This window comes from Bacillus sp. GMs2/2 (assembly GCF_050172095.1).
GTDB lineage: Bacteria > Bacillota > Bacilli > Bacillales > Bacillaceae_G > Bacillus_A > Bacillus_A cereus.
The window spans coordinates 1-40779 of record NZ_JBNLYE010000017.1 but is presented as its reverse complement, the minus strand read 5'-3'; the positions used below and the strand labels follow the sequence as shown (position 1 = coordinate 40779).

The following is a 40779-nucleotide window of genomic DNA, read 5'->3' as shown; positions in this document are numbered from 1 at the left end:
TAAAAGAGCTCAAGTATCAATAAATAAATTTATATGTATGCGATGATAAAGAAGAGTACATATTGAGGCAATTTCAGAGAGCTTGTGGTTGGTGTGAACAAGTAATTGTACAGTATGGAATGGGCTTTTGAGCACCAAACCGAACCGAAAGTAGTAGGCTTTGGCGTTATATCCTAACGTTATTATGGATTAGAGAGATTTCACAGTAGTGAAATAATTAGGGTGGTACCGCGGTCCATTCGTCCCTATAGTTTTTGGGATGAATGGGCTTTTTTGTTTGCCTTCTCTTCCCCCCATCACGCATTCAATTTTAGGAGGAATTACTTATGTCAGTTATCTTTTCTGGTATTCAGCCAAGTGGAACGATTACACTTGGAAACTATTTAGGCGCCATGAAGCAGTTTACAGAGCTTCAAAATGAACACGACTGTTATTTCTGTATTGTAAACCAACATGCGATTACAGTACCTCAAGATCCCGTCGGACTTCGTAAAAACATCCGCAGTCTTGCTGCACTTTATGTAGCATGCGGCATCGATCCTGAAAAAGCTACTTTATTTGTACAATCAGAAGTACCAGCACACGCTCAATTAGGATGGATCATGCAATCTGTTGCTTACGTTGGAGAATTAGAACGTATGACGCAATATAAAGATAAAGCTTCGGGTAGAGATTCAGTTCCAGCTGGATTACTTACGTATCCACCATTAATGGCTGCTGATATTTTACTTTACAACACTGAAATCGTACCAGTTGGTGATGACCAAAAGCAACATATGGAATTAACACGCGACCTAGCAGAGCGTTTCAACAAACGCTTCCGTGAAGTGTTCACAATTCCTGAAATTCGTATTCCAAAAGTAGGCGCTCGCGTTATGTCATTAACAGAACCTACGAAGAAAATGAGTAAATCTGATCCGAATCCAAAATCAATGATCAGTATGCTTGATGAACCAAAAACAATTGAAAAGAAAATTAAGAGTGCTGTTACTGACTCTGAAGGTATTGTGAAATTTGATAAAGAAAACAAACCTGGTATCTCTAACTTATTAACAATCTACTCTTCATTCTCTGGAAAAACAGTTGAAGAAATTGAAGCAATGTACGAAGGAAAAGGATACGGCGACTTCAAAGGCGACCTAGCGCAAGTAGTCGTAGAAGCAATTCGTCCAATCCAAGACAAATATAACGAACTAATCAACTCACCAGAACTAGACGAAATTCTAGACAAAGGTGCAGAAAAAGCAAACCGCGTTGCATTCAAACAACTACGCAAAGTAGAAAACGCAATGGGACTAAGCAGAAAACGTAGGTAACATATAAAGCGGAGGCGACTGCTTAGCCCTGACGGCTAAGGTTCTTTCCCACAGAAGGTGCTTTTTACCTTCTCGTGGGGAAGGTTCTTAGACGCGAAGGGCTAGGAGCCGGAGCTGGATTTCTACATAAAGCGGAAGCAGCTCGTTTAGAATGTGAGGGGGATGGAGCTCCTGACGTAGAGGCGCTTTTTGCCTCGCAGGAAGGCGCGAAGCCACCGAACATTCTTGCCGCTGGAGCTGGATTACTACAAAATTAAAAAACCGCCAATTGGCGGTTTTTTAATTTACCTTTTGCTCATTTTCCATTTCCCATAACTTTTCAAAAAATGGCTGTCCTTTTACGAGACGCTCGCATAATTGTTCGTGCTTATCAGACCAGCCAGCTTTCGCTTCATCATACAGCTTAGCCCAAATATCTTCAAATTCCATATGTTGAACCATTCCATATGCTGATGGATCCCACTCTGTGAACCAATAGCGAATTTCTGCTGTATTTTTCGTTGTATGTAATTGATCTAACGCCATAAATAATAATTGTTTTAGCTGTCTTTCTTTACGAGTCAAGCCATTCATAATGAAAGGCGATGGTGATAAAATGTGATGTTCTTTTTCTGTTTCTTCTACTTGGAACTCATACTTTTCTGCTTGTACGTTTTCTACCATCTCATATACCATCTGCTCTTGGCGTGGTATAAGTCTGCTTTTGCGAATTGGTACATTGTAGCCAATTGTGTCAATCGCAATAATTCCTTTTCCATCTGTAACAACAAAGCAATACTCTTGCTGCAAACGTTCATGATTTTTACGAATATAAGCCTTATGATGTACGTCTTCCAGCATTTTTTGCGGAAGCTCTAACAATTCGTTCTCGATGTAATGATATAATGTGGCATCTACTTTTAATAATGGCACTTGATCTAATAGCTCAATCGTATCATCTTTCCGCCATTCGTAAAAATGACAAACGTTATACCCATTTTCTTCACCTTCAAACCAATTTACCCATACATCATGTAGATATAACATTCACTACCCCTCACTTCACTACTGTTTGTACCAATCATTATGTTCATTTTTGCTTAACTTTATTCCACTTGAGGAAATATATTCTAATTATTATTTTTTCTTCTATTAATACTAAAAAAACAGGAAATAGAAATCCTGTTTTTTTATATATGAAATGTACTTGCTTTATTCAATATTTCTTTTGCATCTATAGATAATAAAGAAAGTGTATCTTCTCCTTCCAAAGTTACACAATCTTTGACAATATGAAATCCAAGCGCATAGCCAAGCATCTTCGGATAAGAGTGAAAGCCATTTAATAAGATGTCATGTTCCCTTGTTCCTCGTTTTATACTTATTCTTTCATGTACAATATTTTTCCAATAATAAATAGCCTCTTCCTTTGAAAGATACGCCGTCCACGGTGCATTGTTTTTTTCTGTATACCTTTCTGTTACTGCTTGTTCAGCTAGCCCTTCCATAATCATCGTATCAAGTAATGTATATTCTGTTTCTTTCGTCTCAATTTGATGTAACCTGCATATGTGATGATATTCATGCGCTAATAACACTTTTAATTCTTCTACCGAATTCCGTCCACATACGAATAAGAAAATAACATGACGCATAGATAATCCAGCCCTACCGTTATACTCTTCTTGTACAGTTCGATTATAGGAATCTGATAATAAAATAAAGACAGGGACATCTGGACCTTTTAACCAGTTTTTCAGCTTATCATACTCCAGGCTCAATTCTTTCCAAATTTCCTTTTCCTCTAATTCTTTAATTTCCTTTTCTCCGCGCATGATCGGGCGATACATCCCTTTTGAAATTAAAAAGCGATACAACCTTTCTTTTGGCAACGGAATATACTTCGTAAATTTCTCACAAAGTTTTTCTGGCCGCCCATAATATAAATGTAGCCATTCAGCTGTTTCAACAATCCCCATCTTTATCCCTCCTTTTTCTTATGTATATGCTACAGGAGAAAAAGGCGTAAAAATAAATAAGGAGTTTTTTCGCAATATATTGCGAAAAAACTCCTTATTTTATCTATTATTTATACGATTTAAATACTAATACTGCGTTATGACCACCGAATCCTAATGAATTACTTAACACCGCGTTTACTTCTTGGTGTCTCGCTTGATTCGGTACGTAATCTAAGTCACATTCTGGATCTGGTGTCTCATAGTTAATTGTTGGCGGAATTACTCCGTCTGTAATTGATTTAATAGAGAAAATCGCTTCAACAGCACCAGCTGCTCCTAATAAGTGACCTGTCATTGATTTCGTTGAGCTAATCGCTACTTTATACGCGTGCTCACCGAAAGTTTCTTTAATTGCCATCGTTTCATATTTTTCATTCGCATCCGTACTTGTACCATGCGCATTAATGTAATCAATATCTTCTGGCTGTAGGCCTGCATCAGCTAAAGCTTGACGCATTGCACGCACTCCGCCTTCACCACCAGGAGCAGGCATTGTAATATGGAATGCATCACCAGTTGCACCATAACCAGCAATTTCCGCGTAAATGTGAGCACCACGCGCTAATGCGTGCTCTAATTCTTCAAGAATTAGAATACCTGAGCCTTCACCCATTACAAAACCGCTACGATTTTTATCAAATGGACGGCAAGCCGTTGCTGGGTCTTCATTAAATGTTAATGCTTTCGCTGAGCTAAATCCTGCGAATGCCATACTTGTTAGCGGTGCTTCTGCTCCGCCTGTAATCATTGCATCAGCATCACCACGCTGAATTGCTTTAAATGCATCACCAATTGAGTTTGCACCAGATGCACAAGCCGTTACAGAACAAGTGTTAATTCCTTTTGCTCCTGTTGCGATTGATACTTGACCTGCTGCCATATCCGGAATCATCATTGGTACGAAGAATGGGCTCACGCGGCGTGGGCCTTTCTCAGTAAAAATCTTAAATTGTTCTTCGTATGTTTCCATACCGCCAATACCTGATCCAATCCATACACCAATTCGAGGTCCGTTTTCTTCTGTAATTTCAAGCTTTGCATCTGCAACTGCCATTTTCGCTGCTGCTACTGCATATTGTGTAAAGCGGTCCATACGGCGCGCTTCTTTTTTATCAATATATTTCTCGACTTCAAAGTCGTTAATTTCTGCTGCTACTTTTGCTGGAAATAGTTCCGGATCAATTCTTGTAAGTCGTCCGATTCCAGATACACCCTTTTTAATGTTTTCCCATGCTGTTTCAACATCTGTTCCGACCGGTGTAACAGCTCCTAGTCCTGTAATTACGACCCTCTTTTTTTCCATACAAAATACACTCCTTTTTTCTCTCAGTCCTTATTTACCCCAACGAAGAGCGACTGCTCCCCATGTTAATCCGCCACCAAAACCAACAAGTATAATTAAATCACCATCTTGAATACGTCCATTTTGCAATTCCTCTACCATTGCAATCGGAATTGAAGAAGCCGATGTATTACCAAACTTTTCAATTGTCATACTCATTTTTTCTTGTGGCAAATTTAATCTCTCTCTTGCAGATTCCATAATACGAATATTCGCTTGATGCGGTACTAAGAAATCCACATCCTCTTTTGTAAGACCAGCCTTATCCAGCACGCGAAGACAAGATTCACCAAGTTGACGAACGGCAAATTTAAAGACTTCTCTGCCATTCATCATAACATACTCGTCTTGATATAGATGCTTACCGCCGCTTCCGTCTGCTCCTAATTCGAAAGATAGAACGCCTCTTCCTTCTGAAACTGCTCCCATTACGATAGCACCGGCTCCGTCTCCAAATAATACCGCTGTATTTCGATCATTCCAGTCTACAATTTTAGATAGCTTATCACTACCAACTACTAATACGTTTTTATAAGTCCCCGTTTGAATAAATTGCTGCGCTGTAATCATTCCGTACATAAAACCAGCGCATGCTGCACCTACATCCATTGCAGCTGCATGTTTCGCTCCAATCGCTTCTTGAATGACACAAGCTACTGCTGGAAACGCACGATCTGGTGTTACTGTCGCCACTAAAATAAGATCGATATCTTCTCCGCTAACCCCTGCATCTTCAAGTGCTTTTTTTGCAGCCTCTACGGCCATATATGAAGTATCTATTGTATCATCGGCAATGCGTCTTTCTGCAATTCCCGTTCTCGTACGAATCCATTCATCGGATGTATCCATTATTTTTTCTAAATCGTGATTTGTGACTACTTTTTCTGGCACATATCTTCCGATCCCTAAAATGCCCACGTTCACATCGCAGCCCTCCGTTTTATATCAATTATTATGACTTGGTACTAATTTTAAAACATAAATGTATTTTTGTCTAGAATATATTTCGCATAAAACAGAAAGCTAACGCATTATCCACTTTATTTTTCATTAAAAGAAACAGAAACATACCTCTCAAATATAAAAAGACTCAAACCGCTTCTGTTCACGGTTCGAGCCTCTCTTCCATCTAAAAAGATGCTTTTTATTCTTTATCTGCTTTTCTTCTAAACTAGAGAGTTCTCCTCACTACCTTTCCTTTATCCTCTTCATATCTCCGTTTTTCCCCCAGGCGAGAATAAAAAAGGCCCTGACCGCTTCCATCCACGGTTCGGGCCTCTCTTCCATCTTAAAAAGATGCTTTTTATTCTTTATCTGCTTTCCTTCTAAACTAGAGAGTTCTCCTCACTACTTTTCCTTTATCCTCTTCATATCTCTGGTTTTCCCCCAGGCGAGAATAAAAAAGGCCCTGACCGCTTCTATCCACGGTTCGGGCCTCTCTTCCACCTTAAAAAGATGCTTTTTATTCTTTATCTGCTTTCCCGAGCTCATAAGCCTCGTTCATAACTTTCATTAACAACTCTAACACCGGCTGTGCCTTCTCCATATCAAGTGCAATTCCATTATCATCTAAAATTGCCTTTGCTTCCGGTAAATGCTTCATTGCGATTTGTAAAAACTGCATGCTTTTTTCGTTCATATTATACTCTTCCTCTCCATTAAAACTTTCACATACAATAGTGTAACACGCGTACTACCCTTCGTATAACTCTTTATATTTTTTCATGTGTGCCAGTTGCTTATTTAAACCGTATTCTAACGGAGTATTTCTTTTTATCGAAATTACTTCGATAGCCTCATCTCTTACTTCGCTATTATTTTTATTTACTTTATCATCCGCGCGTAAAAGATTCATACCTTTTTCCCATAATGACTGTTTACCACTAAGTAAATTGTATATACCAAGATGCGCCCCGTTCGTTCCATGTTCCCATAAGTATTCACATACATCTTCAACGTAAAGTAAATCATTCCCCTTTTCCTCAATCGTACAACGGCACTCTTTTTCAACTAATTCTGATAAAATAAGCTGATGAAACATCATAAAGGACGGTTGCCACGGTCCATATAATGTTGGAACTCGAAATACACTATATTGTAAATTCCCTTTTTTCAATCCTTCTTCTACTTTCAAAAATAGGCGCTTATTTTCGGATTCATCTGTACTTCCTACTTCAATAGAAGAAATTAAATTTAACTTCACTTTTTGTTCTTCACACATTCTTATAATTCGCTTTAAATATTGTAATATGACTCTTTCATTACGAAATCCACTTTGCTGATTTGGCTCATATAAGCAAAAGTAAACAGTATCGAATCTCTCTTCCTCAACCGATCTCCATCCATCTTCATCTCTTATCGAATAATACGTAAATAACGCATTTCGCCCAATTAATAATAACTTCTCTTCATTAATTTTGGTCATACTATCGAATTCATCAAAATCAAGACCATAGACTTCCACTTCTTCTGCAATCATTTTATTTACAAGGTGATAACCTACAAACGTAAGTGCACCTATTATCAGCACGCGTTCCATACCACCAACCCTTTCCCTCTGAAACAAATAGCTCCTCATTTATGTATATGGGAGCTTCATAATTCTTCTTCATATTTTTTAAAGAAATCGGTCGTTTGCCTAACCATTTTATATTTCACATCTTGCAGATGGAACAAGACAGAAGTATCACATTGATTTAGTTGCCTCATTTTCTCATATCTACGCAACTGCTGTTTTCTTCCTCTTTTTTCTTGTGTTGATACGAAAATTTTAACAGGTACACAAGATGGAAGAAGCGTAAATGATTTCTTATTTATTTTTAATTCTAATTCTTCTTCTTTGGCATCATACGCCAAACTTAATTCCTTCACCAGTCTCTTGTAAAAAAACTTATGCTCTTTCTCAAACTCCACATATTCTGGTAAATCTAAACACGGATTTAACATAATGACAGAGCGTATACACTCAGGATATTTGTTCATCATTTCAAGTGCTACAAGTGCTCCCATACCATCTGCCATAATGTGCATTTTCGCATTCAATGTCTCTTTTCTCAACACAACGTCATATAAACGTTTTGCTAGACGAACAGATTGGTCGTTTCCCCAATGTCTTCCGTATAAATTAGAAGAAAAGACAGTGTAGCCTTGCTCAATAAGGCCATGTAAAAAATAAGATCTACCCGCATGCTGTGTCCATAAACTTGTACCATTCTCAATAAAGTAGTTGTAATCACCAAGAAGCATTACAGAAAATCCATTTGGCTTCTCCGGTAAATAAATGACACATGGTTCTTTTTCTAAGTAAAAAAAACGTTCCGTAATACTCATTTTTCCCCCGCCTTATTTTCTAAACATATAAAACCACTCTTTTATAATGTATGAACGGAATGCAAATTTGCGTTGAAAAATCTACAAATATTTTTCTATATTCTTTTTTCAATTGTGTTACAATAAGGACAGATTGAACGAATAGAGGTGTAAAATATGCGTTTCATTTGGGCATTAATTTGGTCGTTCTTACTTGTACATATGATGAGCTATGTAATCGGCTCTATGACTGGCGGTACATACGACTTTAACCAAGCGTCTATTTTCTCAGTTGTTCTTGCTGTGTTAGTACTAGCAATTTCAGCTGCAATTCCAAACGAGCCAGTAGAACAACACTAAAAAAAGAGTCCGGATTTTATCCGAACTCTTTTTTATTTTTATTTCACATGAACGACTAATTCGTTATTTTCTACATCAACAACTACGTGACTATTGTCAGTAATTGTTCCTGCAATTAATTCTCGTGCTAATTTCGTTTCCACTTGACGCTGTACGTATCGTTTTAATGGACGAGCTCCGTACATTGGGTCGAAACCAGCTTCTACAACAAATTCTTTTGCTGCATCTGCTAATTCTACTGTAATGTGACGGTCAGCTAGACGACCTTGTAGTTCTTTTACAATTTTATCAACAATGCCTTTAATTTCATTCGTTGTAAGAGGTTTGAATAAAATAATTTCATCAACACGGTTTAAAAATTCAGGGCGGAAATGTCCTCTTAATTGCCCCATTACAAGGTCTCTTGATTCCTCTTTAATCGAACCATCTTCTTCTAATCCATCTAGTAAATGAGCAGATCCGATATTTGAAGTCATAATAATAACTGTATTTTTAAAATCCACTGTACGACCTTGCGAATCTGTAATGCGTCCATCATCTAACATTTGTAATAAAATGTTGAATACTTCTGGATGTGCTTTTTCAATTTCATCTAATAAAACAACGGAATATGGTTTACGTCTTACCGCTTCTGTTAATTGACCGCCTTCCTCATATCCTACATATCCAGGAGGTGCACCAATTAAGCGTGACACTGCGTGTTTCTCCATATACTCAGACATGTCAATGCGAATCATTTGCTCTTCACTATCAAATAAAGACTGGGCTAACGTTTTTGCAAGTTCTGTTTTACCAACACCTGTTGGTCCTAAGAAGATGAAAGAACCAATCGGGCGGTTCGGATCTTTAATACCAGCGCGAGCACGAAGAACTGCGTCTGACACTAGGCTTACTGCTTCCTCTTGTCCGATAACACGCTCTGATAAGATTTGCTCTAAGCGTAATAATTTCTCGCGTTCACCTTCCACGAGTTTCGCAACAGGAATACCAGTCCAGCGTGAAACAATATCTGCAATTTCTTCTTCACTTACTTCCTCACGTAATAAACGATTTTCTTGTTTATTATGCGCGCCCATTTCTTCCGCTTCTTTTAACTCTTTTTCAATTGCTGGAATTTTCCCGTGACGAAGTTCGGCTGCTTTATTTAAATCGTAATTGCCTTCTGCTTCTTCTAATTCACGACGCAGACGTTCTAAATGTTCACGTAAGTCACGAACTTTGTGAATGTCTTCTTTTTCTTTCTCCCACTTTGCTCTCATACCACTTGCAACTTCTTTTAAATCCGATAATTCATGTTGCAATGTTTTTAGACGTTCTTGGCTACCACGATCCGTTTCTTTTCCAAGAGCCGCTTCTTCAATTTCCAGCTGCATAATGCGGCGCGTTACTTCATCTAATTCTGTCGGCATAGAATCAATTTCTGTACGAATTGTTGCACATGCTTCGTCAACAAGGTCAATTGCTTTATCAGGTAAGAAGCGATCTGAAATATATCGATCTGATAAAACTGACGCTGCTACAATCGCACGGTCATGAATATTTACACCGTGATAAATTTCAAAGCGTTCTTTTAATCCACGTAAAATTGAGATTGTATCTTCAACAGTTGGTTCTTCTGCTAATACTTGTTGGAAACGTCTTTCTAGCGCTGGATCTTTCTCAATATATTTGCGATATTCATCGAGCGTCGTCGCCCCGATACAATGCAGTTCACCACGCGCAAGCATCGGTTTTAACATATTTCCTGCATCCATCGCACCTTCAGTTTTACCAGCTCCAACTATTGTATGAAGTTCATCAATGAATAATAAAATGCGGCCTTCACTCTTTTTAATTTCATTTAATACAGCTTGCAGACGCTCTTCGAACTCACCACGGAATTTCGCACCTGCTACGAGCGCACTCATATCTAACGCAAAAATCGTTCTATCTTTCAATCCTTCAGGTACATCTTTTTTCACAATACGCTGTGCTAGCCCTTCAACGATTGCTGTTTTACCAACACCTGGCTCCCCAATTAAAACAGGATTGTTTTTCGTTTTACGTGAAAGAATACGGATTACACGTCGTATTTCACTATCACGGCCGATTACAGGATCGATTTTCCCTGCTCTCACTTCCGCCACTAAATCACGGCCATATTTTTCTAACGCTTCATAAGTTGCTTCTGGATTTTGACTCGTCACTCTTTGATTCCCCCGAACTGTCATTAAAGACTGTAATAAGTTATCTTTCGTAATATGCAATCTTGTAAATAATTGATTTATATCGCCTTTTTCTTCAGAAAAAGCAAGCAACACATGTTCTACTGAAATGTAATCATCCTGCAGTTTTTCTGCTTCTTTCCCTGCTCTTACAAGCAGTTGTTGCAGAGCGCTCGTTACATACAATTTTCCAACTTCTGCACCGCTCCCCGTTACAGAAGGTTTCTTTTTAATTAAACTTTCAGCACCTTGCTTTAATGCTTCTATATCAACATTCATTTTTTGAAATATACGTACTGCTAATCCATCTTGCTCTTCTAATAATGCAAGTAATAGATGAACAGTATCCACCTCTTGGTGATGATGAGATACCGCTAAAGATTGGGCACTCATAATCGCCTCTTGTGTTTTTGTTGTCATTTGATTTAAGTCCATCTTTACAGCCCTCCAAAAGTTTGACTTTCTTTGACCTTTGATTTGATTATACGCCAACTGACTTTTTTATACAATAATTTTGCCTATGTATTTTCAAACTTATTATTTGAAAAAGAAAAAGAGAGCATTCATTATACTGCTAAAAAATACGGTAAATGAAATTACAATGTGTAACGACAAAAAAGCCGCAATAATGATTGCGGCTTCTGTTACGGTTTTCTTTTATATGTCCACTGGCGGTTATGATTCGTGTTATCCGGAAACTTTTCACCGGCAGTTAATTTCACCATTTGCGGATCTTTCACCATACTTCCCGTTTCACCAATTTCTACGTAAATGCCATCATTCGGCGCTTTTTGTCCAGAACGAAACCTGCGATTTTGTCCCATCTTCATTCTCCTTCCATGACGTCTTGCCTCATTAGTATATCCATTTTAAAAGAAAGCTTTTCTGTCATGTTTAGGAAACAGTACTACATCTCATTCTTGTACATATATATGAATGACACAAGCGTAAGCAGGGATTTCTTTCCTACTTGTAGAAAAAAAAAGAAACCAACCTACTCTAGGCTAGTTTCAAAGGAGAGTCAAACATATACGAGAAGATTACATGTTCATTATATGCCTCATCACACGAGCAATGTAACCCTTTTCACAATTTGTACATAATGAAAGAAACATTGTTTGAACTTTCTAAAAAGATGTTGACTTTTCTTAATTTCCAACGATAAATAGTAGACACCACAGCACTTTGAGACGTAAGATGGATATATAGTGAAATTTCCATCTATGGTGATTCCACCGAGTCTAACCTCTTATTTCTGCATATTAAAAACGGAAATACAGATAGATACAAAAAAATTATTATAAGAGGTGAAATTATGAACAAACAACATTTAATCGCATTAGACTTAGACGGCACTTTATTAACAGACAACAAAATAATTTCCACTCGAACGAAACATACAATTGCAAAAGCAAAGGAACAGGGACATATTGTTGTTATTTCAACAGGACGTCCATTCCGTGCTAGTTATGATTACTATAAAGAACTTGATCTTAACACACCTATCGTAAACTTTAACGGCGCTTACGTACATCATCCTCTTGATTCAAACTGGGGAACACATCACTCTCCTCTTGAGCTAGCAACAGCGCAAGAAATTGTCCGAGCTTGCTTTGATTTTGGCGTAAAAAATATATACGCGGAAGTAATGGACGATGTGTATGTTCGTGAAATTGATGAAGATAAAAAACATATTTTCGAATTCGGCTCTCCTAAGATTTTTACCGGAGACTTATTAAATATTTTAAACGATCATCCAACTTGCTTATTAATTGACGCACATGACGAGCATTCTACTGCAATTCGTCAACATTTAACGGATATGCATGCGGAAGTAATCGACCATAGAAAATGGGGCGCACCTTGGCCGATTATTGAAATTGTGAAAAGCGGATTAAATAAAGCAGTTGGATTACAAAAAATTTCTAGTCATTACAACATTCCACAAGAGCGAATTATCGCTTTCGGTGATGAAGATAATGATTTTGAAATGATTGAATTTGCTGGTCACGGCATCGCAATGGGAAATGCCATCCCTGAATTAAAATCACTCGCAAACCATACGACGTTAACGAACGAAGAAGATGGTATTGCTTTATATTTAGAAGAGGTTCTTGGGTTGTAATCTAAAAATTCCCTACTTATAGTTTCCTGCCAAATGTCCATACTATAAGTAGACGCATGAGACATTGCGTCGATTGTTTTCAGCTAAATAAAGGGGGTTTTTCGAATGGGTAAAAAGAACAAATCAAAACGTTTTATCCAACAAGGAGCCGATGCTGTTATGAAGCATGATGCAAGATTCCCGTACAGAGGTACATTAGCTGAGGCAGAAAAAGCAAGAAGTAACTCTTCTTTTGGAGGGGTTTAAATGGGGAACTTACTATTCCAACAAGCTAGAGATGCTGTTGAAAATGCCGTATCTTGTTCAAGCGGTACTGAGCAACAAGATCTCGTGTATAGAGCAAAAAATGCTTTGCAATCCGCTTACGCAAACTCTTCAACTGCTGAAAAAGTTCAGCTCCGTGAAATGCAAGAGCAATTGCAAAACATTACGAATTTACATTAAAAAAGAGGACCAACTTTGGTCCTCTTTAATCTTTCCGAAACAATCCGAACACCCCAACTGTTTGCAGTATATTTGTAAATGCACCTGGGTCCACTTGTCTAATAATCCTCTCTAATTCGTATAACTCGTAACGGGTAATAACCATCATTAACATTTCTTTATTTTCATTCGTATAAGCACCTGTTGCTGGTATCGTTGTAATCCCTCTTACTAATCGCGAGTGAATCGCCTTTCTTACGTCTGCCCCATTCTTCGTAACAATTAATGCTGTAATCTTTACATGACGAGTATGAATTGCATCAATAATTCTCGTTGATACATATAAAGTCACTAACGTATATAACGCTTTTTCCCATCCATATACATAGCCAGCAGCGATAATGATAATTGCATTAAAAAAGAAAAAGTATGTACCGACAGGCTTATCTTTTATTTTTGATAAAATCATGGCGATAATATCTAATCCACCTGTAGAAGCACCCCACTTTAAAGCAATCCCTACTCCAATCGCCGAAATAATCCCGCCAAAAATCGCATTTAATATGATATCATTCGAAACCGCTCTAACAGGGATGACTTCTAGAAATAAAGTCATAAATATAACACAAAGAAAACTGAAAAAGGTGAAGGCCTTTCCAACCTTTTTCCACGCTAAAATAACGACAGGAATATTAAATAAGCTAAACAATACTCCCGTAGATATGTGAATCGATAAAAAATCACCTAATATTTGTGATAATAATTGAGACAATCCAGCAAAGCCGCTCGCATACACTTTTGCTGGCGTTAAAAATAAATTCATCCCAATCGCGTTTAATAAACCTGCGATGATTACAACGATTAACTTCTTTATAAGTTCAGTATAATTCAACTTCAAATCCATTTCGAATCCACCTTTACCCTTCATAAATGCACCGCTATACATAGTCTTTACGAAAAAGGAAATGATAAACGTACAACGTTTAGAAATGGAGTTGATACATATGCCACATACGAGTGATAACGACAAAAAAGCACGCGATAATAACGCAAAACGCACACAAAAAAATGAGCAAGAGCAAAAAAATATTCAGCAAGGTAAACGTGCATACTCTAAAAAGACCGATCACCTTTGATTCCATCGTACATCAACAATTATGTTGATGTACTTTTTTACATTTTAAAGGAAAAAAACATTAAAAATTCACTTCATGTTCACTTCTATATTCTACAATAGCGATAACATATTCGGATGAGGTGTTGGCATGAGAGGGAAACATATTTTCATTATTACTGCACTAATAAGTATATTGATGCTATCTGCTTGCGAACAAAAAAACGGCTCAGCTACAGTCGCTACAGCAACAGACTCGACCATTACAAAGGATAACTTCGAAAAACAATTGAAAGATCGTTACGGAAAAGACATGCTATACGAAATGATGGCACAAGACGTCATCACAAAAAAATATAAAGTACCTGATGAAGAGGTAAATAAAGAAGTAGAAAAAGTAAAAAAACAATATGGAGATCAATTCAAAAAAGTATTAGAAAATAATGGTTTAAAAGATGAAGAGGATTTTAAAAATCAAATTAAGTTCAAACTTGCTATGAATGAAGCGATTAAGAAAAGCATTACAGAGAAAGACGTAAAAGACCACTATAAGCCAGAAATTAAAGCGAGTCACATTTTAGTAAGTGACGAAAATGAAGCGAAAGAAATAAAGAGTAAACTAGATGCTGGTGCTTCATTTGAAGAATTAGCAAAACAAGAATCACAAGATCTACTATCAAAAGATAAAGGCGGAGACCTTGGATACTTCAATTCAGGTACAATGGCTCCTGAATTCGAAACGGCTGCCTACAAACTAAGTGTTGGACAAATTAGCAACCCCGTAAAATCATCAAACGGTTATCACGTTATTAAATTAACTGATAAAAAAGATTTAAAACCTTACGATGAAGTAAAAAACTCTATTCGCAAAAACTTAGAGGAAGAACGTACTGCTGATCCTGTATTCAGCAAAAAATTGTTACAAGAGGAATTAAAAAAGGCAAATATTAAAATAAATGATAGTGATTTGAAAGATACATTTACTCTTGTTTCTCCGCAAGTAAATTAAAAAAGCACACCCTTATCTTTTTAGATAAGGGTGTGCTTTTTAATCTTTCATCTTATTTCTTAAAGTACGTCCAACCTTCTTCTTGGTAAACCTTTTCTTCTTTCATCAACTTACCAAGTGCGCGCTTAAATGCAGCTTTACTCATGTTAAAGCGTTCTTTAATATCTTCTGGATGGCTCTTATCCCAAAACGGCATTGCTCCGCCTCGTTCTTCCATATATGCATAAATTACTGCAGCATCATCTTCCATTCCTTCTTCTTTACGAGGAAGAAGTGAAATGTTAATTGTACCGTCATCTTTTACGTCAATAATACGGCCCGTTACACGCTGACCGATGCGGACTTGTTCTTTTCTTTCTGTATGGTGTAGGAAAGCACGGAAATGCTCATCCGTTAGTATGAATGAACCAACTTGAAGTGAACGATATACACGTCCGTTTACGTTTTTATTACGCATAGATGGCGTTGCATCTACGATAATTTCTTGCATATCACTGTCTCTTGCCGGAAGAGCAATTAAACGATCACGATTCGTTAATTTTAACGTACAATATAATTCGTCGCCTACTTCTGGCCATACCGGCATATAAATCGGGAACTCATCAGCTGGAATTAGTATATCTTTTGACACACCAATATCAACAAACACACCTAAACTAGGAATAACTTCTACAACCTTTACCCAGTTCCAATCATAAGTTGTAATAATCGGTTCCTTCATTGTTGCTGAAATACGATTTTGGTGATCAAGGTATAAGAATACATCAATCGTATCGCCTTCTTCAATTTCTCCAGCCACTTCGTTTTTATGTAGGAAAATTTCTTCTTCTTCATTCCCAACCATATATCCGATTTCCGTTTCGCGTAAAACAGTTACCTGTTCAATCGATCCTATTTGCAAATACATATTTTTTAATTCCCTTCTATATATATAAAATTATCTTTTTTATCATTCCAAACAAAAGTTAATTATAACATGATTTTTCCTATATTTGTCCAACTGCCCAAAATTCACTATAATAAAATGAGGTTACATGAATATAAGTACGAAAACACTTAAGTCTAGACTCGTTTTCAGCTATACTTTAGTATGTACAGTACATAAAAAGATTAGAAATTTATTTGGAGGTGCTAACTATGGCAAAAGATAGTTCTTTTGACATCGTTTCGAAAGTAGAATTACCTGAAGTAACAAACGCAATTAATATCGCATTAAAAGAAATCCAAAACCGATATGACTTTAAAGGAAGTAAAAGTGATATTAAATTAGAAAAAGAAGTACTTGTTTTAACTTCTGATGACGAGTTTAAATTAGAGCAAGTAAAAGACGTTCTTATCTCTAAACTTGTAAAACGTAACGTTCCAATTAAGAACTTAGATTACGGAAAAGTTGAAGCTGCAACTGGCAACACTGTTCGCCAACGCGCAACACTTCAACAAGGTATCGATAAAGATAACGCGAAAAAAATTAACAACATCATTAAAGAAATGAAATTAAAAGTAAAAACACAAGTACAAGATGATCAAGTACGTGTTACAGCAAAAAGCCGTGATGACTTACAAGCAGTAATCGCAGCTGTTCGTAGCGCTGATTTACCAATCGACGTACAGTTCATTAACTACCGCTAAAAAGAAAACTCCTCTTAATTAGAGGAGTTTTCTTTTTTGTCTTGTAGAGACAATATTACGAGAACAAACTATAGAAAAAGGTATATGCGGTGAAAATCGCTAAGTGAACAGGGTCTAACCATACGCATACTTTACAAGTGACCGTATGATTAAACTAGGCCTTATTGTAGAATTTGTTTTATACATGTATTTAGCAGACCTTATTGAAAATAAGAAAAAGACACCTCAAGACGTTTCCCCCTTCGATTTGAATTACTTTTCTTAGTAACTACACCCTAGACCAAAGTCATCTTAAAAATTGCTATAACTCATAATTCCTCTCCTCGCCAAAACGTAACAATTTATGAGTATAAGAATATTTTCCAACCTTTAATGTAATGTAAAATTAATAAGTATTTTAAAAAATGTTAATTAAAAAAGAGTTAGAAGTGGTTATTTGAAGAAATTAATATTATGGTTTTTATTGGCCACATTCTCCCTAAATACTGTAGGATGTTCTAATAATACGAATACACTAACGGATAAGTCTAACTGTATCAACAAAGCTTGGTACAAAAAAAATATGTCATGTAATCATTTAAAAAACATTAAATAGTTAATGATAAAGGTCATAAAAAAAAGACACCTCAAAGTGCCTTCCTCCGACTTGAACCATCTTAATTTCAATCATATTTGGATGGAGTTAAAAAGAAGCATAAATTTTTAATAAAGATGCAACTATTGTTTATTTCAAAGGCCTTTCTCTATCCGTATGGACACAAAAACAGGTTAGGAAGAAGGCTTTTTCTCCCTAACCTGAAATCCCCCTCTCATTAGAGAAGTTTTCATTTTCGTATCGTTTCTCTTAAGAAATTTCATATCAACAGAATAACACTATTGCCCACCGAACAAACTTACAAATACAATAAGAAGACATGAACATAGAACGAGCAACTTCTCATCTACGTTTCCTTTTAACCGCAATTAAAAACGCAATAAATAATACATTTACACCAACGATTAAGGAGATAAATAACCAATTCACACCTGTTTCTCCGTTAACTTTATACACGTTTGATTCTTCACGCTTTAAAACGAGATAAAATTTCCCGTTTTCCTCTCTTATAATTTCATCCTGCAACAATCCTCTTAACTCTTGTTTTTCACCAATTGCACTTGCAGGTAAGGAGACTTTTTGTGTTTCTTTCGTATTATTAATTGCTACTAAAGTTACTTCATCTTTATATTTTCGTTTTAGTATGCTCATCCCGCTCTTATCATACAGAAGCTCAAACGTACCGCGTCGTAAAGACGGTCTCGCCTGCCTAAGTTCACCTAGTTTTGTTATGTGCTGCATAAATTTTTCGTCTGACTTAAAATCCATTAATCGTCTATTATCGGGTACACTTCCTCCATCTAATGCAATTTCAGTTCCGTAATAAAAATTCGGAATCCCAGGTGATGTTAACAAATAAGTAAGCGCCAGTTTTAAACGTGATGGCGGATAATACATATTTTCTTTTGCAATACGTGCATATCTTTTTGTTTCTTGATCATCTAAAAACGTAACAAAGTCCCCTTCTTTTTTACTCACATCGTATAACGATTTCACCGATACATCTGCTTTAGAAAACGATTCTACTATTTTTTCGTTGTATTCGCTATCCTCCTTTGTCATAATACGAAAATCTTTCTTTATCACTTGCATATCTTTTTGCGCGTTATCCCAAAAGGAACGCGGCTTTTTTTCACTATGTATAACATAACTTCCGTCTAAATCAACTTCTTTTATCCACCATTTCATTGCGTCAATTACCTGTCGTTCGTTTTCTCCAAGCGGAAATTGAAATACAACTTTCATTCCTTTTGCATGAGCTTCTTTTACAAGTTCTTTCACATCATTGTCTGTCCCGAAATGTTCATTTACCTTTTTAAAATTTCGCACGTCTAATCCATCGTACTTTCCACTTTCAAAAAGCGGCGAAAGCATAACGGTAGTAAAACCCATTTCTTTTATGTAATCCAACCTTTTTATAATTCCTCTTATATCCCCGCCTTGATACCCTTCTAAATTACCAACTTCTAATTGTTTGTCATTTTTCGGTTCTCCATTATTGAAGCGATCAATCATAATGGAGTATATAACTTCATCTTTCCACTCTCTTTTTTCGTCTGCAAAAGTATGTATTGGTACAAACAAAACAAAAGCTAAGCAAAAACAAATGAATAGTTTCCTAGTCCGTATTTTTCCCACACGCATCCCCCAAGTTTTTAATTGTAAGAATATTATACCAATTATCCGAGAGAAACGCATATGTCGATTTCAATCCTCACAAAATAATCTATGTTACATTTTCTAACATCATGTATATATTTTTCTGAATTTTTAGTTGATTTTTAGTTCCTTTTCGAATATGATATGAAACATAACAAAACGATGTTATTTTTTATAACATTATAGGAGGAGAGCTCATGAATATGGGAGATACAGTTTTTATGTTTGTGACGACAGTAATGGTCATGTTGATGACACCAGGATTGGCACTTTTTTATGGAGGTATGGTTCGCAGCAAAAATGTACTCAGTACAACGATGCATAGTTATAGTGCAATGGCTATCGTTTCGATTCAATGGATTGTTATCGGCTATTCTTTATCATTCGGACCAGATTGGCACGGGCTTATCGGTACACTTGATTGGTTCGGTCTAAACGGAGTTACCTACGCACCAAATCCAGACTACTCATCTACTATTCCTCACAATTTATTCATGATGTTTCAACTCATGTTCGCCATTTTAACTCCAGCTTTAATTTCAGGTGCATTTGCTGAAAGAATGCGATTTTCTGCCTTTCTTATTTTTATCCTTCTATGGACAACGATTGTTTACAATCCTGTCGCTCATTGGGTATGGGGCGTCGGCGGGTGGCTAAGGGAACTTGGTGCACTAGACTTCGCTGGCGGAAACGTCGTTCACATCACTTCCGGAGTTGCTGGTCTTGTATTAGCTATTTTCCTTGGAAAACGAAAAAACATAAATGGTTCTTCTCCTCACCATTTGCCATTTACAATGTTAGGAGCAGGTTTATTATGGTTTGGCTGGTTCGGTTTTAACGTCGGCAGCGCATTATCCTTAAACGACGTAGCTTTAACTGCATTTATTAATACAAATATAGCCGCCGCTGCCTCCGCTCTAACTTGGATGCTTTCTGAATGGTTCTTCCAATCAAAACCGACCGCAATGGGAGCTGCTTGCGGAGTTGTTTCTGGTCTAGTCGCTATTACACCAGCTTGCGGGTTCGTTACACCTTTCTCAGCTCTTCTTATCGGAGCAATTGGTGGTATATTATGCTTTGGCGCCGTTTTCTTCTTAAAAACAAAATTCGGTTATGACGATACACTTGATGCCTTTGGATGCCACGGCATCGGAGGAACTTGGGGCGGTATTGCAACAGGACTATTTGCAACTACTGCCGTAAACGGCGATGGCGCTAACGGATTATTTTACGGAAACGCCTCGCTGCTGTTGAAACAACTTGTAGCGATCGGCGCAACATATGCGTTCACAATTATAATGACGTATGCCATTATTAAAGCAATCAACTTCTTCCTCCCTGTCCGGGTAGATGAGCACGAGGAACATATGGGACTTGATATTTCGATGCATGGTGAGAAAGCTTATGAACATGCAGAGCGAGCAAACTAAAAAAGAGATGCAATCTATTAGTAATAGATTGCATCTCTTTTTTGCGCACCGGGCAACATACCCCACCTAGTATAACCGGAAATATATTAACGGTTTTTTGGATATATCAACGATTTTTCAAATATATCGATTGTTTCTTTCAATATATCAACGGTTCGACACAACATATCGATTTACCAACAAATTCCGGCATGTTTTACATGCGAAATACCCCACATAACTTTATACAAAAAAGACGACCGAAGCCCGGTCGTCTTTTCCTATTTATTTCGGAGCATTTCCTACATATTGCGTAATATCAACATTTAATGCCTGCGCTAAACGCATACCGTATTCTTGATCTGCACGGAAGAAGTTACAAACAGCTAATAATTTTGTGCGTTCATTTACGTCTTTTAGATCATTTGTTAAGTTTGCAATTAAGTTATCTTGCTCTTCTTTAGAGAACGAACGGTAACGCTCACCTGCTTGTTTGAAGTCATTTGGTTTCTCAATTTTTTCACGAGATACATAGCCTTCTACTTTCATAGTTGAATCGCGGTAAGCTTTGTCTTCAACTGGATTCTCTGCATGACGACTCGGTTCGTAGTTGATTGTAGATGGGTTTTGATTCACTTGCATCGCACCATCACGTTGTTGATTCTGAACAGCTGCGTATGGGCAGTTTACAGGAATTTGTAAGTAATTTGCACCAAGACGATAACGCTGTGTATCTGGGTAAGAGAATAAACGACCTTGTAATAATTTATCTTCCGATGGCTCAATACCATTTACAGTTGCACTTGGAGAGAACGCTACTTGCTCTACTTCTGCAAAGAAGTTTTTCGGATTACGATTTAACGTCATTGTCCCTACTTCCATTAATGGGAAGCGATCTTCTGGCCATACTTTCGTTGGATCTAGTGGATCAAAGTCTAAAGAGTCCATTTCATCTAATTGCATAACTTGTACGTGTAAATCCCATTTTGGGTAATTTCCTTTTTCGATTGCATCGAACAAGTCACGAGTTGCATGATTGAAGTCTTTCCCTTGTACTTCTTGCACTTCTTTCGCATTTAAGTTACGTACACCTTGCTGTGGTTTCCAGTGGTATTTAATATAAACAATTTTGCCTTCTTCATTAATCCATTTAAATGAATGGACGCCGAAACCTTCCATTTCACGATAGCTTGCTGGTGTACCGTAATCAGAAAATACCCATGTCATCATATGTGTAGATTCTGGACTTAACGTCATGAAATCCCAATAACGATCTGGCGTTTGAATATTCGTATCAGGTGCTGGTTTTAAGGAATGTACCATATCAGGGAATTTAATTGCATCACGAATGAAGAAAACTGGTAAATGATTACCTACGATATCGTAGTTTCCTTCTTCTGTATAAAATTTAACAGCAAACCCACGTGGGTCACGTGCTGTTTCAGGAGAACCTTGACCATGAATAACCGTTGAAAAACGAACAAATACAGGCGTTTCAGTTCCTTCATTTTGTAAAAATGCTGCTTTCGTATATTGCTTCATACTATTTTTCGTTACGAATACACCGTGAGCACCTGCACCACGTGCATGCACAACGCGCTCCGGAATACGTTCACGATCAAAGTGCGCAAGTTTTTCTACTAAATGATAGTCTTCTAATAATACTGGTCCCCGACGACCAGCTGTACGAGAATTTTGGTTGTCTCCAACTGGAGCACCTTGGTTTGTTGTTAAGCGATTATTTGGATTCATCTAGGGGGATCCTCCTCTTTCTTTCGTAGTAATAATTATTTATTTAAAATCATTATAAATTAATTATTATTCAAAACTAAATCTTTGTCAACTATTTCCTTCACTTTTTTGGAAACAATTTCAGCCAAACAGTCGATAAATGCAGATTGTGCATTCGGCATATTTGGTCTGAAATATTTGGCATTTAATTCATCCGTTACAACTTTACATTCATAATCGTTGTCATATAAAACTTCTAAATGCTCCGCTACAAAACCAACTGGGCAATATACGAAAGATCCGTACCCATGCTCTTCATATAAATCTTTCGTTAAATCTTGCACATCTGGACCAATCCACGGATTTGGAGTATTCCCAGCACTTTGCCAACCGATTGTATAGTTTTGAATATTTGCAGCTTCTGCAATTAAATCTGCCGTATGCTTTAGTTGTTCTACATATGGGTCTCCTGTTGCAATAATTTTTTCTGGCAAACTATGCGCTGAAAAAATTACGACTGCTTTCTCTTTATTATCAATTTCTGTAAACGTCTCTTTTATTTGGTCTGCCCAATACGAAATAAATTTCGGTTCATCATACCATTGTTCAATTGGTTCAATAACAGGACCACCAATTTCTTGCGAAAGACGAATAGCACGGTCATTATACGCTTTAATGCTAAATGTAGAGTAATGTGGCGCTAATACGATACTAATCGCTTGCTCAATCCTATCACGCTTCATTTCTTCTACCGCATCTTCTATAAATGGTGCAATATGTTTTAAACCTAAGTAACAAGTAAATTCATACTCTGTAAATATGTTATTCATTGAATCTGTTAATTTATGCGCCTGTTCTTTCGTAATTTTTGCAAGCGGTGAAATTCCACCAATCGCTTTATAGCGCTCGATTAAATCTTGGAGTGCCTCTTTGGAAGGTTTACGACCGTGGCGAATATGTGTGTAGTACGCTTCTACATCATCTAATGATTCTGGCGTTCCATACGCCATTACGAGTAAACCTATTTTTTTCTTTGTCATCTATATAACACCTCAATTTTATAAATGAGAATCTTTTTCAAGAACATTTGTTTCCAATTATAGCAAACAACAATAAGTACGTAAAGATAATCATTCTAAATAAGTATTTTTTCTAATATGATTTTTAATTTCATTTGACAATTTCTTTAATAAAAAGCGACTTACATAAAAGTAAGTCGCTTTTCCCTTATTCCCTAATATTTACCCCATACTCTTTAAACCAAACGTGAATTTGTGCTAAATGAGCTAAAAGTTGAGGACCTGTCATTAATTGCCCGAACCAAGGTGATTGAAATACACTGCCGCCAGACTGAATCAATCCGCTCAACTGCTCTTTATCAAATAGTTCGTGTAAAATTGAACCTTTATCTGTTAATAAATCTTGCAGCCATACTGTGACCGCTTTCGTATAGTGCGGATTATGCGTTTTCGGATACGGGCTCTTCTTTCTATATAAGATGTCATGCGGAAGCACATCTTCTAACGCTTTACGTAATAGACCTTTTTCGCGGTTTTTATACATTTTCATTTCCCAAGGAATATTCCACGCATATTCGACAAGACGATGATCTGCAAATGGAACACGTACTTCTAAGCTTGCCCCCATACTCATGCGGTCTTTTCTGTCTAATAATGTTGTCATAAACCATACCATATTTAAATAAAATAATTGGCGTCTTTTTGCTTCTAGCGGACTTTCCCCCTCTAAAATAGGAACTTCTTGAATCGACTCTTCATAACGCCTTTGTACATATTGTTGTAAATTTAATTTATTTCTCCATTCTTTTTTTAGAAGTTGTTCACGCGCTTCTGTAGAACGCATCCAGGGAAATGCACTCGATTGTAAATCATCTTCTCTATAAAACCACGGATATCCACCAAATATTTCATCTGCACATTCTCCAGATAAGCCGACGACAAAATCTTGTTTAATTTCGCGGCAAAACCATAATAATGACGAATCGATATCTGCCATACCAGGCAAATCACGAACGAGTACCGCCTCCGTTAAATACTCTGCTAGTTTTTCATTCGAAATGACGCAACGATGATGAGTTGTTTGAAACGTCTCTGTCATCAAATTAATAAACGGAGCATCTGAATTTGGCTGAAACGCATTCGCTTTAAAGTATTTGTCATTATCTTCGTAATCAATTGAATACGTGTGTAATTGTCCTTTTCCTGATCTCTCGTATTCTTTCGCCGCAATAGCTGTAATAGCGCTCGAATCTACACCACCTGATAAAAAGGTACATAGTGGTACATCAGAAACAAGCTGTCTTGTAATGGCATCTTGTAGTAAAAAGCGCGTTTTCTCTACTGTTTCTTCAAAAGAGTCTTCATGTTTTTTACTTTCTACATTCCAATATCTCCATATACATAAACCGTTCTTTGAAAATGTCATCGCATGACCTGGACGTAATTCTTTTATACCAGCATAAATACCGTGGCCAGGCGTTCTTGACGGTCCGAGTCCGAATATTTCTGATAACCCTTCTAATGTTACTTCCGCCTTCACATCTGGATGCGACAATATCGCTTTTAACTCCGAACCAAATAGTAAGCGTCCGCTATCATATTTATAAAAAAATGGCTTTACACCTAATCGATCTCTCGCAATAAATACTTGTTCTTTCTGTTCGTCCCATACTGCAAACGCATATATACCGTTTAAATGATCGACACATTCTTCTTTCCATTCAATATAAGAAGCTAATAATACTTCTGTATCAGAATGACCTTTGAACGTATACCCTCTTCTTAATAATTCCTTTCGAATGTCTTCTGTGTTATAAAGTTCACCGTTATAGCAAATGGCGTAATTCGTTTCATCTTTTAAACAAGTCATCGGCTGTTTACCGCCCTCAGGGTCTACAACGATTAACCGTTTATGCCCAAATGCGACATTTCCTTTAATCCAAACTTTATTATCATCCGGCCCCCGCTTCGCTAACGTCTCAGCCATCTTCGTAACGACATCTCTTTCTCCTTCTAATGAGCGTTTATAATCCACCCATCCTGTAATCCCGCACATATAAATCATCCTTCCATCTTATTTCTTTTCTTGAACGTGCAGTAATCCCCACCCTAAGAGTGCGGATCAAAAAATGAAAAACTTGACGATAACCTACTATCCACATATGGAATAGCATTCTCACTCAGTAAAACATGTTTTATTGTATGCCCACCTATGTCTAGATGTGTCTAGTTATAAAGAACGCACGAACTGTCTATAACAGGAATAACTACTTTTCATAAAGGAGAAATCGTATATGATACAACGTAAACATATTTTATATAACCAGCCCCGTGCTCATACAGTCGGTAATGTAGAATATATAAACAATGAATGGGTATTCTTTGATGATGAAAATGATGAAGCGTTTCTATTAGAAGATATTGCCGAAGATGGGTTTGAAATTTTGTATAATAACAATTGGTTACCAGCCCGTTTCTATGAACAAGATGTATTACAAATCGCCAACGAGCAACACCATTTGCAAAATGGTGAAATGGTACGTATTCGAAAAAAGTTACTTCTTAGCTATAATGAATGGCTCGAGGAATTACCTGACTCTGTCTTCACATTATTAACTGAATCATTGCAATCACTTCACTACTCTTTATATGATTGCATGTATTGTCATAATTATTTATCCTTCTTACCGAAAGAGGAGTCACGCGAAGGAGTAAATATTCTTTTGTTTGATAACGACGAAATGATCTGTACACTGCAGCACCATTTCGTCCGTCATACTACATCAAATAAAAATATGTTCCGTTTTACGAAAGTAAATGGAGAAGAGTTGCATATCGATGCGACATAAAAAATAAAAACCACCTTATCTCCCAAGTCTTTGAGATTATAAGGTGGTTTTATTTTTATTTGAATACGTACCAGCCAAGTGGCAATTTCAGTCCTAAGTATAATACTGCTACTAGCGCAACAATAAATAAGCCCCAAACCGCCCCTGTTGGTTTGTTTTTGCTCATTTTTACAAGAACCATTTCCATTCCGCCGATAACTAAAATACCAGCTAACATTTTCAGGCCGTACCACATGTGCATGCTACCTGTTGCTGTCTTCACAATACTCATGTACAACATGAAGCCTGTCACAATAATGATGATATACATTAGGCGAAGCCCCATATGTACACCCTTACCTTTTCTTCCTGCTGAATAAAGTGAATACGCAACGAAGAATAAAATTAAACCTAACGCCCATGCTGTAATATGCATATGTACCATCGTATCCCTTACCTCCTCTTTTCACACTTTTTCACTCTATATGATAACATGTTCATTTATTTTCAGGAAATGTTTCGCTTTTTTACATTTAAATGATATAATATTTAGAGTATTTACAAACTTCTTGTAATAACAAAAGGGGGAACAATCATGATTCAAACTAAGGATATTATCGAACTTACAGACACATATGGAGCAAATAACTATCACCCACTTCCAATCGTTATTTCTAAAGCAGAAGGTGTTTGGGTAGAAGATCCTGAAGGAAACCGCTATATGGACTTATTAAGTGCATATTCTGCAGTAAACCAAGGTCATCGTCACCCGAAAATTATTAACGCTTTAATTGACCAAGCTAATCGTGTTACGTTAACTTCTCGTGCTTTCCATAGCGATCAATTAGGTCCTTGGTACGAAAAAGTTGCGAAACTAACTAATAAAGAAATGGTACTTCCAATGAATACAGGTGCTGAAGCTGTTGAAACTGCAATTAAAACAGTTCGTCGCTGGGCTTATGATGTGAAGAAAGTAGAAGCAAACCGCGCTGAAATCATCGTTTGTGAAGATAACTTCCACGGACGTACAATGGGTTCTGTTTCTATGTCTTCAAACGAAGAGTACAAGCGTGGATTCGGTCCAATGCTTCCTGGCATCGTTGTAATTCCTTACGGTGATTTAGAAGCGTTAAAAGCTGCAATTACACCAAACACAGCTGCATTCATTTTAGAGCCAATCCAAGGTGAAGCAGGAATTAACATCCCACCAGCTGGTTACTTAAAAGAAGCTCTTGAAGTATGTAAAAAAGAAAACGTTTTATTTGTAGCAGATGAAATCCAAACTGGCTTAGGCCGTACTGGTAAAGTATTTGCTTGTGACTGGGACAATGTAACTCCTGACATGTACATACTTGGTAAAGCACTTGGCGGCGGCGTATTCCCAATCTCTTGCGTAGCAGCAAACCGCGACATTTTAGGTGTATTTGAGCCAGGTTCTCACGGTTCTACATTCGGTGGTAACCCACTTGCATGTGCTGTGTCTATCGCAGCTCTTGAAGTGTTAGAAGAAGAAAAATTAACAGAGCGTTCTCTTCAATTAGGAGAAAAATTAGTTGGGCAATTAAAAGAAATTGACAATCCAATGATCACTGAAGTTCGTGGTAAAGGTTTATTCATCGGTATCGAATTAAACGAGCCAGCTCGTCCTTACTGTGAACAACTAAAAGCAGCTGGTCTACTATGTAAAGAAACACATGAAAACGTAATTCGTATCGCACCACCTCTAGTAATCTCTGAAGAAGATTTAGAGTGGGCATTCCAAAAAATTAAAGCTGTATTATCGTAATGATAGAGAGGTTGTCCGACATGTTGGGACAACCTCTTTCTTTTTATATTCATTTATATTAAGATAAATTTGTAATTTTCTGTATTTTAAAATCATAAAGGAGGTGCGATATGCTATTAAGATATGGTAAACATATTAACTATTTAGCTACATCTTTTATTTTAGTTACATTCTTTGGCTTCCTACTTTCCACAACATGGCTTACTCACTACTCAACTCCTACTACATTCACACTACTGAAAGCATCATTTTGGACTGCTGTTATTCTTACTATCATTGGTTTTGGACGAGAAAAAAGCGCACTTACGGTTATACTATTTGGCATTTGCACACTTGCATTCATTGGTCTTTACACTTTTTCCGTTATTGATTACCTCTATAACCCAAGGCCATAAAAAAGAGCTATCTTTTAACAAGATAGCTCTTTTCTTCACTTCACTACATTTCGCAAAGTACCAATTCCTTCTACTGTAATAACCACTTCATCACCAGCATGTAAAAACTTCGGTGGTGTGAAACCTTTTCCGACACCAGCTGGGGTTCCTGTTGCGATAATATCGCCTGGTTCTAAAGTCATCCCTTTACTTATCGTTGAAATAATTTCTTCTATTGAAAAAATCATTTTATTTGTGTTAGAAGTTTGCCTTACTTCTCCATTTACTACCGTTTCAATGTGTAATGCATTCGGCGCATTAACCACCGATTTATGAATTAAATACGGTCCCATCGGACAAAATGTATCGAAGCTTTTCCCAAGGAAAAACTGTTTATGTTTTCTTTGAATGTCTCGAGCTGTTACATCATTGATAATCGTATAACCAAAAACATGCTCAAGCGCTTTTTCTTTTTTAATTTGTTTCCCTCGCTTACCAATAACGATAGCTAATTCTCCTTCGTAATCTAGTTCGTCCGTTGCATGAGGGTGACCATTAATTTGCTCATTTATGCCAATAACTGTTGTTGGTGCTTTCGTAAAGATCATTATATTTTCTGGAATAGACTCTACTCCGCCCATTTCTACCGCATGCTCACGATAGTTTTTTCCAACGCACAAAATATTCTTTCTTGGCCTTGGAATCGGTGCTAATATTTTCACCTCTGTTAACGGATAATACGCCGCTTCCCCGTTCTCTTTTGCCCAATTTACAATTTCACATACTTTCTCAAAGCATTCAGTCCCTCTTTCAATACACTCTAACATTGTAATAGGGATTGTAACCTTTTCCCCTTTTTGTCTTTGCGCTTCTCTTAAGTGTAATACCTTTTCTTCTTCTTCATCCACAATACCTACAAATACCTTTTCTTCTTTCTTCGCCGTTACAAAACGCAATATTTCCACTCTCCATCCTAAAACTCATGCCCTTTAATTGTATTCGCATCCGTAAGAAAAAAACCTTCTCATACACGCTAATTTTTACAATATTCTTCTCATACCCTATTCGTTACCCTTTATCATTTGGCATAAAATGTAGAAATTTTACTTTTTTTAGCGAAGGTATTTCTTTTTTATGGAGTTTTTGTATAATATGTACTACATATATACTAAAAATTTCATTTAGAGATGGAGCCGATTTCAATGTTTGAGCAAGCGATTGAAAAAAAACGTGAAAAAATGATTTATTTTGCTGAACGCTATGGAATGACTTCTCAAAAAACAGTGGATTGTAGCCAAGAACTGGACAGGCTCTTAAATGTAATTTGGCATGTACATACGGATTTTCACCCAAATCAAACACTCGACACACACACGCAATAGCGTGTGTGTGTCTTTTATTTCAAAAAAACACACATTTTATTGAAAACGCCCATACAATAGTAGAAAAGAAAATTTTAAAAACGAAGGGTGTTTTATATGCCAGCTATGGTCGGACATATTCGTATCGTCAATATTGGATCAAGTGGTATTTTTCATATTGGAGATGTATTTGCGATTAGGCCTATTAGTTACTCACGTGCTTTCGCCGGGGCCGGCTCTTTTAACGTTGGAGATAACGTTTCTGTCTACAATTATCAAAGTGCAACGACTGTCAACGATTCAGATGTCGTCGATCAAGCGATAATTGGTTCAACTTAAAGGGGGCGATTGTATTGAACTTTTACGTAAACCAAAGCATCATCATTAACAGCATTAAAATTGATAGCATTACAACCTCTTCTGTGTTCCAAATTGGTACTGCCGGAAGTATTAAAGCCCTATCTAAATTTTCAAATACGGGCGGATTTACGGAGCCGCTTCGCCCATTACAAGCGAAAGGACAAATTATTTCTATCAAACCATCAACTAGTTCTTCTTAAGACATCCTTGTCATAAATATATAGCAGGAATATTTTTACCCTCCCTATTGAAAAGGAGGTTTCACAAATGAATCAAGATATATATACTTACTTACACCAACTTCAACAAGCTCTTCAAACACAACAAGCAGCCATCCTGAATTTAGAAGATCAAGTACGCCAACTCCAAGAAGAGCTTAACGAATTAAAAAATCGCCCCTCCTCTTCTGTAGGAAAAGTGGAATACAAATTCGATCAATTAAAAGTCGAAAATTTAAATGGTACTTTAAATATTGGTTTAAACCCATTTTCAGCAAAAGGACAACAAATTGAAGATTTTCAAGTGGATACAGAAACATTGAAGGTAAACCCTGAAACCGAAACAAACCCAGACTTTTATCAAGGTATCCTCCAAGAAATGCATCGATACTTAGATGAAGAAGCATATAATCGTATTCTCCATTTTGAACAAGAAGAGCGAACACCGCTTGATGAAATGTATCGACAAATGATGGTGGATGACATAAAAAAACAGATGGAGCATCGACTCCCTTATTATTTATCACAAGCGCAATCATATGAAGGTATTTCAACAGATCCAGATTATTTACGAGATATCATTATTCAGGCAATGAAACAAGATATTGACAAAGCCTTTCTCTCCTTTATTCAGCACATACCGGGAAATTTCCGAAAGGAGTAAGTATGTATGAACCTTAACGTTGTAAACCGTGAGTTAAAAGTCGGACAGATTAAAATGAACGGTGTATCGTCGTCCGCACTCTTTTTAATTGGAGATGCAAATCTCCTCATTCTATCTTCTATTCTCGATACACCATTTGAAACAGTTACAGAGGGTCCATTTGTACCATTAGTAACAGATGTCCCTCCTACTCCAGGTTAAGGAGACTGAGAAATTATGTTGCAGCATGTGTCTATTGTCCAAAATGTTTCTATTATTTCTTTAGGGATTGCTGCTGTATTTCAAGTTGGAGATGCAAACCAAATGGAATTAAAAAGTAGAGCTATTGCCGTCCACCGTGAAATTCCTTTTTATATACGGGGAGAAGGTCGCTTTGATGCTTTTGAAATCTTTACAGATGAACACATTACAATTCCAAAACGAACGACAGATGTAAAATTAAACATTGTAAATGAATGCCCTTTTATTGAAGTTAATAACGTTGAATTACGCACACTTTTAAATTCTGGTTGCTTTCAAATTGGAAATGTTGATTATGGTTTTAATAACTCTCGTATTATACAAATCCGCCAATATATTACGGATGAACCTTCCGCACAATAATTCATATAGTAATTAAAAAGCTTAGTAAAGTAGGTGGATGGTATGCCTTCGGTTGTAGGAAATCTCGTCGTGCAAAACAGTAACGGCTCTTTCAACTTAGGAGATTTTTATAACGTATCTCCGAAAGAAAACACGAAAGCCTATAACGGATCTGGAGCTTCCAATGTTGGGTTTGTCGTGAATACGTTTAACGGTGTTAGTGCAACGAATACATTTGATTCTGATGTGGCAGATCAAGATCAGATTGGAACAGCGTAAAAAAAGTAGGAGATATTCTCCTACTTTTTTCTTTTATCTAATTCAAAATTATTAAAATAAAATTTTAATAAGCAAGAGCTTTACTGTCCACAAATAGTGGTATAAACAAGTAAGTAGTGAAGAGGCACTATTTCATTTTATTTAAATGATAACCCGCTCTCCTCCAAAGCCTTCCTAAGCTTCGGCAAAGACGCAGGTCCCATACCATGCAGTTTTAATATTTCTTTTTCACTATATTTTGAGAGTTCTTCTACAGTTTGAATTCCATGGTGTTCTAATGCCCTTCTTGCTGGCGCTGAAAGAAGAGAGAGAAAACCTTCTTTTGGTTTTCTCTCTTTCTCACAGACTGGGCAAGTTGGACAATCGCTACTTTTATAGTACTCGTGTCCCTGTTCACAAGTTCTTAACGTTTTTTCCGTTACCATTTTCAAGCCCCTCTATTCTTCAATATTTACAACGTGATTCCCATCAAAGAAGTATAAACATTTCTCTTTTACAGGATGTTGTAAGCTTTTCTCCAGTGCTTTTGCATATAACGAAAGCTGCACTTTATATCGATCTTCTAAAATTGGTTTCGCTTGTTCGAATCCGCCTGGGAATTTCCCTTCAATCGTATCTGTTTTGAAGTCGATTAACGTAATGCCATCTTCCTCTTCAATCATGCAGTCGATAACCCCTTGGACAAGAATCGATTCCCCGCTATTCCCTTGCCAATCTTGATATGCTTCTTCTGCTGCAAGCATCATCGTAAATGGTACTTCACGCTCAACACTTTTCGCCGCTAATACCCTTTTACCTAAGTCACTGTCAAAGAATGAAATTACTTTTTCAATCGCTATTTCTTCCGCCTGCTCGAATGTTAATAATTCCTTATTTACCATTCCAGCAATTTGCTCTTGAAGAACTTCAACCGTAATCGGCTTCTTCAAATCAACATGCTGCATAACGGCATGGACTGCTGTTCCGCGCTCTGCGTACGTTAACCCTTTTTTCTCCATAAAGCGCGGACGTGTTTTAATTGGTGCACGTAGTTTTTTAATAAAGGTGTTATCGCTACCATCTTCTGATTGATAATTTCTCTTTATTTCTGTAACAGATTGCTTCGCACGGTGAGATGTTGCTTCCTCATATCCGTACTTCCACATTAATCTGTCGTACACTTCATCTTTTCGTTCACTTTCTAACGGCACAGCCTTTTTCTCACGAAGCGCTTCTAACAATTCTTGTTTCTCTTCTTGAACTGGCTCTGGTGCAAGTAGCGTATTACCGTCCACAACTTCTACTTTCCAGCTCGTGTCATACCCGTAAATTTCATCTGGAATACTTCCTTGTCCTAATTCAAGAAGCATTTCACTATCACGGTGTCTATATAATGAAGGTGCAATCCAGTCTAAATAACAAGACGCCCCGGCACGTATGTGATCTGGTAATAACCATTCACTATGTTCCCTCGCATCAAGCCATTTTTCCATTTCCTTATTTGCATCCTTAACTGTTCCGATTAAAATTAACTTCTCTTTCGCGCGCGTCAACGCTACGTATAGTACGCGCATTTCTTCCGCAATTAATTCCATTTTCATTTTACGCTTAATCGCAAGCTGTGATAATGTTGTATATTTAATTCGTTTACGCGGATCGATAAATTGCGAACCGAAACCGAAATCTTTATGCAATAAGAAACGTTTCATCAAGTCTTGTGTATTAAAACGACGACCGAGTCCAGCTACAAATACAACCGGGAACTCTAACCCTTTACTTTTATGAATCGTCATAATGCGAACAACGTCTTCTTGTTCACCGAGGGCCCTCGCCGTACCCATGTCATCACCGCGTTCTAAAATACGTTCAATAAAACGTAAGAAGCGGAATAATCCTCTAAATGATGTTGCTTCGTATTGTCTTGCGCGGTCATATAGTACGCGTAAGTTTGCCTGCCTTTGCTTTCCAGCTGGTAAACCGCCAACGAAGTCGTAATAACCTGTCTCACCGTACACTTTCCAAATTAAATCAGAAAGTGATTGTTGGCGCGCGAATTCACGCCATCCTTGCAGTAAGTTATAAAACCACTCTAATTTATCATGAAGTTCTTGCTCCTCTTCAAGTGGTGCCCCTTTTAAGAATGAGCTCATTACTTCATAAAACGAGCCTTTCTTTCCATGAGCACGAAGCGTTGCAAGTTCTTCATCGCTCAATCCAACGATTGGAGAACGAAGTACAGCTGCAAGCGGAATATCTTGCATCGGATTATCAATAACGCGGAATACGTTCATCATAATATTTACTTCCGTCGCTTCAAAGTAACCAGTCGCAAGGTCAGCGTACACTGGAATTCCTTGTAATTTTAACTCTTCCATAATTTGCGGGGCCCACGGCATGGAGCGAAGTAAAATAACGAAGTCGCGGTATTGTACTGGGCGCATACTATCATTTTTACGGTCATACACTTCATAACCTGAATCAACCATCGCTTTAATGCGCTGCGCCATAAGACGAGCTTCAAGCTGTGCTTTTTCGACTTCTGCACCTTCTTCTCCGTCTATTACTTCTTCTTCCGTTTGCTGAATGCACAGTAGTTCTGCCGCTACATCTTCACCTTCTGGATAGGTAGCACCTAACTTTAATTCAGCGTCTGCATCGTAGTCGATTTCTCCGACTTCTTCACCCATAATTTGTTTGAAGATAAAGTTCGTACCTGCTAACACTTCATGACGACTACGGAAGTTTTTCGCTAAGTCGATCTTCATTCCACCGCCCAATCCTTCTTGTGTGAAGCGTTTATATTTTCCTAGGAATAGTCCTGGTTCGGCTAGTCGGAAACGATAAATCGACTGCTTTACGTCACCAACCATGAACAAGTTTCCTTCACTCTCAGAATCTTTCGTTACGAATTTAATAATAGATTCCTGTACAAAGTTCGTATCTTGATATTCATCGACTAATACTTCAGCAAATTTATTACGATATTGGAGCGCCACTGCTGACGGATTCATTTCACCATTTTCACTTTGTTCACTTAAAATTTGTAAACAGAAATGCTCTAAATCTGTGAAATCGACCATTCCTTTATCTCGCTTCATCGCTTGGAAACGTTCTGTAAATACTTTTACAAGTTGAACAAGCTTTTCTAATACTGGGTGCATATCTTGAAAATCTCGTAAGAAACTTTCAGGTTTTCGGCTAAATAACTCTTCTTGTAATTTCTTCACTTCATCTTTCGCTTTATTACGAAGAGAGTCTACTTGTTTTACAACATCTTCATTGTAATCACTTTTCTTAATACGCTTTAACGTTTGCCACGATACATTTTGCATCGCTTCATACAAACTTGTCCACGACTCATGAGCAGCTGATGATAGCGTTCCAAGTAAAGCTAGATCTGCTTGCAGGGTTTCAATGCGAGGCGCTGGACCGTCAGGAAGCATTGCGAGTTCAGTTGCCTTACGAATATGCTGTTCCGCTGTTTCAAGCTGGAATTTCACATCTTCTAATAAATAAGAAGCATATACTAAATCTTCAATTGTCTTTCCTTCTACGTCATATGCTTCTACTAATTTATCAAGCCATTTTTCCGGATTTGGATGCGCTCTTGACTCTGTATGAAGCGCTAAAATCATACGTTGTAAGTCATCATCACTACGGTCACTCGTATAACGATCAACAAGTTCAAAGAAGATTGTATTATCTTCGATTCCGTACTCTTCTTCTAATATGTCATCTAGCACTTCTTCTTTTAACAATTCATTTTCTGTTTGATTCGCAATACGGAAACGAGGATCAACATCAAGCATGTAGTAATATCCTCTAATTACTTGTAAACAGAATGAGTGAATTGTTGAAATGGAAGCTTTATTTAATAGGCTCAGCTGCTTTCTTACGTGTTGAGAGCCTGGTTCATCAATTAATACCTTTTCTAACGCTTCCCCGATTCGGTTTTTCATCTCTTGCGCCGCTGCATTCGTAAATGTTACAACGAGCAGGCGGTCGACATCGACTGGATTCTCTTCATTAATAATCTTTTTAATAATACGTTCAACTAATACTGCTGTTTTACCTGATCCAGCTGCAGCCGCAACTAAAATATCACGTCCATTCGCTACAACAGCTTTCCACTGGTCATCTGTCCATTGACTACCTTCTGGTTTTTCAGGCCAATTTTCTATCATTCTCCGCCAACCTCCTCTCTTATTTTCTCCATCGCTTCGCTATCTTTCATATCTTTTAACGATCGGAACTGATTATCTTCAAGTGACTCATCAAATTGACAAACAGATTTGAAGTTACAGAACGTACATGCTGCTTTATTTCCCATTTTATAAGGAGCAATATCGATAACACCTTCTGTAATATCTTTTCCGATATTTTCAAACGTATGGTGTACATATTTTTGCAGTACGTTAAACTCTTGCTCACTTGCAATACTTGAACGCGCACTAAAGCTACCGTCTTTTTTCAGGCCAGCAGAAATAATATCTGAACTTCCTGTTGAAAGTTTGTTATCCATTAAACGAACAACGTCAGCATCTCCTAATACGAGTCCTTTCATTTTAAATTTCTTTAAAATTTCTTTTTCAATTTCAGCTTCAGATGCGTCACCTTTCATCTCAACGATTGGGTTATGAATATGGAAATACAATACACCAGCTGGTGATGCTGCGTGACCTTTTTTCATCCACGTCTGTGCATTCGAAGTAACAACATCTAAATACGTTAACATTTGAAGTGCTAATCCGTAATACACTTCCGTTAAATCTAACGCTTTTGAACTTGATTTATAATCAATAATACGTAAGAACGTCCCGTTTTCATCTTCTGCCTTATCAACACGGTCAATACGGCCGACAACTTCCATCTTCACACCATTTGGTAATGAGAATTCCATCGGCGGAAGTGATCCTGTACCACCCATACCGAACGGCACTTCTAAATCAACTGGTACGAATCCGCTTGACTTCGCATGTTCACGAAGAATGATTGACGTACGGAAAATGATTTGTTGTAGTTTTTGTTTTAAATAGAAATGACGGTTTGAACTTAATAAAATTTGTCGTTGTAATAACGGTGCGATTTCTTCTATTACTAAAACAGAAAGATGCTTACACTCTTTTATGGATAAATCCGCCCAAGTACGGTTTTCACGCAATAGCTTGTCCGCAATTTTCTTTAATGCCGCATGGAATAATTCGCCGATGTCCGGCGCATCAAGCTTGAAAATATCACGCTCTCTAAGCGATAAACCGTGCTGCGCAAAATGAGCGTATGCACAACGGTTAAATAGTTCCATACGAGAGACGCTTCCTTTAATTATATCTCCGTATAAATCTCTACTTACTGCTGTACTTAGTTTCTTCGCACGATTTCGATAGAATAAACTTGATAAGACGCGGCTACTTTTTTGTTTCCATTCATCTGAAGTTACGTAGAAATTATATACGTCCCACCAAAAGTCTAAATTCCCTTCAAATCCGTATCGCTTCCACGTTTGTAGTTGCTGCATAACGTAAGATAACGTTACTTCTGGCGTTGCTACGTATGAAATTTGTTCTGAACGTGATAAATCGTTTACGTCATTCGTAATAAATGAATCTTTCACATTAGGGAACATTCTTTTTATTTTCTTAATAAAGCTAGACGCAAGTAACGTCTTTCCTTCTTCATCTGCAAGCGGGCATGAAATATATAACTTCTCAGATGCTCTCGTTACCATTTGATACATAACGAACTGTTCTTCTAACAAAGTTTGTCTCGTCGTTGGCGCTAATTCAATCCCTGCTGCACCAAGAACTTCTCTTTCTTCATCAGAAAGCATACCTTCGTCCATAGGTGCTGCTGGAATAACACCCTCATTTACACCTATAATAAACGTTGCTTTCACGTCAGATAACCTGGAGTGATCAATATTAGCAATTAACACTTGGTCTAATGACGGTGGAATGTTAGCAAATTGAAGCGCCTCAAGACCTGTCGACATAACGTCCGTAAACATAGAAAGAGACATTTTCTCTTCACCAAGCATCTCTACAAACGTATCAAGAAGGCTCATTACTTCTTCCCATACTTGTTCATGATCTGTCGCAAATAAGAAATCTCCACTTTCTTCTGCACGTATACGTAATTCTTCTAGTTTTTTCGGAACATCCAGCTCTTCTAGAAATAAGTAAACTGCTTCACACATTTGCATAACTGTTCCTGCACGCTTTAACCTTTTTTGCATGCGAATAACAGGTGTTCTTACAACGTCACGTAACCTATTTATTTTCTCTTCCATTTCACGTTCACTATCTGTAATCATCCCGTTCGTATCATCAAGAGAACGATAACGGCGATACATCCATGGATCCTCTGAAGTCCATCTCTTTCCTTGTACACCGTACGCTAAACAGTAATTTTCAAATTCATCCATTTCTTCACGCATCGTTTCTTTTCTTACGTCTAATGGATATAAAAGCTCTGTTTTCACGCAGCGGAACACCGCATCATAACGCCAATTCCCACTAATAATCTCGAGTGCAGAACGAATACATTCTACTAATGGGTGGTGTGACATCGGACGCTTTTCATCGATGAAGTGTGGGATATTGTAATCTGTAAATAACGTTCGCATCACATCGTAATAACTTTCCCCATTACGAAGAAGAACCGCAATATCTCGGTAACGATAGTTTTCCTCCGCCACAAGTTTACGAATTTCACGCGCAACACCTTCTACCTCTGCTCGTAAATTCGCAGCTGTACTAATCGTTACACTCGCTTCACCGTTAAATTTTTCATTCGGACGCGCTTCATAATGAGCTTCTAAATGTGCTAATGCCGGAGAATGAAAACGCGGCTGTTCCATAAGTGGAATTGTTTTTTCAATTTCTATTTTCTCTTCACGCGCTACTTGTTTGATTTTTTCATACGTTAACGTCGTTTCATAAAATAAATCAAGTTCATTTACTGGCTGCGCTAACGTTTTTTCATCTATCGTTAACGTGATCGTAACTCTCGCTCCGCAAATCATAAGCTGTCTTACAATCTCTAACTCTTGCGGGGAGAATGAATGAAATCCATCTATATAAATTTCCGCACCATTTACATATTCAGACTGCGGAAGCTTTTCCACTAGCAATTGCAAGTAGTCTTCTGAATCTAAATATTTTCCGATTAAAGCACGTTCAAAATCATCGTATAATAGCTGTAAATCATACACTTTATTCGCTAGTAACTTTTGTTCGGCACTGCTACTATGCGCATCTAATTGTTGCCACATTTCATATACGTTAGATGGCGTTACATTGTAACGTTTAAACTCTGCAATCATACTGCCAAGATGTTCAAAGAAACCGTTTTGCTCCGCTGCTTTTTGGAACACCGATAATCCATCTTTACGAGACTCTACAATTTTACGGAGTAACATATGTACACCCGCTTCATCAATATGAAGACGACTCGCTCCGCCAACTTCTTGTAGTACCTTCCACGCTAATCGTGAAAAACTAAAAACTTGTGCCCGAATAGAACCTCTTACATCCTCACTTCCAATTAACGCCTGCTGCGTCTGGAATGTCATCTGTTCTGGCACAAGATATAATATTGTTTTCCCTCTCGGGCGTTGTTTTAACTCTTCTTGCACTTCGCGTAAACAAAGTGTACTTTTTCCACTTCCCGCTCTACCAATCACAAATCGAAGTGACATGTAACCCCACCTTTCACTTACATAACGAACGTTAGTTTGCTACTATAATTGTATTATAGTACACGAAAAAAGACAAACTGAGTTGTTTGTCTTTTCTATACTTCTACTTCATTATATCAACCTTTTGAAAAATTCGTTTGCACCTCTTGAATTGGCCAATATCGCAAATCAACTTTACCGACAACTGTATCAGCTTTTACAAAGCCAAAGTGTCTACTATCCCAGCTCCCGAGCCGGTTATCACCTACTACAAAAATAAACCCGGGTGGCACCAGCTTTTCTTTCGTTAACTCTTCTAATGTAAAGTCGCCTGTTAGTTGCCTTCCATTTATCTCTTTCTTATACTTCTCTAAATACGGCTCATCAATAAATTGACCGTTTATATATAACTTATCCTGCTTATATTCAATATGATCTCCAGGTAAACCGATAACCCGCTTTACATAGTCCTCTTTTTTATTCGCATGAAATACCACAACGTCAAATCTGTTCAAGTCCCCAACTTGATAACTCACCTTATTTACAACTAGCATATTGCCATCTTGCAATGTCGGCATCATTGACTTCCCCTCTACAACATACGTTGAAAAGAAAAACGTTCGAAAAAATACAGCTAATAATACACCAATTAAAATTGTTCGTATCCACTCTATGCCTTCTTTTTTCAAAGTTTTCTTCATCTGCTTCTCCCCTTATCCTTTAATACTGAAGCTTTCCTTTACAAAGAAGACTATTCTTAATGTAGTTCTAACTTTACTTCGATTTTCTTACCGACATACCATAAAATAAAAATACCAATCGCTACAATAACTGATTTCACTGGATTATGAATAAATGACATTAAATCATGACCGATATACGTTAAAATAAAAATCATCACAAGTTTTCCGAATGCTAACGCTAGACCAAACTGTTTTACACTAATTCGGGATAAACCAGCGACAACATTTATGAGCGCTGACGGTGTAAACGGAAAACAAAATATAACAAAAATCGGTGCGAATCCTTTCCTTTCAACCCACCCCATTGCTTTTCGTACTCTCTCATGCTTATTTACAAACGAAAAGAAACGACTGCGACCAAAATGGCGGATGATGAAAAAGACAAGTAATGCACCCATTACTGATCCAAGCCATGAATAAAGAAAACCGAGCCAAAAGCCAAATGCAACAGCATTCGCCAGTACAAATACAATAAGCGGTAATGCTGGAATCAACGCCTCTATCATCGGTAAACCAACACCAAGAAGTGGTCCGAACGCTTTATAACTCTCAACAATATGATCCATATTTTCTGGTGAAAAATACTCTTTGATTGTCTGAAAATCCATTCTACACTTTACCCCTTTACTCTAAATACTATCCCTACTGTATCATTGCTTATATGAAAGAGGAAATGGTAGATACGA

At 37.4% G+C, this 40779-nt stretch carries 42 protein-coding genes and 1 other annotated feature; of the genes, 20 read left to right on the top strand and 22 right to left on the bottom strand.

Annotated elements, in window-relative coordinates:
* Positions 1–33: 33 nt before the first annotated feature.
* Positions 34–250, top strand: a binding site (T-box leader).
* A gap of 76 nt (positions 251–326) precedes the next feature.
* Together trpS and ACQGS6_RS05115 are read left to right on the top strand one after the other, a co-directional pair.
* Positions 327–1316, top strand: a complete 990-nt coding sequence (gene trpS, locus ACQGS6_RS05120) for a tryptophan--tRNA ligase (protein ID WP_000110985.1) — start codon at positions 327–329, stop codon at positions 1314–1316.
* A 74-nt stretch (positions 1317–1390) separates the two neighbouring features.
* Positions 1391–1573 (top strand): hypothetical protein, encoded by a 183-nt coding sequence (locus ACQGS6_RS05115; protein ID WP_025967012.1) that lies wholly within the window; start codon positions 1391–1393, stop codon positions 1571–1573.
* A gap of 22 nt (positions 1574–1595) precedes the next feature.
* On the opposite strand, the gene ACQGS6_RS05110 is transcribed toward ACQGS6_RS05115, so the two are convergent.
* From ACQGS6_RS05110 to ACQGS6_RS05080, 7 genes are all read right to left on the bottom strand, one after another.
* The gene (locus ACQGS6_RS05110; RefSeq protein WP_050252206.1) at positions 1596–2342 is read right to left on the bottom strand and encodes a YjbA family protein; all 747 of its coding nucleotides are present in this window, start codon (positions 2340–2342) and stop codon (positions 1596–1598) included.
* Between the two features lie 143 nt (positions 2343–2485).
* Positions 2486–3274: a DUF2268 domain-containing protein gene (locus tag ACQGS6_RS05105; protein WP_000513275.1), complete on the bottom strand. Its 789-nt coding sequence runs from the start codon at positions 3272–3274 to the stop codon at positions 2486–2488.
* A gap of 106 nt (positions 3275–3380) precedes the next feature.
* A complete protein-coding gene (gene fabF / locus ACQGS6_RS05100; RefSeq protein WP_000412656.1) occupies positions 3381–4619 on the bottom strand; it encodes a beta-ketoacyl-ACP synthase II in 1239 nt (412 codons plus the stop codon).
* A gap of 30 nt (positions 4620–4649) precedes the next feature.
* Positions 4650–5582, bottom strand: coding sequence for a beta-ketoacyl-ACP synthase III (gene fabH, locus ACQGS6_RS05095; RefSeq protein ID WP_001100533.1), 933 nt, complete (start codon positions 5580–5582; stop codon positions 4650–4652).
* A 538-nt stretch (positions 5583–6120) separates the two neighbouring features.
* Positions 6121–6297 carry a ComZ family protein gene (locus tag ACQGS6_RS05090; protein ID WP_001986215.1) on the bottom strand — a complete coding sequence of 59 codons (177 nt, stop codon included), beginning with the start codon at positions 6295–6297 and terminating at the stop codon, positions 6121–6123.
* Positions 6298–6351: 54 nt separating this feature from the next.
* Positions 6352–7224 carry an NAD-dependent epimerase/dehydratase family protein gene (locus ACQGS6_RS05085; RefSeq protein ID WP_001986101.1) on the bottom strand — a complete coding sequence of 291 codons (873 nt, stop codon included), beginning with the start codon at positions 7222–7224 and terminating at the stop codon, positions 6352–6354.
* A gap of 29 nt (positions 7225–7253) precedes the next feature.
* A complete protein-coding gene (locus tag ACQGS6_RS05080) occupies positions 7254–7988 on the bottom strand; it encodes a hydrolase (protein ID WP_000028711.1) in 735 nt (244 codons plus the stop codon).
* Between the two features lie 156 nt (positions 7989–8144).
* On the opposite strand from ACQGS6_RS05080, the gene ACQGS6_RS05075 reads away from it, so the two are divergent.
* The gene (locus ACQGS6_RS05075; protein ID WP_001211116.1) at positions 8145–8327 is read left to right on the top strand and encodes a YjzD family protein; all 183 of its coding nucleotides are present in this window, start codon (positions 8145–8147) and stop codon (positions 8325–8327) included.
* Between the two features lie 38 nt (positions 8328–8365).
* On the opposite strand, the gene clpB is transcribed toward ACQGS6_RS05075, so the two are convergent.
* The gene (gene clpB / locus ACQGS6_RS05070; protein ID WP_426964941.1) at positions 8366–10966 is read right to left on the bottom strand and encodes an ATP-dependent chaperone ClpB; all 2601 of its coding nucleotides are present in this window, start codon (positions 10964–10966) and stop codon (positions 8366–8368) included.
* A gap of 209 nt (positions 10967–11175) precedes the next feature.
* On the bottom strand, positions 11176–11355 hold the full coding sequence (locus tag ACQGS6_RS05065) for a YjzC family protein (RefSeq protein ID WP_000531421.1): 180 nt from the start codon (positions 11353–11355) through the stop codon (positions 11176–11178).
* 491 nt (positions 11356–11846) lie between these two features.
* On the opposite strand from ACQGS6_RS05065, the gene ACQGS6_RS05060 reads away from it, so the two are divergent.
* The 3 genes from ACQGS6_RS05060 to ACQGS6_RS05050 all read left to right on the top strand — a co-directional run bounded on the left by ACQGS6_RS05060 (position 11847) and on the right by ACQGS6_RS05050 (position 13100).
* Positions 11847–12656, top strand: a complete 810-nt coding sequence (locus tag ACQGS6_RS05060) for a Cof-type HAD-IIB family hydrolase (RefSeq protein WP_001041232.1) — start codon at positions 11847–11849, stop codon at positions 12654–12656.
* 105 nt (positions 12657–12761) lie between these two features.
* Complete coding sequence (locus ACQGS6_RS05055; RefSeq protein ID WP_000516816.1) at positions 12762–12902, top strand: hypothetical protein; 141 nt, start codon at positions 12762–12764, stop codon at positions 12900–12902.
* Positions 12903–13100, top strand: a complete 198-nt coding sequence (locus tag ACQGS6_RS05050; RefSeq protein WP_000527407.1) for a DUF3813 domain-containing protein — start codon at positions 12903–12905, stop codon at positions 13098–13100. It begins immediately after the preceding gene.
* A 25-nt stretch (positions 13101–13125) separates the two neighbouring features.
* Here ACQGS6_RS05050 and ACQGS6_RS05045 read toward each other — a convergent pair whose 3' ends face one another.
* Complete coding sequence (locus ACQGS6_RS05045) at positions 13126–13983, bottom strand: YitT family protein (RefSeq protein ID WP_000364445.1); 858 nt, start codon at positions 13981–13983, stop codon at positions 13126–13128.
* Positions 13984–14083: 100 nt separating this feature from the next.
* Between ACQGS6_RS05045 and ACQGS6_RS05040 the strand changes: the two genes are divergently transcribed.
* Both ACQGS6_RS05040 and prsA read left to right on the top strand, forming a co-directional pair.
* A complete protein-coding gene (locus ACQGS6_RS05040; protein WP_001120851.1) occupies positions 14084–14215 on the top strand; it encodes a DUF3941 domain-containing protein in 132 nt (43 codons plus the stop codon).
* 129 nt (positions 14216–14344) lie between these two features.
* Entirely contained in the window at positions 14345–15202 is an 858-nt protein-coding gene (gene prsA / locus ACQGS6_RS05035) for a peptidylprolyl isomerase PrsA (protein WP_426964940.1), read from the top strand.
* A 52-nt stretch (positions 15203–15254) separates the two neighbouring features.
* Here the strand turns inward: prsA and ACQGS6_RS05030 are convergent, their stop codons facing one another.
* The gene (locus tag ACQGS6_RS05030; protein ID WP_000281260.1) at positions 15255–16109 is read right to left on the bottom strand and encodes a CvfB family protein; all 855 of its coding nucleotides are present in this window, start codon (positions 16107–16109) and stop codon (positions 15255–15257) included.
* A gap of 230 nt (positions 16110–16339) precedes the next feature.
* Here ACQGS6_RS05030 and ACQGS6_RS05025 point away from each other — a divergent pair, with 230 nt between their 5' ends.
* Positions 16340–16831, top strand: a complete 492-nt coding sequence (locus tag ACQGS6_RS05025; protein ID WP_001040149.1) for a YajQ family cyclic di-GMP-binding protein — start codon at positions 16340–16342, stop codon at positions 16829–16831.
* A gap of 937 nt (positions 16832–17768) precedes the next feature.
* On the opposite strand, the gene ACQGS6_RS05020 is transcribed toward ACQGS6_RS05025, so the two are convergent.
* Positions 17769–19124 carry an alpha-amylase family glycosyl hydrolase gene (locus ACQGS6_RS05020; RefSeq protein WP_426964939.1) on the bottom strand — a complete coding sequence of 452 codons (1356 nt, stop codon included), beginning with the start codon at positions 19122–19124 and terminating at the stop codon, positions 17769–17771.
* Positions 19125–19282: 158 nt separating this feature from the next.
* On the opposite strand from ACQGS6_RS05020, the gene ACQGS6_RS05015 reads away from it, so the two are divergent.
* Complete coding sequence (locus ACQGS6_RS05015; protein ID WP_001055857.1) at positions 19283–20515, top strand: ammonium transporter; 1233 nt, start codon at positions 19283–19285, stop codon at positions 20513–20515.
* Positions 20516–20779: 264 nt separating this feature from the next.
* Here the strand turns inward: ACQGS6_RS05015 and katB are convergent, their stop codons facing one another.
* The 3 genes from katB to asnB all read right to left on the bottom strand — a co-directional run bounded on the left by katB (position 20780) and on the right by asnB (position 25300).
* Complete coding sequence (gene katB, locus ACQGS6_RS05010; protein ID WP_001069181.1) at positions 20780–22246, bottom strand: catalase KatB; 1467 nt, start codon at positions 22244–22246, stop codon at positions 20780–20782.
* 59 nt (positions 22247–22305) lie between these two features.
* Positions 22306–23265, bottom strand: a complete 960-nt coding sequence (gene hemH / locus ACQGS6_RS05005) for a ferrochelatase (protein WP_025967009.1) — start codon at positions 23263–23265, stop codon at positions 22306–22308.
* Between the two features lie 187 nt (positions 23266–23452).
* Positions 23453–25300, bottom strand: coding sequence for an asparagine synthase (glutamine-hydrolyzing) (asnB, locus tag ACQGS6_RS05000; protein WP_426964938.1), 1848 nt, complete (start codon positions 25298–25300; stop codon positions 23453–23455).
* A 238-nt stretch (positions 25301–25538) separates the two neighbouring features.
* On the opposite strand from asnB, the gene ACQGS6_RS04995 reads away from it, so the two are divergent.
* Entirely contained in the window at positions 25539–26093 is a 555-nt protein-coding gene (locus ACQGS6_RS04995) for a DUF2777 domain-containing protein (protein WP_000616049.1), read from the top strand.
* A gap of 55 nt (positions 26094–26148) precedes the next feature.
* On the opposite strand, the gene ACQGS6_RS04990 is transcribed toward ACQGS6_RS04995, so the two are convergent.
* Complete coding sequence (locus ACQGS6_RS04990) at positions 26149–26517, bottom strand: YisL family protein (protein ID WP_000233495.1); 369 nt, start codon at positions 26515–26517, stop codon at positions 26149–26151.
* A 150-nt stretch (positions 26518–26667) separates the two neighbouring features.
* Here ACQGS6_RS04990 and rocD point away from each other — a divergent pair, with 150 nt between their 5' ends.
* Positions 26668–27858 carry an ornithine aminotransferase gene (rocD, locus tag ACQGS6_RS04985; protein ID WP_044792702.1) on the top strand — a complete coding sequence of 397 codons (1191 nt, stop codon included), beginning with the start codon at positions 26668–26670 and terminating at the stop codon, positions 27856–27858.
* A gap of 110 nt (positions 27859–27968) precedes the next feature.
* Positions 27969–28253, top strand: coding sequence for a hypothetical protein (locus tag ACQGS6_RS04980; RefSeq protein ID WP_000926864.1), 285 nt, complete (start codon positions 27969–27971; stop codon positions 28251–28253).
* Positions 28254–28288: 35 nt separating this feature from the next.
* Here the strand turns inward: ACQGS6_RS04980 and ACQGS6_RS04975 are convergent, their stop codons facing one another.
* Positions 28289–29188, bottom strand: a complete 900-nt coding sequence (locus ACQGS6_RS04975) for a fumarylacetoacetate hydrolase family protein (protein WP_001213075.1) — start codon at positions 29186–29188, stop codon at positions 28289–28291.
* Positions 29189–29434: 246 nt separating this feature from the next.
* Here ACQGS6_RS04975 and ACQGS6_RS04970 point away from each other — a divergent pair, with 246 nt between their 5' ends.
* From ACQGS6_RS04970 to gerPF, 7 genes are all read left to right on the top strand, one after another.
* Positions 29435–29614 (top strand): aspartyl-phosphate phosphatase Spo0E family protein, encoded by a 180-nt coding sequence (locus ACQGS6_RS04970; RefSeq protein WP_000462845.1) that lies wholly within the window; start codon positions 29435–29437, stop codon positions 29612–29614.
* Positions 29615–29710: 96 nt separating this feature from the next.
* Entirely contained in the window at positions 29711–29932 is a 222-nt protein-coding gene (gene gerPA / locus ACQGS6_RS04965; RefSeq protein WP_001111188.1) for a spore germination protein GerPA, read from the top strand.
* Between the two features lie 14 nt (positions 29933–29946).
* The gene (gene gerPB, locus ACQGS6_RS04960) at positions 29947–30153 is read left to right on the top strand and encodes a spore germination protein GerPB (RefSeq protein WP_001012508.1); all 207 of its coding nucleotides are present in this window, start codon (positions 29947–29949) and stop codon (positions 30151–30153) included.
* 67 nt (positions 30154–30220) lie between these two features.
* On the top strand, positions 30221–30835 hold the full coding sequence (gerPC, locus tag ACQGS6_RS04955) for a spore germination protein GerPC (RefSeq protein ID WP_001070760.1): 615 nt from the start codon (positions 30221–30223) through the stop codon (positions 30833–30835).
* A gap of 6 nt (positions 30836–30841) precedes the next feature.
* A complete protein-coding gene (gene gerPD, locus ACQGS6_RS04950) occupies positions 30842–31036 on the top strand; it encodes a spore germination protein GerPD (protein WP_001052807.1) in 195 nt (64 codons plus the stop codon).
* A 15-nt stretch (positions 31037–31051) separates the two neighbouring features.
* The gene (locus ACQGS6_RS04945; RefSeq protein WP_000939190.1) at positions 31052–31438 is read left to right on the top strand and encodes a spore germination protein GerPE; all 387 of its coding nucleotides are present in this window, start codon (positions 31052–31054) and stop codon (positions 31436–31438) included.
* 42 nt (positions 31439–31480) lie between these two features.
* Entirely contained in the window at positions 31481–31696 is a 216-nt protein-coding gene (gene gerPF / locus ACQGS6_RS04940) for a spore germination protein GerPF (RefSeq protein WP_001141566.1), read from the top strand.
* A 137-nt stretch (positions 31697–31833) separates the two neighbouring features.
* On the opposite strand, the gene ACQGS6_RS04935 is transcribed toward gerPF, so the two are convergent.
* From ACQGS6_RS04935 to ACQGS6_RS04915, 5 genes are all read right to left on the bottom strand, one after another.
* Positions 31834–32121, bottom strand: a complete 288-nt coding sequence (locus ACQGS6_RS04935; RefSeq protein WP_000255726.1) for an RNA polymerase alpha subunit C-terminal domain-containing protein — start codon at positions 32119–32121, stop codon at positions 31834–31836.
* 12 nt (positions 32122–32133) lie between these two features.
* Positions 32134–35859 (bottom strand): helicase-exonuclease AddAB subunit AddA, encoded by a 3726-nt coding sequence (gene addA, locus ACQGS6_RS04930; RefSeq protein ID WP_426964937.1) that lies wholly within the window; start codon positions 35857–35859, stop codon positions 32134–32136.
* Positions 35856–39371: a helicase-exonuclease AddAB subunit AddB gene (gene addB, locus ACQGS6_RS04925; RefSeq protein WP_047385731.1), complete on the bottom strand. Its 3516-nt coding sequence runs from the start codon at positions 39369–39371 to the stop codon at positions 35856–35858. Before addB ends, addA begins: the two co-directional genes overlap by 4 nt.
* Positions 39372–39487: 116 nt before the next feature.
* Positions 39488–40051, bottom strand: a complete 564-nt coding sequence (lepB, locus tag ACQGS6_RS04920; RefSeq protein WP_000751910.1) for a signal peptidase I — start codon at positions 40049–40051, stop codon at positions 39488–39490.
* Positions 40052–40107: 56 nt separating this feature from the next.
* The gene (locus ACQGS6_RS04915) at positions 40108–40701 is read right to left on the bottom strand and encodes a TVP38/TMEM64 family protein (RefSeq protein WP_426964936.1); all 594 of its coding nucleotides are present in this window, start codon (positions 40699–40701) and stop codon (positions 40108–40110) included.
* Between the last annotated feature and the right edge of the window lie 78 nt (positions 40702–40779).

Bases quoted from the DNA above. Each gene is read 5' to 3' on its own strand.
- ACQGS6_RS05045 (WP_000364445.1), bottom strand. From the start codon at position 13,983: ATGGATTTGAAGTTGAATTATACTGAACTTATAAAGAAGTTAATCGTT.
- rocD (WP_044792702.1), top strand. From the start codon at position 26,668: ATGATTCAAACTAAGGATATTATCGAACTTACAGACACATATGGAGCA.
- ACQGS6_RS04980 (WP_000926864.1), top strand. From the start codon at position 27,969: ATGCTATTAAGATATGGTAAACATATTAACTATTTAGCTACATCTTTT.
- ACQGS6_RS05060 (WP_001041232.1), top strand. From the start codon at position 11,847: ATGAACAAACAACATTTAATCGCATTAGACTTAGACGGCACTTTATTA.
- ACQGS6_RS05090 (WP_001986215.1), bottom strand. From the start codon at position 6,297: ATGAACGAAAAAAGCATGCAGTTTTTACAAATCGCAATGAAGCATTTA.
- fabF (WP_000412656.1), bottom strand. From the start codon at position 4,619: ATGGAAAAAAAGAGGGTCGTAATTACAGGACTAGGAGCTGTTACACCG.
- ACQGS6_RS05075 (WP_001211116.1), top strand. From the start codon at position 8,145: ATGCGTTTCATTTGGGCATTAATTTGGTCGTTCTTACTTGTACATATG.
- ACQGS6_RS04995 (WP_000616049.1), top strand. From the start codon at position 25,539: ATGATACAACGTAAACATATTTTATATAACCAGCCCCGTGCTCATACA.
- ACQGS6_RS04970 (WP_000462845.1), top strand. From the start codon at position 29,435: ATGTTTGAGCAAGCGATTGAAAAAAAACGTGAAAAAATGATTTATTTT.
- ACQGS6_RS05015 (WP_001055857.1), top strand. From the start codon at position 19,283: ATGAATATGGGAGATACAGTTTTTATGTTTGTGACGACAGTAATGGTC.
- asnB (WP_426964938.1), bottom strand. From the start codon at position 25,300: ATGTGCGGGATTACAGGATGGGTGGATTATAAACGCTCATTAGAAGGA.
- trpS (WP_000110985.1), top strand. From the start codon at position 327: ATGTCAGTTATCTTTTCTGGTATTCAGCCAAGTGGAACGATTACACTT.
- addA (WP_426964937.1), bottom strand. From the start codon at position 35,859: ATGATAGAAAATTGGCCTGAAAAACCAGAAGGTAGTCAATGGACAGAT.
- ACQGS6_RS05110 (WP_050252206.1), bottom strand. From the start codon at position 2,342: ATGTTATATCTACATGATGTATGGGTAAATTGGTTTGAAGGTGAAGAA.
- ACQGS6_RS04935 (WP_000255726.1), bottom strand. From the start codon at position 32,121: ATGGTAACGGAAAAAACGTTAAGAACTTGTGAACAGGGACACGAGTAC.
- ACQGS6_RS05105 (WP_000513275.1), bottom strand. From the start codon at position 3,274: ATGGGGATTGTTGAAACAGCTGAATGGCTACATTTATATTATGGGCGG.
- ACQGS6_RS04915 (WP_426964936.1), bottom strand. From the start codon at position 40,701: ATGGATTTTCAGACAATCAAAGAGTATTTTTCACCAGAAAATATGGAT.
- ACQGS6_RS05020 (WP_426964939.1), bottom strand. From the start codon at position 19,124: ATGCGTTTCTCTCGGATAATTGGTATAATATTCTTACAATTAAAAACT.
- clpB (WP_426964941.1), bottom strand. From the start codon at position 10,966: ATGGACTTAAATCAAATGACAACAAAAACACAAGAGGCGATTATGAGT.
- katB (WP_001069181.1), bottom strand. From the start codon at position 22,246: ATGAATCCAAATAATCGCTTAACAACAAACCAAGGTGCTCCAGTTGGA.
- prsA (WP_426964940.1), top strand. From the start codon at position 14,345: ATGAGAGGGAAACATATTTTCATTATTACTGCACTAATAAGTATATTG.
- addB (WP_047385731.1), bottom strand. From the start codon at position 39,371: ATGTCACTTCGATTTGTGATTGGTAGAGCGGGAAGTGGAAAAAGTACA.
- gerPA (WP_001111188.1), top strand. From the start codon at position 29,711: ATGCCAGCTATGGTCGGACATATTCGTATCGTCAATATTGGATCAAGT.
- ACQGS6_RS05080 (WP_000028711.1), bottom strand. From the start codon at position 7,988: ATGAGTATTACGGAACGTTTTTTTTACTTAGAAAAAGAACCATGTGTC.
- ACQGS6_RS05065 (WP_000531421.1), bottom strand. From the start codon at position 11,355: ATGGGACAAAATCGCAGGTTTCGTTCTGGACAAAAAGCGCCGAATGAT.
- ACQGS6_RS05050 (WP_000527407.1), top strand. From the start codon at position 12,903: ATGGGGAACTTACTATTCCAACAAGCTAGAGATGCTGTTGAAAATGCC.
- ACQGS6_RS04945 (WP_000939190.1), top strand. From the start codon at position 31,052: ATGTTGCAGCATGTGTCTATTGTCCAAAATGTTTCTATTATTTCTTTA.
- gerPD (WP_001052807.1), top strand. From the start codon at position 30,842: ATGAACCTTAACGTTGTAAACCGTGAGTTAAAAGTCGGACAGATTAAA.
- hemH (WP_025967009.1), bottom strand. From the start codon at position 23,265: ATGACAAAGAAAAAAATAGGTTTACTCGTAATGGCGTATGGAACGCCA.
- ACQGS6_RS05030 (WP_000281260.1), bottom strand. From the start codon at position 16,109: ATGTATTTGCAAATAGGATCGATTGAACAGGTAACTGTTTTACGCGAA.
- ACQGS6_RS05040 (WP_001120851.1), top strand. From the start codon at position 14,084: ATGCCACATACGAGTGATAACGACAAAAAAGCACGCGATAATAACGCA.
- gerPC (WP_001070760.1), top strand. From the start codon at position 30,221: ATGAATCAAGATATATATACTTACTTACACCAACTTCAACAAGCTCTT.
- lepB (WP_000751910.1), bottom strand. From the start codon at position 40,051: ATGAAGAAAACTTTGAAAAAAGAAGGCATAGAGTGGATACGAACAATT.
- ACQGS6_RS05055 (WP_000516816.1), top strand. From the start codon at position 12,762: ATGGGTAAAAAGAACAAATCAAAACGTTTTATCCAACAAGGAGCCGAT.
- ACQGS6_RS05025 (WP_001040149.1), top strand. From the start codon at position 16,340: ATGGCAAAAGATAGTTCTTTTGACATCGTTTCGAAAGTAGAATTACCT.
- gerPF (WP_001141566.1), top strand. From the start codon at position 31,481: ATGCCTTCGGTTGTAGGAAATCTCGTCGTGCAAAACAGTAACGGCTCT.
- ACQGS6_RS04990 (WP_000233495.1), bottom strand. From the start codon at position 26,517: ATGGTACATATGCATATTACAGCATGGGCGTTAGGTTTAATTTTATTC.